General features: G+C 61.3%; 46 protein-coding genes and 1 pseudogene. 26 read left to right on the plus strand and 21 right to left on the minus strand.

The genetic code is table 11. The features are described 5' to 3' along the window. Positions 1 to 83 precede the first annotated feature (83 nt). The 6 genes from ntrC to glnA all read right to left on the minus strand — a co-directional run bounded on the left by ntrC (position 84) and on the right by glnA (position 6,277). Entirely contained in the window at positions 84 to 1,520 is a 1,437-nt protein-coding gene (gene ntrC / locus AD662_RS01840) for a nitrogen regulation protein NR(I) (protein WP_014336110.1), read from the minus strand. After that, the gene (gene glnL / locus AD662_RS01845) at positions 1,517 to 2,602 is read right to left on the minus strand and encodes a nitrogen regulation protein NR(II) (RefSeq protein ID WP_014336111.1); all 1,086 of its coding nucleotides are present in this window, start codon (positions 2,600 to 2,602) and stop codon (positions 1,517 to 1,519) included. Before glnL ends, ntrC begins: the two co-directional genes overlap by 4 nt. Before the next feature lie 253 nt (positions 2,603 to 2,855). Further along, entirely contained in the window at positions 2,856 to 3,476 is a 621-nt protein-coding gene (locus tag AD662_RS01850) for a DUF4124 domain-containing protein (protein ID WP_053185172.1), read from the minus strand. Then, positions 3,473 to 3,991, minus strand: coding sequence for a DUF4124 domain-containing protein (locus tag AD662_RS01855; protein WP_018606666.1), 519 nt, complete (start codon positions 3,989 to 3,991; stop codon positions 3,473 to 3,475). Before AD662_RS01855 ends, AD662_RS01850 begins: the two co-directional genes overlap by 4 nt. Before the next feature lie 193 nt (positions 3,992 to 4,184). Next, on the minus strand, positions 4,185 to 4,748 hold the full coding sequence (locus tag AD662_RS01860; protein WP_053178184.1) for a chorismate mutase: 564 nt from the start codon (positions 4,746 to 4,748) through the stop codon (positions 4,185 to 4,187). A 122-nt stretch (positions 4,749 to 4,870) separates the two neighbouring features. Then, complete coding sequence (gene glnA, locus AD662_RS01865; RefSeq protein ID WP_003186728.1) at positions 4,871 to 6,277, minus strand: glutamate--ammonia ligase; 1,407 nt, start codon at positions 6,275 to 6,277, stop codon at positions 4,871 to 4,873. Between the two features lie 329 nt (positions 6,278 to 6,606). Between glnA and thiI the strand changes: the two genes are divergently transcribed. Together thiI and typA are read left to right on the plus strand one after the other, a co-directional pair. Beyond that, positions 6,607 to 8,061: a tRNA uracil 4-sulfurtransferase ThiI gene (gene thiI / locus AD662_RS01870; protein WP_003196863.1), complete on the plus strand. Its 1,455-nt coding sequence runs from the start codon at positions 6,607 to 6,609 to the stop codon at positions 8,059 to 8,061. Positions 8,062 to 8,198: 137 nt separating this feature from the next. Continuing rightward, positions 8,199 to 10,019 (plus strand): translational GTPase TypA, encoded by a 1,821-nt coding sequence (gene typA / locus AD662_RS01875; protein WP_003186725.1) that lies wholly within the window; start codon positions 8,199 to 8,201, stop codon positions 10,017 to 10,019. 225 nt (positions 10,020 to 10,244) lie between these two features. Here the strand turns inward: typA and AD662_RS01880 are convergent, their stop codons facing one another. Together AD662_RS01880 and AD662_RS29155 are read right to left on the minus strand one after the other, a co-directional pair. Next, complete coding sequence (locus AD662_RS01880; protein ID WP_003196865.1) at positions 10,245 to 10,682, minus strand: YkgJ family cysteine cluster protein; 438 nt, start codon at positions 10,680 to 10,682, stop codon at positions 10,245 to 10,247. A gap of 6 nt (positions 10,683 to 10,688) precedes the next feature. Continuing rightward, positions 10,689 to 10,829 carry a hypothetical protein gene (locus AD662_RS29155; protein WP_155767778.1) on the minus strand — a complete coding sequence of 47 codons (141 nt, stop codon included), beginning with the start codon at positions 10,827 to 10,829 and terminating at the stop codon, positions 10,689 to 10,691. 106 nt (positions 10,830 to 10,935) lie between these two features. Here AD662_RS29155 and AD662_RS01885 point away from each other — a divergent pair, with 106 nt between their 5' ends. From AD662_RS01885 to AD662_RS01905, 5 genes are all read left to right on the plus strand, one after another. Then, on the plus strand, positions 10,936 to 13,386 hold the full coding sequence (locus tag AD662_RS01885) for a glycogen/starch/alpha-glucan phosphorylase (RefSeq protein WP_018606673.1): 2,451 nt from the start codon (positions 10,936 to 10,938) through the stop codon (positions 13,384 to 13,386). A gap of 317 nt (positions 13,387 to 13,703) precedes the next feature. Continuing rightward, a complete protein-coding gene (locus tag AD662_RS01890; RefSeq protein WP_053185175.1) occupies positions 13,704 to 17,327 on the plus strand; it encodes a DUF2339 domain-containing protein in 3,624 nt (1,207 codons plus the stop codon). Beyond that, entirely contained in the window at positions 17,324 to 18,700 is a 1,377-nt protein-coding gene (locus AD662_RS01895; protein WP_053185178.1) for a DUF3999 domain-containing protein, read from the plus strand. Before AD662_RS01890 ends, AD662_RS01895 begins: the two co-directional genes overlap by 4 nt. Positions 18,701 to 18,939: 239 nt before the next feature. Beyond that, complete coding sequence (locus tag AD662_RS01900; protein WP_018607993.1) at positions 18,940 to 19,950, plus strand: class 1 fructose-bisphosphatase; 1,011 nt, start codon at positions 18,940 to 18,942, stop codon at positions 19,948 to 19,950. 3 nt (positions 19,951 to 19,953) lie between these two features. After that, a complete protein-coding gene (locus AD662_RS01905; RefSeq protein ID WP_003196874.1) occupies positions 19,954 to 20,550 on the plus strand; it encodes a DUF924 family protein in 597 nt (198 codons plus the stop codon). 122 nt (positions 20,551 to 20,672) lie between these two features. Here AD662_RS01905 and AD662_RS01910 read toward each other — a convergent pair whose 3' ends face one another. Next, positions 20,673 to 22,565: a methyl-accepting chemotaxis protein gene (locus AD662_RS01910; RefSeq protein ID WP_211264912.1), complete on the minus strand. Its 1,893-nt coding sequence runs from the start codon at positions 22,563 to 22,565 to the stop codon at positions 20,673 to 20,675. A 283-nt stretch (positions 22,566 to 22,848) separates the two neighbouring features. Between AD662_RS01910 and AD662_RS01920 the strand changes: the two genes are divergently transcribed. Beyond that, positions 22,849 to 23,103, plus strand: a complete 255-nt coding sequence (locus AD662_RS01920) for a lipoprotein (RefSeq protein WP_018608002.1) — start codon at positions 22,849 to 22,851, stop codon at positions 23,101 to 23,103. A gap of 31 nt (positions 23,104 to 23,134) precedes the next feature. Then, positions 23,135 to 23,704, plus strand: a complete 570-nt coding sequence (locus AD662_RS01925) for a lipocalin family protein (RefSeq protein WP_018608005.1) — start codon at positions 23,135 to 23,137, stop codon at positions 23,702 to 23,704. Positions 23,705 to 23,724: 20 nt separating this feature from the next. On the opposite strand, the gene AD662_RS01930 is transcribed toward AD662_RS01925, so the two are convergent. The 3 genes from AD662_RS01930 to AD662_RS01940 all read right to left on the minus strand — a co-directional run bounded on the left by AD662_RS01930 (position 23,725) and on the right by AD662_RS01940 (position 27,339). After that, positions 23,725 to 24,837 carry an NAD(P)-dependent oxidoreductase gene (locus tag AD662_RS01930; RefSeq protein WP_139212981.1) on the minus strand — a complete coding sequence of 371 codons (1,113 nt, stop codon included), beginning with the start codon at positions 24,835 to 24,837 and terminating at the stop codon, positions 23,725 to 23,727. Positions 24,838 to 25,094: 257 nt separating this feature from the next. Further along, a complete protein-coding gene (locus AD662_RS01935; RefSeq protein ID WP_053178175.1) occupies positions 25,095 to 25,592 on the minus strand; it encodes a cupin domain-containing protein in 498 nt (165 codons plus the stop codon). A 382-nt stretch (positions 25,593 to 25,974) separates the two neighbouring features. Continuing rightward, positions 25,975 to 27,339, minus strand: coding sequence for a formimidoylglutamate deiminase (locus tag AD662_RS01940; protein WP_018608008.1), 1,365 nt, complete (start codon positions 27,337 to 27,339; stop codon positions 25,975 to 25,977). A gap of 143 nt (positions 27,340 to 27,482) precedes the next feature. On the opposite strand from AD662_RS01940, the gene hutC reads away from it, so the two are divergent. The 17 genes from hutC to mdoH all read left to right on the plus strand — a co-directional run bounded on the left by hutC (position 27,483) and on the right by mdoH (position 49,327). Then, positions 27,483 to 28,193, plus strand: coding sequence for a histidine utilization transcriptional repressor HutC (hutC, locus tag AD662_RS01945; protein WP_172681130.1), 711 nt, complete (start codon positions 27,483 to 27,485; stop codon positions 28,191 to 28,193). Beyond that, on the plus strand, positions 28,190 to 28,759 hold the full coding sequence (locus tag AD662_RS01950; protein ID WP_053185189.1) for a HutD/Ves family protein: 570 nt from the start codon (positions 28,190 to 28,192) through the stop codon (positions 28,757 to 28,759). Before hutC ends, AD662_RS01950 begins: the two co-directional genes overlap by 4 nt. A gap of 460 nt (positions 28,760 to 29,219) precedes the next feature. After that, positions 29,220 to 30,908 carry a urocanate hydratase gene (gene hutU / locus AD662_RS01955; protein WP_018608013.1) on the plus strand — a complete coding sequence of 563 codons (1,689 nt, stop codon included), beginning with the start codon at positions 29,220 to 29,222 and terminating at the stop codon, positions 30,906 to 30,908. 143 nt (positions 30,909 to 31,051) lie between these two features. Further along, on the plus strand, positions 31,052 to 32,518 hold the full coding sequence (locus AD662_RS01960) for a purine-cytosine permease family protein (protein WP_053178171.1): 1,467 nt from the start codon (positions 31,052 to 31,054) through the stop codon (positions 32,516 to 32,518). A gap of 70 nt (positions 32,519 to 32,588) precedes the next feature. Continuing rightward, positions 32,589 to 33,557: an ABC transporter substrate-binding protein gene (locus AD662_RS01965; protein ID WP_024618624.1), complete on the plus strand. Its 969-nt coding sequence runs from the start codon at positions 32,589 to 32,591 to the stop codon at positions 33,555 to 33,557. A gap of 71 nt (positions 33,558 to 33,628) precedes the next feature. Then, positions 33,629 to 34,480, plus strand: a complete 852-nt coding sequence (locus AD662_RS01970) for an ABC transporter permease (protein WP_003186705.1) — start codon at positions 33,629 to 33,631, stop codon at positions 34,478 to 34,480. Next, positions 34,477 to 35,307 carry a quaternary amine ABC transporter ATP-binding protein gene (locus AD662_RS01975; protein WP_052680760.1) on the plus strand — a complete coding sequence of 277 codons (831 nt, stop codon included), beginning with the start codon at positions 34,477 to 34,479 and terminating at the stop codon, positions 35,305 to 35,307. Before AD662_RS01970 ends, AD662_RS01975 begins: the two co-directional genes overlap by 4 nt. 175 nt (positions 35,308 to 35,482) lie before the next feature. Continuing rightward, positions 35,483 to 37,006 (plus strand): HAL/PAL/TAL family ammonia-lyase, encoded by a 1,524-nt coding sequence (locus AD662_RS01980; protein WP_053178169.1) that lies wholly within the window; start codon positions 35,483 to 35,485, stop codon positions 37,004 to 37,006. A gap of 129 nt (positions 37,007 to 37,135) precedes the next feature. Then, positions 37,136 to 38,668, plus strand: a complete 1,533-nt coding sequence (hutH, locus tag AD662_RS01985) for a histidine ammonia-lyase (protein ID WP_053185191.1) — start codon at positions 37,136 to 37,138, stop codon at positions 38,666 to 38,668. A 135-nt stretch (positions 38,669 to 38,803) separates the two neighbouring features. Further along, the gene (hutI, locus tag AD662_RS01990; protein WP_053185196.1) at positions 38,804 to 40,006 is read left to right on the plus strand and encodes an imidazolonepropionase; all 1,203 of its coding nucleotides are present in this window, start codon (positions 38,804 to 38,806) and stop codon (positions 40,004 to 40,006) included. Between the two features lie 11 nt (positions 40,007 to 40,017). Next, positions 40,018 to 40,821 (plus strand): N-formylglutamate deformylase, encoded by an 804-nt coding sequence (gene hutG / locus AD662_RS01995; RefSeq protein WP_053185199.1) that lies wholly within the window; start codon positions 40,018 to 40,020, stop codon positions 40,819 to 40,821. 296 nt (positions 40,822 to 41,117) lie between these two features. Next, positions 41,118 to 42,065, plus strand: coding sequence for a choline ABC transporter substrate-binding protein (locus tag AD662_RS02000; protein WP_053178190.1), 948 nt, complete (start codon positions 41,118 to 41,120; stop codon positions 42,063 to 42,065). Positions 42,066 to 42,245: 180 nt separating this feature from the next. Then, a complete protein-coding gene (locus AD662_RS02005) occupies positions 42,246 to 43,160 on the plus strand; it encodes an alpha/beta hydrolase (RefSeq protein WP_053185201.1) in 915 nt (304 codons plus the stop codon). A gap of 105 nt (positions 43,161 to 43,265) precedes the next feature. Beyond that, positions 43,266 to 44,237 (plus strand): prolyl aminopeptidase, encoded by a 972-nt coding sequence (pip, locus tag AD662_RS02010; protein ID WP_003196909.1) that lies wholly within the window; start codon positions 43,266 to 43,268, stop codon positions 44,235 to 44,237. Next, complete coding sequence (gene dtd, locus AD662_RS02015) at positions 44,234 to 44,671, plus strand: D-aminoacyl-tRNA deacylase (RefSeq protein ID WP_024618616.1); 438 nt, start codon at positions 44,234 to 44,236, stop codon at positions 44,669 to 44,671. Before pip ends, dtd begins: the two co-directional genes overlap by 4 nt. Positions 44,672 to 45,021: 350 nt before the next feature. Next, on the plus strand, positions 45,022 to 46,764 hold the full coding sequence (locus AD662_RS02020) for a glucan biosynthesis protein G (protein ID WP_162493979.1): 1,743 nt from the start codon (positions 45,022 to 45,024) through the stop codon (positions 46,762 to 46,764). Then, positions 46,757 to 49,327 carry a glucans biosynthesis glucosyltransferase MdoH gene (gene mdoH / locus AD662_RS02025; protein WP_053185203.1) on the plus strand — a complete coding sequence of 857 codons (2,571 nt, stop codon included), beginning with the start codon at positions 46,757 to 46,759 and terminating at the stop codon, positions 49,325 to 49,327. Before AD662_RS02020 ends, mdoH begins: the two co-directional genes overlap by 8 nt. A gap of 132 nt (positions 49,328 to 49,459) precedes the next feature. On the opposite strand, the gene AD662_RS02030 is transcribed toward mdoH, so the two are convergent. The 9 genes and pseudogenes from AD662_RS02030 to AD662_RS02065 form a co-directional block, all read right to left on the minus strand. Further along, positions 49,460 to 49,801 (minus strand): DUF6124 family protein, encoded by a 342-nt coding sequence (locus AD662_RS02030; RefSeq protein WP_053185206.1) that lies wholly within the window; start codon positions 49,799 to 49,801, stop codon positions 49,460 to 49,462. 1,266 nt (positions 49,802 to 51,067) lie between these two features. Further along, positions 51,068 to 51,232, minus strand: coding sequence for a hypothetical protein (locus tag AD662_RS29160; RefSeq protein ID WP_156334889.1), 165 nt, complete (start codon positions 51,230 to 51,232; stop codon positions 51,068 to 51,070). Positions 51,233 to 51,386: 154 nt separating this feature from the next. After that, positions 51,387 to 52,259, minus strand: a complete 873-nt coding sequence (locus AD662_RS30015) for a methyl-accepting chemotaxis protein (protein WP_371103554.1) — start codon at positions 52,257 to 52,259, stop codon at positions 51,387 to 51,389. Next, a pseudogene (locus tag AD662_RS30020) lies at positions 52,245 to 53,291 on the minus strand (methyl-accepting chemotaxis protein); the annotation flags it as partial. The pseudogene AD662_RS30020 and the gene AD662_RS30015, both read right to left, overlap by 15 nt. Before the next feature lie 137 nt (positions 53,292 to 53,428). Beyond that, the gene (locus tag AD662_RS02045; protein ID WP_053185212.1) at positions 53,429 to 55,333 is read right to left on the minus strand and encodes a HAMP domain-containing methyl-accepting chemotaxis protein; all 1,905 of its coding nucleotides are present in this window, start codon (positions 55,331 to 55,333) and stop codon (positions 53,429 to 53,431) included. A 114-nt stretch (positions 55,334 to 55,447) separates the two neighbouring features. Then, entirely contained in the window at positions 55,448 to 56,155 is a 708-nt protein-coding gene (locus AD662_RS02050; RefSeq protein ID WP_053185215.1) for a 16S rRNA (uracil(1498)-N(3))-methyltransferase, read from the minus strand. After that, a complete protein-coding gene (gene tatC / locus AD662_RS02055; protein ID WP_018611219.1) occupies positions 56,152 to 56,949 on the minus strand; it encodes a twin-arginine translocase subunit TatC in 798 nt (265 codons plus the stop codon). Before tatC ends, AD662_RS02050 begins: the two co-directional genes overlap by 4 nt. Then, positions 56,946 to 57,368, minus strand: a complete 423-nt coding sequence (tatB, locus tag AD662_RS02060) for a Sec-independent protein translocase protein TatB (protein ID WP_018611222.1) — start codon at positions 57,366 to 57,368, stop codon at positions 56,946 to 56,948. The genes tatC and tatB overlap by 4 nt, the downstream gene beginning before the upstream one ends. A gap of 10 nt (positions 57,369 to 57,378) precedes the next feature. Next, positions 57,379 to 57,666, minus strand: a complete 288-nt coding sequence (locus AD662_RS02065) for a twin-arginine translocase TatA/TatE family subunit (RefSeq protein WP_018611224.1) — start codon at positions 57,664 to 57,666, stop codon at positions 57,379 to 57,381. Positions 57,667 to 57,671 lie beyond the last annotated feature (5 nt).

The raw sequence follows: 57,671 nt of genomic DNA on the forward strand, positions 1-57,671 counted from the left end.
GAAAGCGGTGTTTCAGGCGACATTGATGTCAACTGACACACCGCTTTCGCGAGCAAGCCCGCTCCCACAGGGTTAAAGGCCGATCAGCCCTCATCCCCGTCATCATCATCCCCACCGTCAACCTTCATCCCCAATTCCTTGATCTTGCGGGTCAAGGTATTGCGGCCCCAACCCAGCAGCACGGCGGCGTCGCGGCGGCGACCGGCGGTGTGCTTGAGGGCGGTCTCGATCATGATCCGCTCGAAGCTGGGCACGGCGCTGTCCAGCAGGCTCGACTGGCCACGGGCCAGGGCCTGATCAGCCCACTGGCGCAGGGCTTGCTCCCAGTTGGTCACCGGGGCTGAATCCTGCGGCAGGCTCAACAGCTCCGGCGGCAGGTCGCTGATGTGCACTTCGCGGCCCGAAGCCATCACCGTGATCCAGCGGCAGGTGTTCTCCAGCTGACGCACGTTGCCCGGCCACGGCAGGTTCTTGAGGTATTCCTCGGTTTCGCTCTTGAGCAGCTTGGGCTCGACCGCCAGTTCCTGGGCCGCGCGGCTGAGGAAGTGCCGGGCCAGGGTCGGGATGTCTTCGCGACGGTCCGCCAGGCGCGGGATATGAATGCGGATCACGTTCAGGCGATGGAACAAATCCTCACGGAATTTGCCGGCGTGAACCAGGGTTTCCAGGTTCTGGTGGGTGGCGGCGATGATGCGCACGTCCACCTTGACCGGCGTATGCCCGCCGACCCGATAGAACTCGCCATCGGCCAGTACGCGCAGCAAGCGGGTCTGGGTGTCCGCCGGCATGTCGCCGATTTCATCGAGGAACAACGTGCCGCCGTCGGCCTGCTCGAAGCGCCCGCGCCGCAGATTGGCGGCGCCGGTGAATGCACCTTTTTCGTGGCCGAACAGCTCGGACTCCATCAGGTCCTTGGGAATCGCCGCCATGTTCAGCGCGATGAACGGCGATGCCGCCCGTGGACTGTGACGGTGCAGGGCGTGGGCCACCAGTTCTTTACCGGTGCCCGACTCGCCGTTGATCAGCACGGTGATGTTGGAGTGGCTCAGGCGCCCGATGGCGCGAAACACTTCCTGCATCGCCGGCGCTTCGCCGATGATTTCCGGGGTGCGGGCCAGGGCCGGCACCTCTTCCATGCCCTGTTGTTCCTGGGCATGTTGATTGGCGCGCTTGACCAGCGATACGGCTTCATCGACGTCAAATGGCTTGGGCAGGTATTCGAAAGCGCCGCCCTGGTAGGACGCCACGGCGCTGTCCAGGTCGGAATGGGCGGTCATGATGATCACCGGCAGCCGCGGATGCTGTTCGCGAATCCGCGCCAGCAGGTCCAGGCCGCTGGCGCCAGGCATGCGGATGTCGGAGATGATGACGTCCGGTTGCTGACGCGCCAGGCGACTCATCACCCCATCGGCGCTGTCGAAGCTCTGGGTGGTCATGCCTTCCTGTTGCAAGGCTTTTTCCAGGACCCAACGGATAGAACGGTCGTCATCGACGATCCACACGGTTTCACTACGGCTCATGTCGATGTGGCTCCTTGTTCCAGTGGCAGGAAGATCGAGAAGGTGGTGTGGCCGGGGTGGCTTTCACACTCGATCAAGCCCTGATGCTGACTGATGATGTTCTGGGTAATGGCCAGGCCCAGCCCGGTACCGTCCGGACGGCCGCTGACCATGGGGAAAAAGATGGTTTCCTGCAGCTCGGCAGGGATGCCCGGGCCGTTGTCGATGATTTCGATCTTGGTCACCAGGCGATGGCGCACGTGGCCGATGGTGAACTGGCGCATGGCGCGGGTACGCAGGCTGATGCGGCCCAGGCGCAGCTCGTTCTGGCTGCTGATGGCTTGCATCGCGTTGCGCACGATGTTCAGCACGGCCTGGATCATCTGCTCGCGGTCGATCAGGACATCGGGGATGCTCGGGTCGTAGTCGCGCACCAGCGTGATGCAGCCCTGGCTTTCCGCTTCCACCAGGCTGCTGACGCGCTCCAGCACCTCATGCACGTTGCACATCGCCAGTGATGGCAGCTTGTTCGAGCCGAGCATGCGGTCCACCAGGTTCCGCAGGCGGTCGGCTTCCTCGATGATGACGTTGGTGTAGTCCTTGAGGCTTTCTTCCGGCAGTTCGCGGGCGAGCAACTGCGCCGCGCCACGAATTCCGCCGAGGGGGTTCTTGATCTCATGGGCCAGGCCGCGCACCAGCATCTTGCTGGTTTCCTGCTTGGACAATTGCGCTTCTTCCTTGGTGATGCGCAGCAGGCGATCACGCGGGTGGACTTCCAGCAGCAGCAGGGTGGCGCCGTTGTTCAGGATCGGCGTAACCGCGTAGTCCACGGTCAGGGTCTGGCCGGTCAGCGCGGTGAGCATCGCTTCGCGCTTGGTGAACGGATGGGCCTGTTCCACCGCCTGGCGCAAGGAGTTGAGCGCTTCGGTGGATTCGGTGAACAACTCGCTGATGAACTGCCCGTGGCTGCGCTGGCCACTGACGGCCAGGAGCATCTCCGCCGCCGGGTTCATGTACTCGAGGCGCAGTTCGGCGTCGAGCAGGATGGTCGCGGTGGTGAGGTTGTCGAGCAGCAAGCGGTGTAGTGCGTCGCTAATGGTCATCAGGACCTCTTTTGGAGCGTAGCAACTCGGGACCGGTCCCAAATTGCGCGCGCGATTAATGCGCTGTTACAAGGAAAATGCAAAAAACAAACCAAGGCTCCGAAAAGAAGCGTTTAGAGCCTCAAAAAGGTGTTTTTCGCCCGGTTGCGTGGCATTCAGCCAGCTTTTACGGGTACTTTCGAACCAAAATGGGTTTGGGATCTGAGTAGTGTGCAATGTATTGCACCAATATAGTGCGCAGTCCTGAGTGACGTCAGAAGAACGGCAGGATGCTGCTTTTTTCTTCTTCAGGCTTTTCGGCGAGGGGGCATTCGGGGCGTTGACCGTAGTCGGTCGTGGTGCAGGGCTTGATGCGGCGCTTTTGCGCCAGGGACATGCGTTGCATATGGAAGGGCTGGTTGGCGGTGCGTTCGACGATGCGGTCCTGCTCATCGAGGATTTCTACCGCCAGGTGATGGGTGCCTCGATCGATGTTGCTCAAGGCAAACACCGGGCTCGGCCCCGGCGCCCCCGGCGGCTGGCCGTCGAGCAGCAGGCGGTAGCGGTGGCCTTTTTTCAGGCCGGGTTCGCTGGTGACGCTGACGATCAGTTCGCCTGCGGTGCTGCGTATCGTCGCGTCCGGCTCGGGTATCAACAGTCGGAGCATTTCGTAATGAAACAGCGGCTCTGGCCGGGTTTCGGCGGTGGGCGCCGTTGTTGTGCCCGGGGGCGTTGGCATCCGGTTGCCGGGTGGCAGTTGGACTTTCTTCGCATTGCCGGGGCGCGGCTGATCGGTGAAGACGCGATTACCCTGGGCATCGATGTAGGTGTAGACCTGCGCCACCCCAGGCAGCGCCGCCAGTGCCAGGCTAAGCGCGAGCGGCCAGCGGATCATGGCTGGTGCACCCGCTGCACGGTGAACGTGACGGTTTCGCTTTGTTGCACGAGGGTGTCCCCGTCGATGACTTGCACCGCCAGGCTGTGCTCGCCCCGATCGATGTTCACCAATTGCAGGCGCGGTACGTTGGTCGGCTGGCCATAGGGTTGGCCGTCCAGCAGCAGCCGGAACAGGTGAGGGCTGCGCAGGCGCGGTTGCGCCCGCACGCCAACGGTGAAGGTGCCGTTGTTGGCGCGCAGGGCTTCTTCGGTGGGGATGTCGGTCAGTTCCAGTGCCTCGTAGGCATTGCGCGGCTCGTCGCTGTTGGCGGGGGCTGGCGGTGTGTCCGGGCTGGCCGGGGATTGGCGTTCGATACTGTTGAGCGGCGGCAACTCCACCGTCTGGGCTGGTACGCCTTGGGGCGGCTGGTTGCTGTAGGCGGTGTTGCCGTCGGCGTCGGTGTACTTGTAGATCTGCGCGGCGGCGGGCAGTGCCAGCAGCAACAACAGGATGATTGAAAAGCCGCGACCCATGGAAAATCGACCGAAAACGAAAAGTGATGGGTGCAGCATAGGCCAGGGCGGATGGTTGGCCCAAGTTGTTGTGTTGCATGCGCCTCCTGTGGGAGCGGGCTTGCTCGCGAAAGCGGTGTATCAGTCGACATCTGTGTGTCCGACACACCGCATTCGCGAGCAAGCCCGCTCCCACAAGGGGAGGTAGGCTGTCTTAAGCTTTTGTGGAGGTACACAGCTCTCCGGTCGCTCGGATCAGGGCGAGGCGGTGCACCGGGTGCTGCTTGTTGTGGTGGGTGGCTCGGGCCAGCCATTGCGGGCACTGCGGGTCGGTGCGGTAGGGGGCGAAGTCGGCCAGTTGTTGCAGCAGGCGTTTTTGCAACCGGTCGAGTTGCGGGCGGATCTGTCCCACCAGGTCCGGGCGCGGGAGGTCCGGGGCCTTACCTTCCTGGGCCCAGTCGGACAAGTTGATGTACTGCACCATTTTGTTGGCTTCTATCTGGGCGGCGAAAAACGCTTCCACGGTTTCGCCACTCAGCTTGTAGGCCGGCGCCTGGGCGACAGCCGCGGCAATGACTTCACGCTCGCGCTGACGGTCTTCTACCGGTTTATGGCTGTCCCATTTGCTCAGGGCCACTTGATCGGCGAGGGCCAGGCGTTCGCCAATGGCGTTAAGCAGCGGGGTCAGGGCCTCGGGGGCGTGAGTCGAGGCGGCTTCGGCGGTGGTGGCCAGCAGCGCGGCTGACAGGGCAAGGCAGAGTTTGAAGCGCAAAGTCATGGACAGTCTCGTCTTCTATGGGGGGGCGACGGGGCATCATGCACGTAACTGGCGCCCATAAAAAAGGCCTCCCGAAGGAGGCCTTTCTTTATTGCACGCCGTGCGTGGCGGCGCTTACTGGATTAGCAGCTGTAGTACAGCTCATATTCCAGTGGGTGTACGAAGGTACGAACCTTGATTTCTTCTTCGCTTTTCAGTGCGATGTAAGCGTCGATGAAGTCATCGCTGAATACGCCGCCCTTGGTCAGGAAGGCACGGCCCTTGTCCAGCTCTTCCAGGGCTTCTTTCAAGCTGCCACACACCTGTGGAATTTCCTTGGCCTCTTCAGGCGGCAGGTCATACAGGTTTTTGTCAGCGGCGTCGCCAGGGTGGATCTTGTTCTGGATACCGTCCAGACCGGCCATCATCAGTGCAGCGAAGGCCAGGTACGGGTTGGCAGCCGGATCCGGGAAGCGCGCTTCGATGCGGCGGGCTTTAGGGCTGTTCACGTAAGGAATACGGATCGAGGCGGAACGGTTGCGAGCCGAGTAGGCCAGCATGACCGGGGCTTCGAAGCCAGGTACCAGACGCTTGTAGGAGTTGGTCGACGGGTTGGTGAAGCCGTTCAGGGCCTTACCGTGCTTGATGATACCGCCGATGAAGTAGAGGGCGGTGTCCGACAGGCCGGCATAGCCTTCGCCTGCGAAGGTGTTCTTGCCGTCCTTGGAGATCGACATGTGAACGTGCATGCCCGAACCGTTGTCGCCGTACAGAGGCTTCGGCATGAAGGTCGCGGTGCGACCGTAGGCGTCGGCAACGTTGTGTACGCAGTACTTCAGGGTCTGGACTTCGTCCGCCTTCTTGACCAGCGTGTTGAATTTCACGCCGATTTCGTTCTGGCCGGCAGTTGCCACTTCGTGGTGGTGAACTTCCACGGTCTGGCCCATTTCTTCCAGTGCGTTGCACATGGAGGTACGGATTTCGTGGTCGTGGTCGAACGGTGGAACCGGGAAGTAGCCGCCTTTGACGCCTGGACGGTGGCCTTTGTTGCCGCCTTCCACGTCCTGGTCGGACATCCACGAACCTTGTTCGGAGAAGATCTTGAACATGGAGCCGGAGATATCGGACTTGAATTTGACTTCGTCGAAAATGAAGAACTCAGGCTCAGGACCGAAGAAAGCGGTGTCGCCGATACCGGTGGACTTCAGGTATTCCTCGGCGCGGTGGGCGATGGCGCGTGGGTCGCGGTCATAGCCTTGCATGGTCGAAGGTTCGATGATGTCGCAGACCAGGATCAGGGTCGGCTCTTCGGTGAACGGGTCCAGGACGGCAGTTTCGTCGTCCGGCATCAGGATCATGTCGGAGGCTTCGATGCCTTTCCAGCCGGAGATGGAGGAACCGTCGAACATTTTGCCGATTTCAAAGAATTCGTCGTCCAGCGCATCACGGGCCGGCATGGTCACGTGATGTTGAGTACCTTTGGTGTCAGTGAAGCGCAGATCAATCCACTTGACGTCATGATCTTTGATGAGTTGAACCGACTTCGACATATGTCCTCCGGGTGGCTTCGGGCGGGTAGTGGAGTGCCCTTAGATATGGGTGATGCCGGCGCGAATACTCTGCCAAGGCAACCTGCCTCACAAGGGAGCAAATTGCATGCCAGTGCCCCGCCATGGGTTTTTTTGCACCAAATCCACGCTTTTAAAGGCGTAAATCAAAGATTGTCAGACAATAACGCACTGCAATGTGGCGCCGTCAATCGATAATGACCTGTTTTGGTGCGTGTAAAACCATCTGCACATAAACTGGTTAAACCTTGAGCAATTTCCGCTATAATCCGCGCCCCCCTTTTTCGGCTGGCCGTTCGCGCGCTGTTTTCATGAAACTAATCGTAAAAGTCTTCCCCGAGATCACCATCAAGAGCCGCCCGGTACGGATGCGTTTCATCCGCCAGTTGGCCAAGAACATCCGTGCCGTGCTCCGAGACCTGGACCCGGCCGTGGTGGTGAATGGCGTGTGGGACAACCTCGAGCTGGAAACCCGTGTCAGCGAACCCAAGGTCCTGAAGGAAATGACCGAGCGCCTGAGCTGCATGCCGGGCATCGCGCATTTCCTGCAAGTCGATGAATACCCGCTGGGGGATTTCGACGACATCCTCGCCAAGTGCATGCTCCATTATGGTGATGCCCTGGCCGGCAAGATTTTTTCGGTGCGCTGCAAGCGTGCCGGCAAGCACCCGTTCAGTTCGATGGACGTGGAAAAGTACGTCGGCAGCCAGTTGCGCCGACAGTGCGGCGCGGCCGGTATTTCGCTGAAAGACCCGCAGATCGAAGTACGCATCGAAATTCGCGACCAGCGGCTGTTCGTGATCCACAGCCAGCACAACAGCATTGGCGGCTATCCGCTGGGTTCGCTGGAGCAGACCCTGGTGCTGATGTCCGGCGGTTTCGACTCCACGGTCGCCGCCTACCAGATCATGCGTCGCGGGTTGATGAGCCATTTCTGCTTCTTCAACCTCGGCGGGCGTGCCCATGAACTGGGCGTGATGGAAGTGGCGCACTTCATCTGGAAGAAGTACGGCAGCTCCCAACGCGTGTTATTTGTGAGTGTGCCGTTCGAAGAAGTCCTGGGCGAGATTCTCGGCAAAGTCGATAACAGTCATATGGGCGTCATTTTGAAGCGTATGATGTTGCGCGCCGCTTCACGAATTGCCGACCGCCTGCAAATCGATGCGCTGGTGACCGGCGAGGCGATCTCCCAGGTGTCGAGCCAGACGTTGCCGAACCTGTCGGTGATCGACTGCGTGACCGAGAAGCTGGTCTTGCGGCCGCTGATTGCCAGCCACAAGCAGGACATCATCGACCAGGCCAATGAAATCGGCACCGCCGAGTTTGCCCGGCACATGCCGGAGTACTGCGGCGTCATCTCGGTCAATCCGAAGACGGCGGCCAAGCGCGGGCGGGTGGAACACGAAGAGAAAGAATTCGACATGGCGGTGCTCGAGCGTGCGCTCGAAAACGCCAGGCTGGTGCCAATCGATCGAGTCATCGATGAGTTGGGCCAGGACATTCAGATTGAAGAAGTCGGCGAAGCGCTGGCCGGTCAGATCATCATCGACATCCGTCACCCGGACGACGCTGAAGACGACCCGCTGAGTATCGCCGGCATCGAGGTAAAAACGATGCCGTTCTATGCAGTGAACGCGCGTTTCAAGGAACTGGACCCTACTCGCCAGTACCTGCTGTATTGCGACAAAGGCGTGATGAGTCGCCTGCATGCCCACCATTTGCTCAGTGAGGGGCATGCCAATGTGCGCGTTTATCGACCGAGCTAAGTGCCCGGGGCTGTTTGCCTGTGGCCTGCGTCACCGGCCCCCCGACGCCGCCGACAGGCTGTAACGGCTTGTCGGACTCAACGTAAATCGCTGCCACGACCTGTCAGCACACCGAATCCTCTGATCGAGATACACAAGTGATCGAAAATCTACGCAACATCGCCATCATTGCTCACGTTGACCATGGTAAGACCACCCTGGTAGACAAACTCTTGCGTCAATCCGGCACCCTGGAGCGCAACGAGCTCAACGACGAGCGCGTGATGGACTCCAACGACCAGGAAAAAGAGCGCGGTATTACCATCCTGGCGAAAAACACCGCCATCAACTGGAATGGCTACCACATCAACATCGTGGACACCCCGGGCCACGCCGACTTCGGTGGTGAAGTAGAGCGCGTGATGTCGATGGTCGACTCCGTGCTGCTGCTGGTTGACGCTCAAGACGGCCCTATGCCGCAAACCCGTTTCGTGACCAAGAAGGCTTTCGAAGCCGGTCTGCGTCCGATCGTGGTGATCAACAAGGTTGACCGTCCAGGCGCGCGTCCGGACTGGGTTCTGGACCAGATCTTCGACCTGTTCGACAACCTGGGTGCCACCGAAGAACAGCTGGACTTCAAAGTCGTCTACGCCTCGGCCCTGAACGGTATTGCCGGTCTGGACCACACCGCCATGGCTGAAGACATGACCCCGCTGTACCAGTCGATCGTCGACGACGTACCAGCACCGAAAGTCGACCGTGACGGTCCGTTCCAGATGCAGATCTCGGCACTGGACTACAACAGCTTCCTGGGTGTTATCGGTGTTGGCCGTATCGCCCGTGGTCGCATCAAGCCGAACACCCCGGTGGTTGCCATCGACGCCGACGGCAAGAAGCGCAACGGTCGTATCCTCAAGCTGATGGGTCACCACGGCCTGCACCGCATCGACGTTGAAGAAGCAGCGGCCGGCGACATCGTCTGCATCAGCGGCTTCGAGCAACTGTTCATCTCCGACACCCTGTGCGACCCACTGAACGTCGAAGCGATGAAGCCGTTGACCGTCGACGAGCCAACCGTTTCCATGACCTTCCAGGTCAACGACTCGCCATTCTGCGGTAAAGAAGGCAAGTTCGTGACCAGCCGTAACATCAAGGAACGCCTGGACAAAGAGCTGCTCTACAACGTGGCACTGCGCGTTGAAGAAGGCGACTCGGCCGACAAGTTCAAGGTCTCCGGCCGTGGTGAGCTGCACCTCTCGGTACTGATCGAAACCATGCGTCGCGAAGGCTTCGAAATGGGTGTGGGCCGTCCTGAAGTGATCATCCGCATGGTTGATGGCGTCAAGCACGAACCGTACGAAAACGTGACCATCGACCTGCCGGAAGAATCCCAGGGCGCGATCATGGAACAAATGGGCCTGCGTAAAGGCGACCTGACCAACATGGTTCCGGATGGCAAGGGCCGTGTGCGCCTTGAGTACAACATCCCGGCTCGTGGCCTGATCGGTTTCCGTAACGAGTTCCTGACCCTGACCTCCGGTGGCGGCATCCTGACTTCGATCTTCGATCGTTACGACGTGATGAAGTCCGGCGACATGTCTGGCCGTCAGAACGGTGTCCTGGTATCGGTTGCGACCGGCAAGGCACTGACCTACTCGCTGGAAACCCTGCAAGCGCGCGGCAAGCTGTTCGTCGAGCACGGCCAGGATATCTACGAAGGTCAAATCGTCGGCCTGAACAGCCGCGACAACGACCTGGGCGTGAACCCAACCAAAGGCAAGAAGCTCGACAACATGCGTGCTTCGGGCAAAGACGAAACCATCGCCCTGGTTCCGCCGGTCAAGTTCACCCTGGAGCAAGCTCTGGAGTTCGTGCAGGAAGACGAGCTGTGTGAAGTGACGCCTAAGTCCATCCGTCTTCGCAAGAAGATCCTGGGCGAAAGCGAGCGTACCCGCGCTGCCAAGAAAAGCGGCAACTGAGTTTCGACTTAGTTAGCAGCTAAAAAAACGCCCCCGGTCGTGAGATCGGGGGCGTTTTTTTATGCCTGGAAATTATTGGGTGTCTGATAGGGCCCCTTCGCGAGCAAGCCCGCTCCCACAGTGGATCTTCAGTGGACACAGATTTTGTATCCGCCGTAGATCCATTGTGGGAGCGGGCTTGCTCGCGAAAGCGATCTGCAAAACGCCGCAGAAACTAGCAGTCGATCAGAATTTGTCCAACGTCCGCGGATTACGCTCGCGCTCCACTTCCTTGGGTTTGTAGGCGCAATAGCCCGGACGTGGCCCGACCCGTGGATGGTTGCGGCAGGTGTCCGGACGTTTCTCGTAAATGGTGCACAACCGGCTTTTGCGGTCCAGATAAAGGCAATCGTTGTTGCTCATGCGCTGGAGCGTGAAGATTTCCGACTTCTGGTTGTAGCGCTCGACGATCCCTTCCTTTTGCAGGCGCTTGGCGATGTTCTTCGGCGGGTCGCCCAGTTCGAACTCATCGACGATGCCGATGCGGATCAGGTCCTTGATCTTGACCTCCACCGGCAGCGTGCAGCAGCTCGACACGCAGGAACCGCACATCGGGGCGGAGTACTTGGCCCAGGTATCGAGTCGGTCGATCTCCGCGGCGGCGATCAGGTTGGGCTTCATCATCACGGTTTACCAGCATGCATCAGGGCGCGCGATCATACCGGGACTGGTGAAATTTTGAACGACCATCCGCCAGTTTTTTTTCATCCCGGCCAAACCTGCCCGGATCGGCACGGCCCCTGCATTCATTCGACCATCCGGCAATTCCATGGCGATGATTCTCCGACACTCGGGGAAATCCACCGAACCAAGAGCCTGTACCGTCTGTCAGACCGTCTAGGCTCAGACAATTCCATGCTCGTTCGAGGTCTTATCAATGACTCAAGAACCACTTGTTCGCGAAGCCGAAGTTGCCGCATTTCGCGACGCCGTGTTGACCAAACTCACTTATGCCGTCGGCAAGGATCCGGATCATGCGTTTGATCACGACTGGTTCGAAGCCATTGCCCTCGCCGCCCGCGACCACATGGTCGATCACTGGATGGACCACACGCGACAGATCTACCGCAAGGGCCAGAAGCGCGTTTATTACCTCTCCCTGGAATTTCTCATCGGTCGCTTGCTCTACGACAGCCTGAGCAACCTCGGCCTGCTGGATACCGCCCGCGAAGCCCTGACCGAGTTGGGCGTGGACCTGGAGCGCATCCGTCTGCTCGAGCCGGATGCGGCGTTGGGCAACGGTGGCCTTGGCCGCTTGGCCGCATGTTTCATGGAGAGCATGTCGACCCTGGGCATCGCCGGCCATGGCTACGGTATTCGTTATGAACACGGCCTGTTCCGCCAGGCGATCGTCGACGGCTGGCAGCAGGAGCAGACCGAACACTGGCTGGATTTCGGCAACCCGTGGGAGTTCGAGCGGCCGGAGGTGGTCTACCCGATCGGCTTTGGCGGTGGCGTCGAGACCGTGACCGATGAGGCGGGTAAAACCCGGCAAGTCTGGTCCCCGGCCGAAACCGTGCGGGCCATCGCCTATGACACACCCGTGGTGGGCTGGCGCGGTGCCAGCGTCAACACCCTGCGCCTGTGGCGTGCCCGCGCCGTGGAAGACCTGCACCTGGAGCGCTTCAACGCTGGCGACCACCTGGGCGCGGTAGCCGAAGTGGCCCGGGCCGAAAGTATTTCCCGCGTGCTGTACCCGGCCGACAGCACTGAGGCTGGCCAGGAACTGCGCCTGCGCCAGGAGTACTTCTTCGTGGCCGCCTCGCTGCAGGACCTGCTGCGTCGTCATCGCAACATGCACACCTCGGTGCTGACCCTGGGCGACCACGCGGCGATCCAGCTCAACGACACTCACCCATCCATTGCCGTGGCCGAGCTGATGCGGCAACTGGTGGACGTCTACGACGTGGCGTGGGACGCGGCCTGGCAGATCACCCAGGACACACTGTCCTACACCAACCACACGTTGCTGCCCGAAGCCCTGGAAACCTGGCCGGTGGGGCTGATGGAGCGCATGTTGCCCCGGCACATGCAGATCATCTACCTGATCAACGCCCAGCACATCGATTCGTTGCGAGCCAAGGGCGTGCACGATTTTGATGTGCTGCGTTCGGTTTCGCTGATCGAAGAGGACAACGGTCGCCGGGTGCGCATGGGCAACCTGGCATTCCTCGGTTCCCACAGCGTCAACGGTGTGTCCGGGTTGCATACCCAACTGATGCGCAGCACGGTGTTTTCCGAGCTGCACAAGCTCTATCCGGATCGGATCAACAACAAGACCAACGGCATCACCTTCCGCCGCTGGTTGTTCCAGGCCAACGCCGAATTGACCTCGATGATGGTCGACGCCCTCGGCCCGAGCGTGCTCGACAACCCCGAGGAGCGCCTGATCGAACTGGAGCCGTTTGCCGACAAGCCGGCGTTTCGCAAGCTGTTCGCCGAGCAGCGCTTGCACAGCAAGAAGGCCCTGGCTTATCTGATCCACGAGCGCCTGGGCATCGCCGTGAACCCGGCGGCGATGTTCGACGTGCAGGTCAAGCGGATCCACGAGTACAAGCGCCAGTTGCTCAACTTGATGCACACCGTGGCGCTGTACCAGGCGATCCGCGCCGAGCCGGAAGTGGACTGGGTGCCGCGGGTGAAGATCTTCGCCGGCAAGGCCGCCGCCAGTTATCACCAGGCCAAGCTGATCATCAAGCTGACCAACGACATCGCCCGGGTGGTGAACAACGACCCGACCGTGCGTGGCCTGCTCAAAGTGGTGTTCCTGCCCAACTACAACGTCAGCCTGGCCGAAAGCATCATCCCGGCGGCGGACCTGTCGGAGCAGATCTCCACGGCCGGTTTCGAAGCATCGGGCACCAGCAACATGAAGTTCGGCCTCAACGGCGCACTGACCATCGGCACCATGGACGGCGCCAACGTGGAGATGCATGAGCGCGTCGGCGGTGAGCACATGTTCATCTTCGGCCTGACTGCCGAGCAGGTGGAGGCCCGCAAGCAAAACGGTGAGTTCAGCGCCGCGCCGGACATCGCCGCGTCCCATCGGCTCAATGATGTGCTGCAGGCGATTCGTGGCGGAGTGTTCTCGCCGGATGATCCGATGCGCTACGCCGGGCTCGTGGACTCGTTGGTCGATTACGATCGCTTCCTGGTCTGCGCCGACTTCGACTCGTACTGGAACGCCCAGGCCAAGGTCGAAGAGCGTTGGCATGACTCCAAGCAATGGTGGCGTTCGGCGGTGCTCAACACCGCGCGCATGGGCTGGTTCTCTTCGGATCGGACCATCCGTGAGTACGCGACCGACATCTGGAAAGCCCTGGAGTAGCATTTGCTGTAAGAAATGTGAGCGAAGCCCAACGGCGGTTGGGCTTCGTCGATATACTAGGCGCCAGTTTCGCCGGGCTATGTGGCCGGGCTCAGCACTGGAAGTGCCAACAATCCAATGTGGGAGCGAGCTGTGTGGGAGCAAGGCTTGCCCGCGATGAAAACGCCGCGGTCTCTTGAGGACCGCAGCGCCCGGATCGCGAGCAAGCTTTGCTCCCACACAGCTCGCTCCCACAGGGTTTAGGGGTTTCCACTAGACTGATCCAGGCACCGCATCACCCCGGTTACGCCCGCACGGGCCGCTTAGGGATATCGACCATGCAATGGATCTTGACGCTGTTGGGCCTGGCACTCGGCTGGGTGGTGGACGAGTCGTTCGCCGATGCGCTGATAGGCGCGCTGGTGGGGCTTGGCATCGCTCAGTCGTTTCGATTGGGGCGCCTGGGTATCCAGGCGGCCAAGCAACAGATCTTGTTGCAAGAGGCCCAGCAGAGCTTGCTCACGTTGGAGGCACGGCTGGCAGTGTTCGAGCGCGGAGCCGTTGCCGCATCGAGTGAGCCTGCGCCAGCGCCCGAGGTTGTCGTGCCCCAGGCCGCGAAGCCCGAAGCGCGCACCGAGCCAGAGCTGGTCTGGGAGTTGCCGCCAGATCTCGAGCCCGTTCCCACGATGGCCACCCAAGCCAGCCAGCCGTTGCCCGATGACGTTTGGAAACCCGCGCCAACCACGTCCAGTCGGCGTGCCGACCGCGACTTCACCCCGTTGCCCCTGGAACCGAGGGTTTCGAAACCCGCGGCCCCCCGTGGCCCGAATCTGTTCGACCGCGCCGTGATTGGCGCGCGCAACTGGCTGTTCGGTGGCAACACGGTGCTGCGGGTCGGCGTGGTGCTGTTGTTCCTCGGCCTGGCGTTTTTGCTGCGCTATGCCACCGAAGGCATGGTGGTGCCGATCGAGTTGCGTTACGCCGGCGTCGCGGCCAGTGCGTTGGGCCTGTTGGGCCTGGGCTGGTGGTTGCGCCAACGCAACAGCAACTATGCGCTTATGCTCCAGGGCACCGGGATCGCGGTGCTGTACCTGACGGTGTTCGCGGCCATGCGCCTGCATCCGTTGCTCGATTCCAAGGCGGCCCTGGGCTTGCTGGTCGCGGTGACGGTGTTCTCGGCAATCCTGGCGATTACCCAGAACGCCCTGGGCCTGGCTGCGGCTGCGGCGCTGGGCGGGTTTGCCGCGCCGATCCTGACCTCCACCGGCAGTGGCAACCACGTTGCGCTGTTCAGCTATTTCATCCTGCTCAACGCCGGCATCCTTGCGATTGCCTGGTTCAAGGCCTGGCGCCTGCTCAACCTGATCGGTTTTGTCGGCACCTTCGGCATCGGTTTCGCCTGGGGCATGCGTTCCTACACACCGGAACTGCTCTGGAGCACCGAACCGTTCCTGATCCTGTTCTTCCTCATCTACCTGGCGATTGGCTTGCTGTTTACCCGGCGCAAGTTGTTGGAAATGAGCGATGCTCCCGAGGGCGCCAGCCGCGATGTGCTGTTGCACTGGTCGGCGCGCAAGGGCGATTACGTGGACGGCACCATGCTGTTCGGCCCGCCGCTGGTGGGCTTCGGCTTGCAGTTCGCGTTGGTGCAGCATTTTGAGTTCGCCGCTGCGTTCAGCGCCCTGGCCCTGGGCATGATCTACATGGGCCTGGCGCGGGTATTGATGGGCGGTCGCGCCCTGCTGCTGGCGGAAACCTGCCTGGCCCTGGGGGTGATTTTTGCCAGCCTGGCGATCCCTTTGGGGCTCGATGCCCGTTGGACCGCAGCGGCGTGGGCCGTGGAGGGCGCAGGGATCTTCTGGCTGGGCCTGCGCCAGCAGCGCCCATTCGCCCGGGCTTTTGCCTTGTTGCTGCAGTTGGGCTCGGCACTGGCGTTCGTCAGTGAATTGCGTATCGGCGACGGCAGCCTGCTCGATGGGTCTGCGCTGGGCGCGTTGATGCTCGGCGGCGCCTTGCTGTTCACCTTCTACCAACTGCACAAGGCTGAGCCCGGACACAGCGCCCATTGGGAGCGCCAAGGCCTGCCGGTGCTGGCTGTGCTGGGGTTGAGTTTCCTCTATCTGCTGGCACCGCTGTTCTTCTTCACCCACGGCACCGCCATCGCCTGGGCCCTGGCTGGATTGGCAACGCTGTTTGTTGGCCTGCGCCTGCAGTCGCGCAGCTTCCTGTTCAGCGCATTTGGGGTGCAATTGCTCGGCGGCGCGCTGTTCCTGCTGCGCTTGCAAGGCGCCGAGGGGGATTCGGCGGCGGTGTTCAGCGCGGGCTGGAGCGGTTTGCTCAGCGCCTCGCTGATCGGCCTGGCGTTGATTGGCGGCATGTTGCTGGCGGCACGTGACGACATGGTGCGCAACGATGTCCGGTTGCTGCGCGGCTTGTCGGTGGTGTTGCTGGCGGGGCTGGTGCTGATCAACCTTGCGGTGCTGTTCGTCCTGCCGTGGCAAACGGCGAGCGGTGTGTGGGCGGCCAGCGGCCTGTTGATCATCTGGCTGAGCCTGTACCTGAAACAGCGCGTGAGTTTTGTCTTCGGCCTGCTGCTGCAACTGCTGGGCGGCGCGGCCTTCCTGACGGCAGGGCCGGCGCTGTTGGGGCCGCTCACTGCCGAGGATCTGCGACCCCTGGCCCATAGCGGCTTCTGGACGCCGCTGGTACTGGGGCTGGCCGCGCTGGTGGGCGCATGGCGTCTGCAACGCGCGCACGCGGCGCAGGAACTGGATGCGTTGAGCTTGCAGCGCCTGTCCGAGCTGTTGCTGATCTGGGGCGCCGGTTGGTGGGCGCTGGCGTGGGTCAGCGAAGTATTGCGCTTTGCCCCGGCGAACCTGCAAGGCAGCTGGCTGCTGCTGGTCGCGGCGATCAGCGTGGCGGTATGGACGGTCTTGGCGCTGCGGTTGAAATGGCCGGCGCTGGGGCTGCTGTGCACCTTGCTGATTCCGGCGGCGGGCTGCGTGCTGGTAGCAACGTGGCACAGCCACTATCACCCGGCCGCGAATTTCGGCTGGCTGGCCTGGCTGGCGGTATTTGCCGTGCATTTCCTGTCCCTGAAGCGCCTGGCTGCAACACTACCGGCCCAAGCACGCAGCACGGCCCATGTGCTCGGTTGCTGGTTGCTGATGGCGGTGTTGATGCTGGAGTTGCGTTACGGCCTGCTGTTGCTGTCCGAGCAGTACAACGCCTGGCGCTGGCTGGCCTGGGCGATCCTGCCAGGCCTTTACCTGGTGCTGATGGCCACGCCGCGTACCTTGCCGTGGCCGGTAGCGGCCCAACCGCGCGAATACCGTGTCTACGCGGCGGCGCCGATGGCGCTGTTGATGCTCGCTTGGTTCTGGCTGACCAACACCTTCAGTGATGGCAACTCAGAGCCGCTGCCGTATGTGCCGTTGCTCAATCCCTTGGAGCTGGGCCTGCTGTTCGCCTTGTTCGGCATCTATGTGTGGGCCCGCAACGCCGTGGCGCAATCGACGAACCGCTGGAGTCGCGTCGGGCACATCGCCCAGTTGATCGCCGGTGTGTCGCTGTTCGCGTTCTTCACGGCCCTGGTGATGCGCACTGCCCACCAGTGGATGGGTGTCCCGTACGAACTGGATGCGCTGCTCGAGTCGATGTTCGTGCAGGCCGGCTTGTCCATTGTCTGGACCCTGATTGCCCTGGGCCTGATGATCGGGGGCCACCTGCGCCATCGTCGTGAAGTGTGGCTGATCGGTGCGGCGTTGATCGCCGTGGTCGTCGCCAAGTTGTTCTTTGTCGAATTGAGTAACCGTGGCGGTCTGGCGCGGATCGTGTCGTTTATCGGCGTGGGTGTGTTGCTATTGGTGGTGGGCTACTTCGCACCGCTGCCACCCAAGCGTCCGGAGACGGTCGCCGAGGATGAGCCGCCTATGCCTGTCAGTGAGGGAGTGTCATCTTGAGTCGCAAGTTGAATCGGATCGGGCTGGGTGTGGTCGGATTGTGGGTAGCCTTGTCGGCTACGGCCCAGGAGCAACCGGCGGATTTCGCCCATCAGGTGCCATTGGCCTTGAGTGGCGAGGGGCCGTGGTATCGCCTCCCATTGCCACTGGACGTTCAGCTGCAAGCGCGGCAGACCGACCTGAGCGACCTGCGGGTCTTCAACGCCACCGGCCAGCCCCAGGCCTACGCCCTGGTGCGCGAGTCGGCCCAGAGCCGGGAAAACCGCACCCTCACCGACGTGAAGTGGTTCCCGCTGTACAACGCCGTCGATGACAACGAGCGCGCGCCCAGTGTGCGAGTGCAATCGAACGCCAACGGCACCCTGGTGGAGGTCCAACCCTCCAGCCGGCTCGAAGCAGGGGAGGAGGCGTTGCGTGGCTGGTTGTTGGATGCCAGCGCGATCAAGGCACCGTTGCAGCAGTTGATCCTCGACTGGACCAGTGAGCGCGACGGTTTCCAGCGGTTCACCATCGAAGCCAGTGACGACTTGCAGCACTGGCAGTCGTGGGGCGAAGGCCAGGTGGCGCGCTTGACCTTTGCCGATGAGCGAGTCGAGCAGCATGAAGTGAGCTTGCCGGGGCAATCGGCGCGTTACTTGCGGTTGTTGTGGGATTCGCCGTCCTCCGCGCCGATCCTGACCTCGGCCCAACTGCAAAGCGCCAGCCGCGAAAGCCTGCCGTTGCCGCTGGTCTGGTCGCAGCCGTTGGCCGGCAGCACTGCGAAGGCCGGTGAATACACCTGGCAGTTGCCCATGGGGCTGAACATCGAGCAGGTGCAGGTCGAACTGAGCCAGGCCAACAGCCTGGCGCCGGTGACCCTGGCCGGTCGCCGTGAAAGCAGCCATCCGTGGCAACCGTTGGGCAGTGGCTTGCTCTATCGCCTGACCCAGAACGGCCAGGATGTGTTGCAAAACCAATTGCAACTGTCCGGCCAGACCGTGCAGCAATTGAAATTGACCGTGGACGAGCGCGGCGGCGGCCTGGGTAGCGAAGCCCCGGCCCTGCGCTTTGCCGTGCGTCCGACCCAGGTGGTGTTCCTGGCGCGCGGCGAAGGGCCCTACCGCCTGGCGCTGGGCAGCGCGACCGTCAAAGCGGCCAGCCTGCCACTGAGCACGCTGGTGCCCGATTACAAACCGTCGCGCCTGGCGACGCTGGGTACGGCGACCGTGAACGGCGCGGCCACGTCGACCCCGGCGGCGGCCACGGCAACCGCGCCTGCGACGGTCGATACCAATTGGAAGAAAATCGGCTTGTGGGCGGTGCTGCTGCTCAGCGTGCTGTTCCTCGCGGCGATGGCGTTCAGCCTGTTGCGCAAGCCGCCGGTCAAATCCTGAATTTGGACAACCGATAAACCGAGTCGCCAGTTTCGCGAGCAAGCCCGCTCCCACAGGAGTCCGCATTCCAATGTGGGAGCGGGCTTGCTCGCGAAAGCGGTCTTCCATCCACCCAAAATCCACGAGCAACCGCCAGCCTGTGAACTCAATCCTCCATATCCCGTCTCATAGGAGGAATTAAGTCCCGACTCGCGCTAAACTGCGCTGGTTTTTCCGTCCCCTATTCTTCGGAGCCGTCCATGTCCCGCGTTACCTTGAGTCGCTATTTGATTGAGCAGACCCGCAGCAACAACACCCCTGCCGATCTGCGCTTTTTGATCGAAGTGGTGGCGCGTGCGTGCAAGGAAATCAGCCACGCCGTCTCCAAAGGCGCGCTGGGTGGTGTCCTGGGCAGCATGGGCACCGAAAACGTGCAGGGCGAAGTGCAGAAGAAGCTCGACGTGCTGTCCAACGAAATCCTGCTCGAAGCCAACGAATGGGGCGGTCACCTGGCCGGCATGGCGTCCGAGGAAATGGACAATGCCTACCAGATCCCGGGCAAATACCCCAAGGGTGCCTACCTGCTGGTGTTTGACCCACTGGACGGTTCGTCGAACATCGACATCAACGCACCGGTTGGCACCATCTTCTCGGTACTGCGTTGCCCGAATGAATACCTGAGCCAGAACGAAGCCTTGAATGAAAAGGCCTTCCTGCAGCCAGGCACCGAGCAGGTCGCTGCCGGTTACGCCATCTACGGCCCTCAGACCATGCTGGTGCTGACCCTGGGCGACGGCGTCAAGGGCTTTACCCTGGACCGCGAAATGGGCAGCTTCGTACTGACCCACGAAGACATCACCATTCCTGAAACCACCCAGGAATTCGCCATCAACATGTCCAATCAGCGTCACTGGGAAGCCCCGGTAAAACGCTACGTTGAAGAGTTGCTGGCGGGCGAAGAAGGCCCGCTGAAGAAGAACTACAACATGCGCTGGGTTGCCGCGATGGTTGCCGATGTGCACCGCATCCTGACCCGTGGCGGTCTGTTCATGTACCCGCGCGACAGCCGTGAGCCGTCCAAGCCAGGCAAACTGCGCCTGATGTACGAAGCCAACCCGATGTCGTTCCTGGTGGAACAGGCGGGCGGCGCTTCCACCGACGGCCACCAGCGCATCCTCGATATCAAGCCCGAAGGCCTGCACCAGCGCGTAGCGGTGTTCCTTGGCTCGAAAGAAGAAGTGGCGCGCGCCACGGCCTACCACAAGGAATAAATCATGGCCGAGCCCTGGCAGCCGTTGCTCGACTGGTGGTTTGGTTCAGCCAAGACACCGGACGAAATATCGGCTGACAGAGGCAAGCTGTGGTTCGGTAAACGCCATGATCGCCAGGCCAACGAGCGCTTTGGCGATCAGGTCGAGCTGGCACTGGCCGGCGGATTGACTGACTGGGCGCAACGCCCGGAAGGTTGGCTGGCCCTGGTGCTGCTACTCGACCAACTCCCGCGAATGATCTTCCGCGACACCCCCAAGGCCTTCTCCGGTGACCTGCGTGCCCAAGCGCTGGTGGCCCAGGGCATGGCAGCGGGTTTTGACCGGCAACTCAAACCGATCCAGCGGGTATTCATCTATCTCGTACTCGAACACTGCGAAAACCTGGCGGTGCAGAACGAGGCCGTGTCACGGTTTATCGACTTGGTGCGAGAACAGCCGGAGGCGCAGCGGGCGGTGTTTGAGGACAACCTGGATTATGCCGAACGGCATCAGAAGATCATTGCCCGGTTTGGGCGCTTTCCCCATCGCAATGCGGTGTTGGGGCGCGAGTCCACGGCTGAGGAAGTGGAATTCTTGAACAGGCCTGGGTCCAGGTTCTGAGTGTTCTGCGCGGCTGATGCCGTCTTCGCGAGCAAGCCCGCTCCCACAGTTGATCGCGTTTACCTGACGGAACTCGGTCAACTGTGGGAGCGGGCTTGCTCGCGAAAGGGCCCTTGAGAGCACTAGATCCGGAAGCTACCCACCAACTGCTTCAACCGCGCCGCCTGCTGCTCAAGGTCGGCACAGGCCCGCAAGGTGGCTTGCAGGTTTTCCACGCCTTCCTGGTTCAGGGTGTTGATCTCGGTGATGTCGACGTTGATCGACTCCACCACGGCGGTCTGTTCTTCGGTGGCGGTGGCCACGGATTGGTTCATGCCGTCGATCTCACCAATACGCTGGGTCACGCTGCCCAGGCGTTCGCCGGCCTGGTTGGCGATGCCGACGCTGCTTTCGCTCTGGCGCTGGCTGTCCGTCATGGTCAGTACCGCTTCCCGGGCGCCGACTTGCAGCTCTTCGATCATCTTCTGCACTTGCTGCGCCGAATCCTGGGTGCGGTGGGCCAGGTTGCGCACTTCATCGGCCACCACCGCGAAGCCGCGTCCGGCTTCACCGGCACGGGCCGCTTCGATGGCGGCGTTGAGGGCGAGCAGGTTGGTCTGCTGGGAAATACTGGTGATCACCTCAAGAATCTGGCCGATGTTCACCGTGTTGCTGTTTAAGGTTTCGATGTTGCCGCACGAATCGCTGATCTTGGCCGACAACTGCTGCATGGCCGCGATGGTTTTATCCACCACTTGTTGGCCGTCTTCGGCCAGGTTGCGCGCATCGCTGGAGTGTTGCGAAGCGAGGGCGGCGTTCTGGGCGATTTCCTGGGCGGCGGCACCGAGCTGGTTGATGGCAGCGGCCACACTGCTGGTGCGCGACGCTTGTTGGTCGGAGTTGAACATCGACGAGTTGGACGCGCTGACCACGCGCAGGGCGACTTCGTTGACCTGGCCAGTGGCCGAGGCCACTTCGCGGATCGAGGTGTGAATGCGTTCGACAAAGCGGTTGAACGAAGTCCCCAGCGCACCGAATTCGTCGTGGCCGTGGATGACCAGGCGCCGAGTCAGGTCGCCTTCGCCTTCAGCGATGTCATGCATGGCGCGGCCCATGGTCAGCAGCGGTTGCATCAGCACGCGGATCAACATGCCCAGCAGGGCGATGATGAACACCACCGCGATGACCATGGCAATCAGCGCCGAAGTACGGAACTCGCTGAGCATCGCCAGCGCGGTGTCCTTGTCGAGCACCAATGCCACGTACCAATCGGCGCCCGGCACGCCGCTGACGCGGGTAAAGGAGATGAATTGGGTCTTGCCGTCGAGGTCGACTTCCTTCACGCCCGGGCTGATTTGCGGCGCGCCGTTAGGGTAGGCCTCGGCCAGGGTCTTGAGCACGCGCTTGCTGTCGGGGTGGATCAGGATCTTGCCGTCTGCACTGACGATGAACGCGTGGCCGTGGCCGCCGAAGTTCAGCGAATTGATGATGGCGCTGATGCTGGACAGGTCGATGTCCGCACCGGCCACGCCAATCATCTGGTTCTGGTGCTGCACCGGGGTGGCGACGGTGATCACCAGCTTGCCCGACGAGGCGGCGATGTAGGGTTCGGTGACGATGGTTTGCTGTGCGCTGTTGGCGGCCTTGTACCAGCCACGGGCGCGCGGGTCGTAGTCGGCGGCGCGATTGCCGGCCGGTACCGAGAACATCACGCCGTCGGTGCCACCAAAATAACTGAGCTGGAAATTGCCGGTGTAGGCCGGCAGGCCCACGGCGCGCTTGAGGCTGTCGGCACTGTTGCCGTCCACGGCGATCTGCTGGGCCAGCGATTGCAGCAATTGGATGCGGCCGTCGACCCACGTCTGGATGTTGCGGCTGGTCAGGCTGCCGAGTTCCTGCATGGAGGTCTCGGTGCTGGCGTGCAGGCTCTGGCGTTGACGGTAGTCGTTGAACAGGATGAAACAGGCGAATGCGACGGCCACCACGAGGGCGGCAGCCAGCAGGATTTTATGGCTGAATTTCATGTTTCTGGTCATTAAGAGCACTACCGCGAAGGGACGGGTCAGGACGGGCTGTCAACTTGCCATAACGCAGGGTTTTGCGCTGTTACTTCTTATCGGCGCAGAAGCCCAGCCCATCAGGCGCCACGGGCCCAATCCCGACGAAAGGTACGACGGCGTCACAAACTGGTTGTTTCACCGGTGAAACACCTCTGCACAGCCAATAAATACTGGGGGCGTCAGGGAACCAGATAGGGGTTTTCTCTTCTAAGGATCAGGTTGGCACCCTGCCACCACCCTTCGTTCCAGGAGTTACTCCATGTCGCTGCGATCTATCGCCCTGTTGTTTATGTGCGTCGTGTTGACTGCATGCAGCAAGGTCAACCAGGAAAACTATTCGAAACTGTCGGCTGGCATGCCCAAGTCCGAAGTCGAAACGTTACTGGGGAAACCGACCGATTGTTCAGGCGCGCTCGGCATGTCCAGCTGCACCTGGGGTGACCAGAAAAGCTTTATCAGCGTGCAGTACGCCGGTGACAAAGTGTTGATGTTTTCCGGCCAAGGCCTGAAGTAAACCGAGGCCAGAGGCCTGCGGGAGAAAAATAATGATGCGGTTAGTTTTTGTGCTTTTGGCTGGCCTGGTTTTGGCTGGCTGTGCCACTTCTGGCGAAGATCCGCTGGCACCCAAGACGGTCAACAGCGTCAATCTCAAGCGCTACCAAGGGACCTGGTATGAGTTGGCCCGCCTGCCCATGTATTTCCAGCGCAATTGCGCGCAATCGGAAGCCCACTACACCCTCAAGCCAGACGGCAACGTGGGTGTGCTCAATCGCTGCCTGACCTCGGACTGGCAGTGGGAAGAAGCCAGGGGCACCGCCTCGCCGCAGGTGCCGGGCAAGACCGACAAGCTCTGGGTCGAGTTCGACAACTGGTTTTCACGGATCGTGCCGGGTGTGGCGAAAGGGCAATACTGGGTGTTGTACGTCAGCGATGACTACAAGACCGCCATCGTCGGCGACCCAAGCCGTCGCTACATGTGGCTGCTGTCCCGTACCCCGACCGTCAATAGCGTCGTGCGTGAGGAACTGCTGAGCATTGCGCGCCAGCAGGGCTACGACACCACACGCTTGATCTGGCGCGCGTCGGATCGACAGATGGCCAGGACTTCGAATTAGTCGGTGGGCTTGAGGGAGTGTCAGCAGCAGGGGAGCTCCTCCATCTTGTTTTTTTGGGGGGGCTTGAACGGGAGCGCACTTTCCGTGGGGGGCATCCGGTAGTGCTGTTGCCAAATATCGAAAGCGAGCGACTCATCCTCTTTGTTAAGATCCTGTACGCCGCAAGAATAGCGGAGATTATTTTGGGATAATCTGTTTCCAGCAATGATATGAGCTGCGCAAGGCTGATGTATGGATGGGTCGGCAGTGCCGAAATCAATCAATGTGTTGGGTGATTCTCCATTAAACGGGAGAATTATTTTGTGGCCAGTCGAACGTACGATGTATATATAGGTTTGACTGCTCTCGTGCTGTTCTTGAAGCGAAATGATTCCTTCGCGTAACAGTGCTTCAAGATTGAGCTCGTCATCGGGTGATGTAACTGTAAATATGATTGTGCCGTCCCTGACTTTTTCGAAGTCACTGGCTTTGATGGCATGGTTGCCTGTGGCGCAAAATATAACATCGCATTTAGCATAAAGCTCATCAATGCGGTGTGCGATATTTTCTTCAGGGATTCCGGTCGTTCGGCCAGAGTCTGTATCGTATACCAATGGTTTTTCTGCGTGCCTTGCCTGGAGCTGGTGTGTTATTCGGCTGCCAAGAGTCCCGTGGCCAATCACACCCACTTTGGTGTCTTGATTGAAGAGCATGACACCACCGTTTTGTAGGTATAGTTCGGCAGCAAGCAGTATGCTGTCAGCCGATGCATGGTCACTTTCCCTTTTCAAGGCAAGTCTGCCCACTGAAATGATTGGGCGGTCATTAATGTTGAGTGAAATATACCTTTGTTCGCCATTTAACGCATATTCCGCAATTCCGGAAATAACATCGGGGCCTAGTGCTCGCAGAATTTTTTCGTTTAAGGCGAAATAGCCTCCATGGTCCAAAACTATGCAGTTGTTGTCGCCAATTGCGGTGTGTAATTTATCTATGGTTTCTTGTGAGGCAAGTTTTATATCCTGCTTTGAGATGTCCAAAACTGGATAGTCTTGAGTTGTTAATAATGCCTTGAGAGAGCCTGCCGTTCTTTTTGTGGAATTTTTTATTATGATTCCGCACAGATCAAAATGACGGGAAATGCTTTCGATCATCGGGAAGGTTGACTCGTAGCCAGGACATACAAGGAGTACTCTGGCTCTGGCCGATCTGAGGCCAGACTGGGTGACAACGTCGTTATAGAAACTCAACGCTTTAGTGTAAGTGGTTCTTTTTATTCTGTTTAGGATTAGCATGGAGTGTGCGGGCTCGTCTGCGCCATTGGATTTGGGCTTAATTGTTGGAGAGTGGTTGAGATGTGGGCAAAAAACTGGTTGGGTTTTTTGTGTTTTTAACGAAGGATGCCAGATCCTCATGGAATGCTATATTTTTCAATCCAGGCCGCATGTTGAGGAAAGGCTTTCAGCAGCTCGTTTCTTTGACCGAGCCGGGAATCCAGGTCGTTCCAAGCGGGCACTGTGACTTCACTGATCAAACCGTATTCACCACCCAGCTGAAGCTCACTGCATTTCCAAATGTCGGCGGGCGCATAAAGTTGCAATGAATGCCCCTGTACCAGATCCGGGCCGAGTATATGTTCTTCAGTATCTCCATTCGTATGGATGTAGCGATATGTTATTGGTGAGCCGCTGTGGTAGAAATGAATGATGGGCGATAAGTTGGTGTGAAGATAACCGATAGGGCTGTCATCAGTCAGCAGGTAATAAATGACGCTCGCAAGGCCGCGTTCAATACTCAGCCCGGCTCGGTCAAAGTTTACGTTAATAGCAGAATCAAATGTTTGAGAGAAAAAACCTCCCTCGACATGCTTGCGTAGGGAAAGCATGTTCTGGATGTCTTTTTTTGTCATATATTTTTTCCGCGTTTTGGTCGGCGTGAATTTTTAATAGGTGTCTGGAGTCGTAATGATTGGTTTTTTTAGGGACTGCCAACAGGTCGCGGCGATAGTGTAAATTTTGAGCGCGGAATGTCTAATTTTTGTTGTTATTAATTGTTGCGATTCTGGAGTTTACTAGAGGCAGACTCTATTAATGGTTCGGTTAAGTTAATTCGAATGCATTTGGCAGAGCACGGGGTTCAACAATTGGAGGGCTTTGGGGCGAACGGATGGGCTGCAGGCTGGAGGAAGGGATTTGGTCCGCCTTTGGCAAGACCAAATCCCTATGGTGGATTGTTGGATGTTGACTTATGTGTAATAGAGCGTCGTTGCAGGACAATGATGAATCGACATTTCAGCGTAGCAATTCCCTTAGTACCTGGGTGAACGCCGCAGCGGCCTCGCGTTCGTCAGGATGACGGCCGTTTTCAATCACGCGCTTGCCCTTGACCCACACATCCCGTACCTGGCGATCGCCGCCGGCAAACAGCCAGCGATTGAGGATCCCGTCACCCTGGGCCGTGGCCAGGTACGGGTCGTTGCCATCGAGCACCAGCCAGTCGGCACGCTTGCCGATTTCAAGGGCTCCGATCGGTTGCCCCAGGGCCTGGGCACCGCCTTCCAGCGCCGCGTCAAACAAGGTGCGGCCGACCATCGGCTGATCCGCTCGATACAAGCGGTTGCGCCGTTGATCCCGCAGGCGCTGGCCATATTCCAGCCAACGCAATTCTTCGACCACGCTCAATGACACATGGCTGTCAGAGCCGATCCCCAGGCGCCCGCCCTGGGCGAGGAAATCCACGGCCGGGAAAATCCCGTCCCCCAGGTTGGCTTCGGTGGTCAGGCACAGGCCGGCAATCGCCCGGCTCCTGGCCATGAGGCTGACTTCCTGGGCGTTGGCGTGGGTGGCGTGGACCAGGCACCAGCGCTGGTCGACTTCGGTGTTTTCGTACAGCCATTGCAGCGGGCGGGCGCCGCTCCAGCTCAGGCAGTCATCGACTTCCTTTTGCTGCTCGGCAATGTGAATGTGCACCGGGCACTCGCGGTCACTGGCGGCCAGCACATCCTGGATCTGCCCGGGCGTTACGGCACGCAGCGAGTGGAAGCACAGACCCAGCGCCTGGGACGGCTGCCCGGCCAGGATCGGCTGCAGGCGTGACTGAAGCTTCAAGTAGTTTTCGGTGCTGTTGATGAACCGGCGTTGCCCGTCATTGGGCGCCTGGCCGCCAAAACCGGAGTGGCTGTAGAGCACCGGCAGCAGCGTCAGGCCGATGCCAGCGGCGCTGGCGGCGTGGCTGATGCGCAAGGCCAGTTCCGCCGGGTCGGCGTAGGGCGTGCCGTCGATATCATGGTGCACGTAATGGAATTCGGCGACCGAAGTGTAGCCGGCCTTGAGCATTTCGATGTACAGCTGACGGGCGATGATGCCGAGTTGGTCGGGACTGATTTTTCCGACGAGGCGGTACATCAAGTCGCGCCAGGTCCAGAAACTGTCGTTGGGATTGCCCGCCACTTCCGCCAGCCCGGCCATGGCCCGTTGGAAGGCGTGGGAGTGCAGGTTCGGCATACCCGGCAACAGCGGACCGCCCAGCCGTTCGGCGCCGTCTGCGTGGGAACCGGCCTGGACATGGGTCAGGACGCCTTCGGCATCGACCTCAAGACGTACATCATGGGCCCATCCACTAGGCAGCAGCGCGCATTCGGCAAAGAAGGCGGACATGGTTCAACCTCATCGTGCGTAATTTGTATATACATATACAGACGTTTGCCTGGCCGGTAAACTCCGGCAAGCTAGCATTCTTATCCGCAGAACAAGGAACCGCCGTGTCGACTCCGCCTGCCAAACCGCCGCTGGCCGCAAACATGGGTGACAGTCCGGCACCCCTGTACGCCCGCGTCAAACAAATGATCACCCAGCAGATCGACAGTGGAAACTGGCCGCCGCATTACCGCGTGCCGTCGGAAAGCGAACTGGTCAGCCAACTGGGCTTCAGTCGCATGACCATCAACCGTGCGCTGCGGGAAATGACCGCCGACGGCCTGTTGGTGCGCATGCAGGGTGTCGGCACCTTCGTGGCCGAGCCCAAGAGCCAGTCCGCGTTGTTCGAAGTGCACAACATCGCCGACGAAATCGCCTCCCGTGGTCATCGCCACTCCTGCAAGGTCATCACTTTGGAAGAAGAGGCGGCCGGTTCCGAGCGGGCCCTGGCCCTGGACATGCGCGAAGGCCAGAAGGTGTTCCATTCGCTGATCGTGCATTTCGAGAACGACATCCCCGTGCAAATCGAGGACCGCTTCGTCAACGCACTGGTGGCGCCTGAATACCTCAAGCAGGACTTCACCGTGCAAACGCCCTACGCCTATCTCAACCAGGTCGCGCCGCTGACCGAAGGCGAGCATGTGGTCGAGGCGATCCTGGCCGAGCCGAGCGAATGCAAGTTGCTGCAGATCGAAAAGGGCGAGCCGTGCCTGTTGATCCGTCGCCGTACCTGGTCCGGACGCCAGCCGGTGACCGCCGCACGCCTGATCCATCCAGGCTCCCGTCACAGTCTGGAAGGGCGCTTTCATAAATGAGCCATTTGAAGGTTTTGCGCGCGGCAGACTACCCACGCATGCCGTGGAAAAACGGTGGCGGCAGCACTGAGGAAATCACTCGCGATGCCGGCGCCGGCCTGGAAGGTTTCGGCTGGCGCCTGTCGATTGCCGATATCGGTGAGTCGGGCGGTTTTTCCACCTTCGCCGGTTACGAGCGGGTCATCAGTGTCTTGCAGGGTGAAGGCATGACGCTGAACGTCGATGGCCAGGCCACGCGGGCTCTGCATCCGCTGGACCCCTTTGCCTTCAGCGGCGAGAGCCATGTGTTTTGCACACTGCTGGGCGGACCGATTCGCGACTTCAACCTGATCTACGCGCCGCAGCGTTACCGCGCGCGGTTGCAGTGGTTGGGCGGCCAACAGCGGTTTTTCAGTGACGCGCAAACGGTGCTGGTGTTCAGTGCCGCTCCGGGACTGGCTATCAGGATCGGTGAGTCCGCCGTGGACTTGGGCCTCTACGACTGCTTGCAACTGAGCGGTAACACCGGGTTGGTGGATGTCTCCACTCACGGTCAATGCTGCGTGATCGAGCTGACGGCTCACTAATTTCAGCTTATTGAGTACCTTGTGGGAGCAAGGCTTGCCCGCGACGAGGGCGATGCGGTCCGCCAGAAAATCGAGTCGCCGGCATCGCGGGCAAGCCTTGCTCCCACAGATAAATCCCCCTCGCCACAAGGTGCCTGCCTGCTGTTTCTTCTGTGCACCAACTTGTTACCGAATGCCCCAGCGTGGCGCAACACCACGCGTCTGTGACCCTCCAATTTCCCCCTCGAAAACCCTCTTGAAAAATTTCATGCCGCTCAGCAGCCCTTAAATCACAAGGCTTTCAGCCAATTGCCCAACTGTTTCTGAACACCACCTCTAACAAGTTGGCCGCTTGATTGCATATGCTTGTACATACAAGTAAAGACGTATGCGTATGAGTCACCGATATTCAACGCAACGTCCGCTGAATCGCTGCCCACTGCCCGGGCTGGTCTGGATTGATCGCTGAGGAGTTTTTGCTGTGACCGACGCTACCCGCAAACCCGAAAAATACCGTGACGTTGAAATCCGTGCCCCTCGCGGTAACACGCTGACCGCCAAGAGCTGGCTGACTGAAGCGCCGCTGCGCATGTTGATGAACAACCTCGACCCGGAAGTGGCCGAGAACCCCAAGGAACTGGTGGTCTACGGTGGCATTGGCCGCGCGGCGCGCAACTGGGAGTGCTACGACAAGATCGTCGAAAGCCTCACCAACCTGAACGACGACGAAACCCTGCTGGTGCAATCCGGCAAGCCGGTGGGCGTGTTCAAGACCCACAGTAACGCCCCTCGCGTACTGATCGCCAACTCCAACCTGGTACCGCACTGGGCCAGTTGGGAGCACTTCAACGAACTCGACGCCAAAGGCCTGGCCATGTACGGCCAGATGACCGCCGGCAGCTGGATCTACATCGGCAGCCAAGGCATCGTGCAGGGCACTTATGAAACCTTCGTCGAGGCCGGTCGCCAACACTACGACTCCAACCTCAAGGGCCGTTGGGTCCTGACCGCCGGCCTGGGCGGCATGGGCGGTGCGCAACCCTTGGCCGCGACCCTGGCCGGTGCGTGCTCGCTGAACATCGAGTGCCAACAGGTGAGCATCGATTTCCGCCTGAAAACCCGCTACGTCGACGAGCAAGCCAAGGACCTCGACGATGCCCTGGCGCGCATCGAGAAATACACCGCCGAAGGCAAGGCGATTTCCATCGCGCTGTGTGGGAACGCTGCCGAGATCCTGCCGGAAATGGTCCGTCGTGGTGTGCGCCCGGACATGGTCACCGACCAGACCAGCGCCCACGACCCACTCAACGGCTACTTGCCGGCCGGCTGGACCTGGGACCAATACCGTGCCCGCGCCAAGACCGAACCCGCCGCCGTGGTGAAGGCCGCCAAGCAATCGATGGCCGTCCACGTCAAAGCCATGCTGGCCTTCCAGAAAATGGGCGTGCCGACCTTCGACTACGGCAACAACATCCGCCAGATGGCCCAGGAAGAGGGCGTTGAAAATGCCTTCGACTTCCCCGGCTTCGTCCCGGCGTATATCCGTCCGTTGTTCTGCCGCGGTATCGGCCCGTTCCGCTGGGCTGCGCTGTCCGGCGACCCGCAGGACATCTACAAGACCGACGCCAAGGTCAAGGAACTGATCCCCGACGACGCCCACCTGCACAACTGGCTGGACATGGCCCGCGAACGCATCAGCTTCCAGGGCTTGCCGGCTCGTATCTGCTGGGTTGGCCTGGGCCAACGCGCCAAGCTGGGCCTGGCCTTCAACGAAATGGTCCGTAGCGGCGAGTTGTCGGCGCCGATCGTCATCGGTCGCGACCACCTCGACTCTGGTTCCGTAGCCAGCCCGAACCGTGAAACCGAGTCCATGCAGGACGGCTCCGATGCGGTCTCCGATTGGCCACTGCTCAATGCCTTGCTCAACACCGCCAGCGGCGCGACCTGGGTGTCGCTGCACCACGGTGGCGGCGTCGGCATGGGCTTCTCACAGCACTCGGGCATGGTGATCGTCTGCGACGGTACCGACGAAGCGGCCGAGCGCATTGCCCGCGTGCTGCACAACGACCCGGCCACGGGCGTGATGCGTCATGCCGATGCCGGTTACCAGATCGCCATTGATTGCGCCAAGGAACAGGGGCTGAACCTGCCGATGATTACCGGCAAATAACGCAAAACCCATGTGGGAGCGGGCTTGCTCGCGAAGGCGGTTTTACATCCGAGGCATGTGTTGAATGACACACCGCTTTCGCGAGCAAGCCCGCTCCCACAAAAGAGCATCGCCGAACCAGAACAATCCACAGAGGTTGAACCATGGCTGTCACCAGCACACGTGCAAGCAGCAAGCCGTTGATCGAGAAACGTTCGATCGACTACATCCCGGAAACGGAGCGACACGGTCGGCTGTTGAGCCAGTTCACCCTCTGGATGGGTGCCAATCTGCAAATCACAGCCATTGTCACCGGCGCATTGGCGGTGGTGTTGGGTGGTGATGTGTTCTGGTCGTTGATCGGTTTGCTGATCGGCCAACTGCTGGGCGGTGGCGTCATGGCGTTGCATGCCGCGCAAGGGCCCAAGCTGGGCCTGCCGCAGATGATCTCCAGCCGGGTGCAGTTTGGTGTGTATGGCGCGGCCATCCCGATCGTGCTGGTGTGCCTGATGTACCTGGGTTTCACCGCAACGGGAACCGTGCTTTCCGGCCAGGCGCTGGGCCAGTTGTTTGGTGTCAGCGACAGTGTCGGCATCCTCATTTTCGCCAGCGTCATCGTGCTGGTCACGGTGCTCGGCTATCGGGTGATTCACTTCATTGGCCGTGTCGCCAGCGTTATTGGTGTGATTGCCTTTGTTTACCTGTTCGCTCGCCTGATGAGCCAGACGGACGTTGGCGCACTCCTGCAAATCCGCCATTTCAGCTGGAGCGGTTTCCTGCTTGCGGTGTCGCTCGCGGCATCCTGGCAGATCGCCTTCGGCCCCTACGTGGCGGACTATTCGCGTTACCTGCCGAGCCAAACTTCCTCGGTGAAAACCTTTTTTGCCGCAGGCGCCGGTTCAGTCATCGGCGCACAGGTGGCGATGATCCTCGGCGTGTTTGCCGCGGCCTCGGCCAATGGGCAGTTCGCGGGTCACGAAGTGGCCTACATCGTGGGCCTGGGTGGCACCGGCGCCACCGCTGCGCTGCTGTATTTCAGCATCGCATTCGGCAAGGTCACCATCTCCACGCTGAACTCCTACGGCAGCTTCATGTGCATCGCGACCATCATCAGCGGTTTTCGTGGTCACCTGAACGTAACGCGCCTGCAGCGCCTGGTCTTCGTGTTGGTCATCGTCGGCGCTGCGACCCTGATCGCGCTGCTCGGCCAGCATTCGTTCCTCGGTGCGTTCAAGTCCTTCATCCTGTTCTTGCTGGCGTTCTTTACACCTTGGAGCGCGATCAACCTGGTGGACTACTACTGCATCACTCGCGAGCGCTATGACGTGCCGGCACTGGCCGACCCGAACGGTCGCTATGGTCGTTGGAACGCCCTCGGCATCAGCGTCTATGTCTTCGGCGTCCTGGTCCAATTGCCGTTCATCGCCACCAAGTTCTATACCGGTCCGCTGGTGGAAGAGATGGGCGGTGTGGACATTTCCTGGATCATCGGCCTGGTGGTTCCGGCGGCGCTGTATTACGTCGTCGCCAAGAAGTGGCACAGCGCGGTACCCGATCAATTGATCCTGCCAATCGAGCAGGACACGGTTGACGCACAACCGAGCAGGGCGGGCCGCATCCAAGCGGTCTGATGGGACGTTGACAGGGCTGGATGCCTCTTGACTGCCGTAAGCCAATCCAACTGATTAGGAGCGTCACATAATGAAGTCGAACAAGACCCTGCTGACCACATTGCTTTCCATGGGCCTGCTGGCCAGCGCCGGCGCCACACAAGCGGCGGGTTGGTGCGAGTCGGGCAAACCGGTGAAGTTCGCCGGCCTGAATTGGGAAAGTGGCATGTTGCTGACCGACGTCCTGCAAGTGGTGCTGGAAAAAGGCTACGACTGCAAGACCGACAGCCTGCCGGGCAACTCCATCACCATGGAGAACGCCCTGAGCAGCAACGACATCCAGGTGTTCGCCGAAGAGTGGGTCGGCCGCAGTGAAGTCTGGAACAAGGCCGAGAAGGCCGGCAAGGTAGTCGGCGTCGGTGCCCCGGTCGTGGGTGCCATCGAAGGCTGGTACGTGCCGCGCTACGTGGTTGAGGGCGACGCCAAGCGCAAGCTCGAAGCCAAGGCACCAGGCCTGAAGAACATCGCTGACCTGGGCCAGTACGCCGCCGTGTTCAAGGACCCGGAGGAACCGTCCAAGGGCCGCTTCTATAACTGCCCGGCCGGCTGGACCTGCGAGCTGGACAACAGCGAAATGCTGAAAAGCTATGGCCTGGAAAAAACCTACACCAACTTCCGTCCAGGCACCGGCCCGGCGCTGGATGCAGCGGTGCTGTCGAGCTACAAGCGCGGCGAGCCGATCCTGTTCTACTACTGGTCGCCCACGCCGCTGATGGGCCAGGTGGACCTGGTGAAACTCGAAGAAAAACCAGGCGTGGATAAAAGCGTGAGCATCAAGGTCGGCCTGTCCAAGACCTTCCACGACCAGGCTCCGGAACTGGTGGCGGTGCTGGAAAAGGTCAACCTGCCGATCGACATCCTGAACCAGAACCTCGGGCGTATGGCCAAGGAACGAATCGAGTCGCCGAAACTGGCGAAGATCTTCCTGAAGGAACATCCTGAAGTCTGGCACGCCTGGGTCAGTGAAGACGCAGCCAAGAAAATCGACGCGGCTCTGTAGGTCGAATACTTCCCGGCCAACCGTGGGGCTGGCCGGGACGTTCACCGCATCCACTTGATCGAGAGTCTCTTATGTTTCCCGAAAGCTTTACCTTCTCCATCGCCGACTGGGTCAACGGTTGGGTCGACGCCCTGGTGACCAACTATGGCGATGTGTTCCGGCAGATCTCCGACACCTTGCTGTGGGCCATCGTCAACCTTGAAGGCCTGCTGCGCATGGCGCCCTGGTGGCTGATGCTGGCGATCGTTGGTGGCATCGCCTGGCACGCCACCCGCAAGGTCGTCGCCACGGCGGTGATCGTCGGCCTGTTGTTCCTGGTGGGTGCGGTGGGCCTGTGGGACAAGCTGATGCAGACCCTCGCGTTGATGCTGGTGGCGACGCTGATCTCGGTGTTGATCGGTATTCCGCTGGGCATTCTTTCGGCGCGCAGCAATCGCCTGCGTTCGGTGCTGATGCCGTTGCTGGACATCATGCAGACCATGCCGAGCTTCGTGTACCTGATTCCGGTGTTGATGCTGTTTGGCCTGGGCAAGGTCCCGGCGATTTTCGCCACGGTGATCTACGCCGCGCCGCCACTGATTCGCCTGACCGACCTGGGCATCCGCCAGGTGGACGGCGAAGTGATGGAAGCCATCAACGCCTTTGGCGCCAACCGCTGGCAACAGCTGTTCGGCGTGCAACTGCCCCTGGCCCTGCCGAGCATCATGGCCGGGATCAACCAGACCACCATGATGGCCCTGTCGATGGTGGTCATCGCCTCGATGATCGGCGCCCGTGGCCTGGGTGAAGACGTGCTGGTGGGCATCCAGACCCTCAACGTCGGACGCGGCCTGGAAGCGGGGCTGGCCATCGTGATTCTCGCCGTGGTCATCGACCGCATAACCCAAGCCTATGGTCGTCCTCGGCATGAGGTGAGCAAATGAGCAACGCAGCCGTCAGCAAGATCGAAGTCAAGAATGTCTTCAAGATTTTCGGCAATCGCTCCAAGGAAGCCCTGGACCTGATCCGCCAGAACAAGACCAAGGACCAGGTGCTGGCCGAAACCGGTTGCGTGGTCGGCGTGAACGACCTGTCGCTGAGCATCGGCACCGGTGAGATCTTCGTGATCATGGGGCTGTCCGGTTCCGGCAAGTCCACGTTGGTGCGCCATTTCAACCGGCTGATCGACCCTACCAGCGGCGCGATCCTGGTGGACGGCGAAGACATCCTGCAACTGGACATGGACGCCCTGCGCGAATTTCGCCGGCACAAGATCAGCATGGTGTTCCAGAGCTTCGGCCTGCTGCCCCACAAGAGCGTGCTGGACAACGTCGCCTATGGCTTGAAAGTGCGCGGCGAGAGCAAGCAGGTGTGCGCCGAGCGGGCGCTGCACTGGATCAACACCGTGGGCCTGAAAGGCTACGAGAACAAATACCCGCACCAGCTCTCCGGCGGCATGCGCCAGCGCGTCGGCCTGGCCCGGGCCTTGGCGGCGGACACCGACATCATCTTGATGGACGAAGCCTTCAGCGCCCTCGATCCGCTGATCCGTGCGGAAATGCAGGACCAGTTGCTGGAGCTGCAAAAGACCCTGCACAAGACCATCGTCTTCATCACCCACGACCTCGACGAGGCCGTGCGTATCGGCAACCGCATTGCGATTCTCAAGGACGGCAAGCTGATCCAGGTCGGCACGCCCCGGGAGATCCTGCACTCGCCGGCGGATGAGTATGTTGATCGGTTTGTGCAGCGGCGGGCGGCGGTGGTGTAAGGCAGGACTCAGTTGTGGCGAGGGGATTTATCTGTGGGAGCAAAGCTTGCTCGCGATACAGGCGCCTTGGTTCCAGAGAGACCGCGTTGTTTTTATCGCGGGCAAGCCTTGCTCCCACAGATATCCGCTCCTCGCCACAAATGTTATTGGCAACTTTATGTGCATGAGGCTTTAGATGTCCCAGGCTGAAAAAATCGTAATCACCGGCGCCCCGCTTCGCTGGCAGGATGTCGTCGCCGTCGCGCGCTTCGGCGCTGTGCTCGAGCTGTCGACCCAGACCTGGGCGCGGATCGACAATGCCCAGGCCATCGTCCAGCGCATCGTCGCAAGCGGCGAGCGCGCCTATGGCGTCAACACCGGCCTGGGGGCCTTGTGCAATGTTTCGCTCAAGGATGAGCAGCTCAGCCAACTGTCGCGCAACACGCTGCTCAGCCATGCCTGTGGCGTCGGTGCGCCGCTTGCCGATGAGCAAACCCGGGCGATTATCTGCGCCGCGATCCTCAACTACAGCCAGGGCAAGTCCGGCATCCATCGCCGGGTGGTCGAAGCGCTGCTGGCGCTGCTCAATCGCGGTATCACACCGCAAGTGCCGTCCCAGGGTTCGGTGGGTTACCTGACCCACATGGCGCACATCGGCATCGCACTGCTGGGTGTCGGCCAGGTCAGCTATCGCGGGCAAATAATCCCGGCGCAAGAAGCCCTGGCCGCAGAGGGTTTGCAAGTGGTGCAACTGGGGGCCAAGGACGGTTTGTGCCTGGTCAACGGCACGCCGTGCATGACCGGTCTGAGCTGCCTGGCCCTGGCCGATGCAACGCGGCTGCTGCAATGGGCCGATGTGATCGGCGCCATGAGCTTCGAAGCCCTGCGCGGGCAGATTGCCGCGTTCGATGCCGACGTCATTGCACTCAAGCCACACCCGGGCATGCAGAAGGTCGGCGTCAACTTGCGGGCACTGCTGGATGGCAGCGAAGTCATCGCCGCGAGCCTGGGCATTCGCACCCAGGACGCCTTGAGCATCCGCTCGATTCCCCAGGTGCACGGCGCGGCTCGCGACCAGTTGGCCCACGCCCGGCAACAGATCGAAACCGAACTCAACGCAGTGACCGATAATCCGCTGCTGCTGGGTAGGCCGGAAAACTTCCGGGTCATGTCCCAGGCCAATCCTCATGGCCAGTCGGTCGCCTTGGCGGCGGATCTGTTGGCGATTGCCATGGCTGAGATCGGCTCCATCGCCGAGCGTCGCCTCGACCGCTTGATCAACCCCCACGTCAGCGGCCTGCCGGCCTTCCTGGTGGCCAACCCCGGGGTGAACTCGGGGATGATGATCGTGCAATACGTCGCCGCGTCGCTGTGCGCGGAGAACAAGCAACTGGCGCAACCGGCGGTGCTCGACAATTTCGTCACCTCCGGGTTGCAGGAAGACCATTTGAGCATGGGCACCAACGCGGCCCTGAAGCTGCACCGGGCGCTGGAAAACTGCACGCAGATCCTCGCCATCGAATACCTGCTGGCGGCCCAGGCCTTTGAGTTTCTCAAGGCCCAGCGCTTCGGTGCCGGCACCGACATCGCCTGGAAGCTGCTGCGCGAGCGCGTCCCGGCCTACGACCAGGATCGCTGGCTGGCGCCGGACATCGCCAGTGCCGCCGGCCTGCTCAAAGACCCGAACGTGCTGCACAACGTATTACCGAATTTGAATTGATCAAAAAAGCGCCAGCGTGCCAAGGCACCTCTTGCCCACAAGGCATCGCCCAAAAAGCGAAGGTGACGGATAACGGAACATTCCGGAGCGACTGGCGGGTAAAAACAAAACTCTCAAAAGGAGCAATACATGACTGCCTTAAACCTGATTCCCGGCCAATTGAGCCTGGCTCAATTGCGTGACATCTATCAGCAACCCGTGACCTTGAGCCTCGACGCCAGCGCGTCGGCGCAGATCGAGGCCAGTGTGGCCTGCGTTGAACAGATCCTTGCCGAGAACCGCACCGCCTACGGCATCAACACCGGTTTCGGCCTGCTGGCCTCGACCCGCATCGCCAGCGAAGACCTGGAAAACCTGCAGCGCTCCCTGGTGCTGTCCCATGCCGCCGGCGTGGGCGAGCCGATCAGCGATGCGCTGGTGCGGTTGGTCATGGTGCTCAAGGTCAACAGCCTGAGCCGGGGTTTTTCCGGCATCCGTCGGCAGGTGATCGATGCGCTGATTGCGCTGATCAATGCCGAGGTCTACCCGCACATTCCGCTCAAGGGCTCGGTCGGTGCTTCCGGTGACCTGGCGCCACTGGCCCACATGTCCCTGGTGCTGCTGGGCGAAGGCAAGGCCCGCTACAAGGGCGAATGGCTGCCGGCCGTCGACGCGCTGAAAGTGGCTGGCCTCGCGCCGCTGACCCTGGCCGCCAAGGAAGGCCTGGCGCTGCTCAACGGCACCCAGGTGTCCACCGCGTTTGCCCTGCGTGGTCTGTTCGAAGGCGAAGACCTGTTTGCCGGTGCGCTGGCCCTGGGCGGCCTCACGGTGGAAGCGGTGCTCGGCTCGCGTTCGCCATTCGATGCACGCATCCATGCCGCCCGTGGCCAGAAAGGCCAGATCGACGCCGCCGCTGCCTACCGCGATCTGCTGGGCGAGCGCAGCGAAGTCTCCGATTCGCACCAGAATTGCGACAAGGTCCAGGACCCGTACTCCCTGCGCTGCCAACCGCAAGTGATGGGCGCTTGCCTGACTCAGTTCCGCCAGGCCGCCGAGGTGCTGGTGATCGAGGCCAACGCGGTGTCGGATAACCCGCTGGTGTTCGCCGCCGAGGGCGATGTGATTTCCGGTGGTAACTTCCACGCCGAACCGGTAGCGATGGCGGCCGACAACATGGCCTTGGCGATTGCCGAAATCGGCTCCCTGAGCGAGCGCCGCATTTCGTTGATGATGGACAAGCACATGTCGCAACTGCCGCCGTTCCTCGTCGCCAATGGCGGGGTGAACTCCGGCTTCATGATCGCCCAGGTCACCGCTGCGGCCCTGGCCAGTGAAAACAAGGCGCTGTCCCATCCCCATTCGGTGGACAGCCTGCCGACTTCGGCCAACCAGGAAGACCACGTCTCCATGGCCCCGGCTGCCGGCAAGCGTCTGTGGGAAATGGCCGAGAACACCCGTGGGATCCTCGCGGTGGAATGGCTAGCGGCGTGCCAGGGGCTGGACCTGCGCGGCGGTTTGAAGACCTCTGCGAAGCTGGAGCAGGCCCGGGGGCTGTTGCGTGCGCAAGTGCCGTTTTACGAGAAGGATCGCTTCTTTGCGCCGGACATCAATGCGGCCAGTGAATTGCTGGCGAGCCGGTGCCTGAACGAGCTGATCACGGCGCAGTTGTTGCCGAGCCTGTAAGGCTGACCCGATCGTTCCCACGCTCTGCGTGGGAACGCCTCATGGGACGCTCTGCGTCCCGCTCTAGGAAGGACGCGGAGCGTCCCGGACTGCATTCCCACGCAGAGCGTGGGAACGATCTGACGGAGGACGTCAATGAAAACCCTCTGGCAAAACTGCCACGCCGCCACCATGGCCCAGGGCGTCTACTCGATCATCGAAGACGCCGCCATCGTCACCCAGGGCGAGCACATCCAATGGATCGGCCCGCGTGCCGAATTGCCGGCGGGTGACTACCCGGCGGTCAACGACCTCAAGGGCGCCTGGGTCACGCCGGGGCTGATCGACTGTCACACCCACGCGGTATTTGGCGGCAACCGCAGCGGTGAGTTCGAGCAGCGCCTGCAAGGCGTCAGCTATGCCGAGATCGCCGCCGCCGGTGGCGGCATCGCCAGCACCGTGCGCGCCACCCGCGCCGCCAGTGAAGACGAGCTGTTCGCCAGCGCCGCCAAGCGCCTGGCAAGCCTGATGCGCGACGGCGTGACCACGGTGGAAATCAAATCCGGCTACGGCCTGGACTTGGCCAACGAGCGCAAGATGTTGCGGGTCATCCGCCGCCTCGGCGCCGAGTTGCCGGTCAGCGTACGCAGCACCTGCCTGGCGGCCCACGCCTTGCCGCCGGAATACAAAGATCGCGCCGATGACTACATCGAACACATCTGCAGCGAGATGCTGCCGACCCTGGCAGCCGAAGGACTGGTGGATGCGGTGGACGCCTTTTGCGAATACCTGGCGTTTTCCCCGGCGCAGGTCGAGCGGGTGTTTATCACGGCGCAACAACTGGGGCTGCCAGTGAAGCTGCACGCCGAGCAACTGTCATCCCTGCACGGTTCCAGCCTGGCGGCGCGTTACCAGGCGCTGTCGGCCGATCACCTGGAGTTCATGACCGAGGACGATGCCAAGGCCATGGCCGAGTCCGGCACCGTGGCGGTGCTGTTGCCAGGGGCGTTTTACTTCCTGCGCGAAACCCAACTGCCGCCCATGGATGCCTTGCGCAAGCACGGGGTGAAAATCGCCGTGGCCAGCGACCTCAACCCCGGCACCTCGCCGGCGTTGTCGTTGCGCCTGATGTTGAACATGGCCTGTACCTGTTTGCGCATGACCCCGGAAGAAGCCCTGGCGGGGGCGACGATTCATGCGGCCCAGGCCTTGGGCATGGCTGACACCCACGGTTCGCTGGAAGCTGGCAAGGTCGCGGATTTTGTCGCCTGGCACATCGACCGCCCGGCCGACCTGGCGTACTGGCTCGGTGGCGATCTGGAAAAACGCGTCGTGCGTCACGGCGTGGAAATCGATTGAGGAGAACGGTTGTGGAGAAGGTCCTGAATTTCAAGCAAGGGCGCGTGCCGCTGTTGATCAGCATGCCCCACGCCGGCCTGCACCTGACCCCGGCGGTACAGGCCGGGTTGATCCCCGAGGCCCAAAGCCTGCCAGACACCGACTGGCACATCCCAAGGCTCTACGAGTTCGCCGCCGAGCTGGGTGCCAGCACCCTGGCCGCCGAGTACTCGCGGTTCGTCGTCGACCTCAACCGCCCCGCCGATGACAAGCCGATGTACGTCGGCGCCACCACCGGTTTGTACCCGGCGACGCTGTTCGATGGCGTGCCGCTGTTTCGCGAAGGGCTGGAGCCGTCGGCCGAGGAGCGGGCGACGTATCTGCAACAGGTCTGGATGCCTTACCACCAGGCGCTGCAGCAGGAACTGGCGCGGCTCAAGGCCGAGTTCGGCTATGCCTTGCTGTTCGATGCCCATTCGATCCGTTCGGTAATCGCGCACCTGTTCGACGGCAAGCTGCCGGACTTCAACCTCGGCACCTTCAACGGTGCCAGTTGCGACCCGACCCTGGCCAGCCAGCTCGAAGCCATCTGCGCTCGCCATGGTGAATTCACCCACGTGCTCAACGGGCGGTTCAAGGGCGGACACATCACCCGGCATTACGGCAACCCGGCCGAAGACATCCACGCGGTGCAACTGGAATTGTGCCAGAGCACCTACATGGAAGAGTTCGAACCGTTCAACTACCGCGCTGACCTGGCGGCGCCGACTCAGGTGGTGCTCAAGGAACTGCTGGAAGGCTTCCTGGCGTGGGGACAACGAACCTACGAAAAATAAACGCCAACGCGATTCTCTGTGGCGAGGGAGTTATCTGTGGGAGCAAAGCTTGCTCGCGATACAGGCGCCGCTGTTTCAGAGCAATCGCGTCGTCTTCATCGCGAGCAAGCTTTGCTCCCACAGAACCCGCTTGCCACAGGTTTGTGTTCTCCTCGAGTCTCGGGAGCAACTGTCGCCACCGTGCAAAACCGAGTCGCCACAGTTCATCTTCAGCCCCTCGGCGCTGCGTAATGTTTTGGGCACGGTGCAACAAGACACCGACCTACAATAATCCGCTGCCGCACGAGACCTTCCCGATGAAAAGACTGTTCAAACGCTGTCTGTCGATCCTCTGCGGTACCACCCTGTTGAGCGCCGGTGCGATGGCCGCCGAGCCGGCGTCGTGCCAGACCGTGCGCATGGGCGTGGTCAACTGGACCGACGTGATCGCCACCAGCGGCATGGCCGATGTGTTGCTCACCGGGCTGGGCTACGACAGCAAGCAGACCAGCGCCGTGCAGCAGATCATCTTCGCCGGCATCCGCGACAAGCGCCTCGACATCTTCCTGGGGTATTGGAAGCCGGCGATGGACAAGAACATCGCGCCGTTCCTGGCGGCCAACCAGGTGAAAGTATTGGACAAACCGAGCCTGGCTGATGCCCAGGCCACGCTGGCGGTACCGGACTACGTGGCCGCCGCGGGGCTCAAGACCTTCGCCGACATTGCACGGTTCAAGGATCAACTCGGTGGCAAGATCTACGGCATCGAGCCGGGCAGCGGTGCCAACACCACCATCAAGACCATGATCGAAACCAACCACTTCGGCCTCAAGGACTTCAAGCTGATCGAATCCGGCGAGGCGGGGATGCTGGCCGCGGTGCAACGGGCGGTGAATCGCAAGGAATTCGTGGTCTTCGTCGGCTGGACCCCGCACCCGATGAACATCAACATGAACATCGCCTACCTGACCGGCAGTGAAGATGTCTATGGCCCGAACGAAGGTGCCGCGACCGTCTCCACCGTGACCGCGCCGGACTACGCCCAGCGCTGCCCGAACGTGAACCGGTTGCTGGAAAACCTCACCTTCACCGCCGCCCAGGAGAGTCAATTGATGGTGCCGATCATGGAGCGCAAGACGCCCCAGGACGTCGCCCGGCAATGGTTGCGCGATCATCCCGAGGATTTGCAGCGGTGGCTGGTCGGTGTGACCAGTTTCGATGGCAAGGATGGCGTGGCGGCGGTGCAGGCCAGTCTCAAGAATTGACCTACCTGGCTGTGGCGGGGTGATTTATCTGTGGTGGAGTGATTTATCTGTGGTGGAGTGATTTATCTGTGGGAGCAAGGCTTGCCCGCGATAGCGATGTGTCAGTCGACATAACGATTGGATGTGCCACTGCCATCGCGGGCAAGCCTTGCTCCCACATTTCAATAGGTGGTGTTCTTCATGGCCTCATATCCACTCTCAGAACAGATGTCAGCCTTCATCGACAAAACCCAGAGCTTCAACAGCCCGGACGACAGCCTTACCGGTTTGCGCCAGGCCTACAGCCAAATGTGCCGGGCGTTCACCCCGGCATGCCCGCCAGCGCTGGTCATCGAGGATTTCGAGCTGGCCGGCGTGGCTGCGCGCGCCTACCACCCACGGGGTGCAGCGCCGCCCGCCGGCTGGCCGTGCCTCCTCTATCTGCACGGCGGTGGTTGGGTGGTGGGGGACCTGGACTCCCATGACTTCATCTGCATGGAGCTGGCGGCTGCCCTTGGCGTGCTAGTGGTGGCGGTGGATTATCGGCTGGCGCCAGAGCATCCGTTTCCAGCCGGGTTGGACGATTGCCTCGCCGTGTGGCGCCATCTGGCAGCCGCCCCCTTTGCCATCGACCCGCGTCGGCGGCTGGTGGTCGGTGACAGTGCCGGCGGCAATCTTGCCGCCGCGTTGTGCCTGGCCTTGCGCGATGCCGGGCAACCGTTGCCACGGGCCCAGGTGCTGATCTATCCGGCGCTCGGTGGCTCGGCAGCACTGCCATCGCGCCAAGAATGTGCCGATGCGCCGCTGTTGAGCAGCCATGACCTGGACAGCTATCACTTGCTGTACCTGGGCGACGTTGCACCCTCGCCCTGCGCCATGCCGTTGCTCGCCGAGCACCTGGACGGCTTGCCGCCGGCGTTGATCGCCGTGGCGCAATGGGACCCGCTGCGCGACGATGGCGTCCTTTATAGCGAGCGGCTGAACGCCGCAGGCGTAGCCTCTGTGTTGTACATGGGCGAAGGGTTGGTCCACGGTTGCCTGCGCGGTCGGGGCCAGGTGCCAGAGGTCGATCGGATGTATCGCACGCTGCTGGCGTACCTGGCTGACATGCTTTGACTGCGCAGGGGACATGCTCATAAAGGTAATTCGGGTTTATGATGCCGGACGGCAGACTAAATAGACGTCCCCACAGGGATGACTCGACCCCTTACGGAGCGCGCAATGCAGACTTTGTACCCGCAGATCAAACCCCATGCCCGGCACGATCTGGCTGTCGATGACACCCACACGCTCTATGTCGATGAAAGCGGTTCCCCAGAAGGCCTGCCAGTGGTGTTCATTCACGGCGGCCCGGGTGCTGGCTGCGATGCACAGAGCCGCCGCTACTTCGATCCGAACCTCTACCGCATCGTCACCTTCGACCAGCGCGGCTGTGGTCGGTCCACCCCCCATGCCAGCCTTGAGAACAACACCACCTGGGACCTGGTCGAAGACCTGGAGCGCATCCGCAAACACCTGGGCATCGAGAAATGGGTGCTGTTTGGCGGTTCCTGGGGTTCGACCCTGGCCCTGGCCTACGCCCAGACTCATCCAGAGCGGGTACACGGCTTGATCCTGCGTGGGATCTTTCTCTGCCGACCGCAGGAAATCGAGTGGTTCTACCAGGCCGGCGCCAGTCGCCTGTTCCCTGACTATTGGCAGGATTACATCGCACCGATCCCGTTGGACGAGCGCGACGACCTGCTCAGCGCTTTTCACAAGCGCCTGACCGGTAACGACCAGATCGCCCAGATGCACGCGGCCAAGGCCTGGTCCACCTGGGAAGGTCGCACCGCGACCCTGCGTCCGAACCCGCTGGTGGTCGATCGCTTCTCCGAACCGCAGCGGGCGCTGTCGATCGCCCGGATCGAATGCCACTACTTCACCAACAACGCCTTCCTCGAACCCAACCAGTTGATTCGCGACATGGGCAAGATCGCCCATTTGCCGGGCGTCATCGTGCATGGCCGCTACGACGTCATCTGCCCGCTGGACAATGCCTGGGAGTTGCATCAGAACTGGCCCAACAGCGAACTGCAGGTCATTCGCGACGCCGGTCACGCCGCTTCTGAGCCGGGGATCACCGATGCACTGGTGCGCGCCGCTGCGCAAATGGCCCGGCGCCTGCTCGACCTGCCGCCCGAAGAAGCATGAAGGGGCTGTTGCAACGCGTTCGCGGCGCACGGGTCGAAGTATCAGGCGAGATCGTCGGGGCCGTGGATCAGGGCTTGCTGGTGTTGGTGGCCGTCGAGCCCGGGGATACCCGGGCCAGCGCCGACAAACTCCTGCACAAGCTGCTTAACTATCGAGTGTTCAGCGACGCCGAGGGCAAGATGAACCTGTCCCTGGTGGATGTCGGTGGCGGGTTGCTGCTGGTGTCGCAGTTCACCTTGGCGGCGGACACCAAAAGCGGTCTGCGCCCGAGCTTTTCGACCGCCGCGCCTCCTGCCTTGGGCGAAGAGTTGTTCAACTATTTGCTAACTCAGGCGAAACAGGTGCATGGCACCGTGGCATCAGGTAGATTCGGCGCCGACATGCAGGTTCACCTGGTCAATGATGGCCCGGTAACCTTCCTGTTACAGGCCTGAAAGCGTTTGAAACATCTTTTCGGTGCCGTTTCGAGGTAAAACAGGGAGTTTTCTCGATAAATACTTTGCTGCCCCTGATGCGTTGTCACGCGGGCTACTAGATAATCGCGCGCTACGGGGGATCAGCGTTCGCTGGTCCATTTGACTTAGGTAGAGACTTGTCCTGGACCGTTTGGGGAATCATTTTGTCCCATCGGAGTCGGAACAATGCTCGCCAACTTGGCAAGAGTGGTCGGCAGGGACGGTTTTTCAGCGCCGTTACCGTGCAGATACTTTATCTGGCCGTTGGTTTTTTGATCAGTTTTCGGCGAGGGTTGCTCGTGATTGTTAGTCCCTGTAATGCACCAAAAATGACTGCCAAACGGTTTAGAAGCGCCTTGGTAGCGGGCTCGGCCCTGCTGTGCCTGTTCGGCGCGGGCCAACTGTGGGCATTCAGCCTGGATGATGTATCGGCGAAGGCACAAGAGCTGGCCGGGCAGAAGTTCGAAGCCCCGCGCAGCAATTTGCCGAACGAATTCCGCGAAATGAAATTCGCCGATTATCAGAAAATTCGTTTCCGCACCGAAAAAGCGGAATGGGCCGACCAGAAGACGCCGTTCCGGCTGTCCTTCTATCACCAGGGCATGCATTTCGACACGCCGGTGAAAATCAACGAAATCACCGCGACCACCGTCGACGAGATCAAGTACGACCCGACCCGTTTCGATTTCGGCGACGTGAAGTTCGATCCAAAGGCCACCGAACAGCTGGGCTACGCGGGTTTTCGCGTGTTGTACCCGATCAACAAGGCCGACAAGCAAGACGAAATCATGACCATGCTGGGCGCGAGTTATTTCCGCGTCATCGGCAAGGGCCAGGTTTACGGTTTGTCCGCTCGTGGCATGGCCATCGACACCGCGTTGCCATCCGGTGAGGAGTTCCCGCGCTTTCGCGAGTTCTGGATCCAGCGTCCGAAACCGACCGACAAGCACCTGGTGATCTTCGCCCTGCTGGATTCGCCACGGGCCACGGGTGCTTATCGCCTGACCGTGCGTCCGGGCACCGACACCGTTGTCGACGTGAAATCCCGCGTGTTCCTGCGTGATCGCGTCAACAAGCTGGGCATCGCCCCGTTGACCAGCATGTTCCTGTTCGGCGCCAACCAGCCGTCCAAGGTGCTGAACTACCGTCGTGAGCTCCACGATTCCAGCGGCCTGTCCATCCACGCCGGCAACGGCGAGTGGATCTGGCGTCCGCTGAACAACCCGAAACACCTGGCCGTGAGCAACTTCTCGGTGGAAAACCCGCGTGGTTTCGGCTTGCTGCAACGGGGTCGTGACTTCAGCCACTATGAAGACCTGGATGACCGTTACGAAAAACGTCCAAGCGCCTGGATCGAACCGAAAGGCGATTGGGGCAAGGGCAGCGTCGATCTGGTAGAGATTCCGACCGCCGACGAAACCAACGACAACATCGTTGCGTTCTGGAGCCCGGAAAAACTGCCTGAGCCTGGCCAGCCGCTGGACTTCGCCTACCGTCTGCACTGGACGCTCGATGAAGCCAACCTGCACTCGCCAGACAGCGCCTGGGTCAAGCAGACCCTGCGTTCCACCGGTGACGTGAAGCAGTCCAACCTGATCCGTCAACCGGACGGCAGCGTGGCCTACCTGGTGGATTTCGAAGGGCCGTCCCTGCAAGCGTTGCCTGAAGACGCTGAAGTGCGTAGCCAGGTGAGTGTTGGCGACAACGGCGAGATCGTCGAGAACAGCGTGCGCTACAACCCTGAGACCAAGGGCTGGCGCCTGACGTTGCGCTTGAAGATCAAGGACCCGAGCAAAGCGACCGAGATGCGTGCCGCCTTGGTCCGGCCGCTGGTTCCTGTCGAGCTGCCAGCCACCGCGCACTCCGTGGCCACACTGGCCAAGGCAGACAAGGTCGCCAAGCAGCAGAGCGAAAAAGAGAAAGCCAACGAGCAAGCCGGCGAGCAGAAAGAAGCCAAGGCCGTCAAAGCGGCCACCGCCGCCGCCGAGCCGACCCCAACCCCACAGGAACCGGAACAGACTGAACAAGTCCTGACCGAGACCTGGAGCTACCAGTTGCCTGCCGATGAGTAATACGTCCGTACAACCAGAGTCTCTGCGTGAGTATCTGGCCCATTTGCCGATGACCGACGAGCAGCGCGCCGAGCTGGCGGGCTGCTCGTCATTCAGCGAATTGCATGAGCGCCTGGCTTCTTCGACATTCGACGCACCCAACGAGGCGGCGCAAGCCTCGGTGGGCCGTCGCCTGACGCTGAGCACCGCCGAGGAACTCGAGGACGCCGAAATGCTGGCCCTCGACTCCAGCGGCCGGGTGTGCTTGAAGGCGACACCGCCGATTCGCCGGACCAAGGTCGTACCGGAGCCGTGGCGCACCAATATCCTGGTGCGCGGCTGGCGGCGCCTGACCGGTCGTACCAACCCGCCGAAGCCGCCCAAGGATGAGCGCGTGCTGCCCCATGCACGCTGGCGTACCGTGGGTTCGATCCGCCGCTACATCCTGCTGATCCTGATGCTTGGCCAGACCATCGTTGCCGGCTGGTACATGAAAGGCATCATGCCGTACCAGGGCTGGTCGCTGGTGGACCTGGACGAAGTCATGCACCAACCGCTGATGCAGACGGCCACGCAAGTGCTGCCGTATGCATTGCAGACCAGCATCCTGATTCTGTTCGGGATCCTGTTCTGCTGGGTGTCGGCGGGTTTCTGGACGGCGCTGATGGGCTTTCTCGAATTGCTCACCGGCCACGACAAATATCGCATCTCCGGCGCTAGCGCCGGCAACGAGCCGATTCCCAAGGACGCCCGCACCGCGCTGGTGATGCCGATCTGCAACGAAGACGTGGCACGGGTATTCGCCGGTTTGCGCGCGACCTTCGAGTCGGTGGCCGCCACCGGTGACCTGGATCGCTTCGACTTTTTCGTGCTCAGCGACAGTAACGAAACCGACATCTGCGTGGCCGAACAACAGGCCTGGCTGGACGTCTGCCGTGAAGCCGGGGGCTTCGGCAAGATCTTCTACCGCCGTCGTCGTCGTCGCGTGAAGCGCAAGAGTGGCAACCTCGACGACTTCTGCCGTCGTTGGGGCGGTGACTACAAGTACATGGTCGTGCTCGACGCGGACTCCGTGATGAGCGGCAAATGCCTGACCAGCCTGGTGCGCCTGATGGAAGCCACGCCGGACGCCGGCATCATCCAGACCGCGCCACGGGCCTCGGGCATGGACACGCTGTATGCGCGCATGCAGCAGTTCGCCACCCGGGTGTACGGTCCGCTGTTCACCGCCGGCCTGCACTTCTGGCAGTTGGGTGAGTCCCACTACTGGGGCCACAACGCGATCATTCGCATGAAGCCGTTCATCGAGCACTGCGCCTTGGCGCCGCTGCCCGGTAAAGGCGCGTTCGCCGGTGCCATCCTGTCCCACGACTTCGTCGAAGCTGCGCTGATGCGCCGTGCCGGCTGGGGCGTGTGGATTGCCTATGACCTGCCGGGCAGCTACGAAGAACTGCCGCCGAACCTGCTGGACGAACTCAAGCGTGACCGTCGCTGGTGCCACGGCAACCTGATGAACTTCCGCCTGTTCCTGGTCAAGGGCATGCACCCGGTGCATCGTGCGGTGTTCCTGACTGGCGTGATGTCCTACCTGTCGGCGCCGCTGTGGTTCTTCTTCCTGGTGCTGTCCACCGCGCTGCTGGCGGTGAACACGCTGATGGAGCCCCAGTACTTCCTCGAGCCACGCCAGCTTTATCCGCTGTGGCCGCAATGGCATCCGGAAAAGGCCATCGCCCTGTTCTCGACGACCATCGTGCTGCTGTTCCTGCCCAAGCTGCTGAGCATCGTGCTGATCTGGGCCAAGGGCGCGAAGGAATTCGGTGGCAAGTTCAAGGTGACCATGTCCATGTTGCTGGAGATGCTGTTCTCCATGCTGCTGGCGCCGGTTCGCATGATCTTCCACACCCGTTTCGTGCTCGCCGCTTTCCTGGGCTGGGCCGCGACCTGGAACTCGCCGAAACGTGACGACGACTCCACGCCATGGAGCGAAGCGGTCAAGCGCCACGGTCCGCAAACCTTGCTGGGCTTCTTCTGGGCCTTGCTGGTGATCTGGCTGAACCCAAGCTTCCTCTGGTGGCTGGTGCCGATCGTCGGGTCGTTGATCCTGTCGATCCCGGTGTCGGTGATCTCCAGCCGCGTGGGCCTGGGCTTGAAGTCCCGCGATGAGAGCCTGTTCCTGATCCCTGAGGAATACGCCCCGCCCCAGGAGCTGCTGTCGACGGACCAGTACACCCATGAAAACCGTTGGCATGCGCTGAACGACGGTTTCATCCGGGCGGTGGTCGATCCGCAACAGAACGCCTTGGCGTGTGCGCTGGCCACCTCGCGTCACGGCCAGGCCGAGCCGATTGAATGGCTGCGGGTCGAACGTGTTCGTCACGCCCTGAAGGTGGGTCCTGCCGAGCTCAGCAACACTGAGCGACTGGCGTTGCTAAGTGACCCGGTGGCCCTGTCCCGCCTGCATGAGCAGGTCTGGAGCGAGGCTCATCCGGAGTGGCTGACGGCGTGGCGTGAGTCGGTCAAGGCCGATCCTCATGCACCGTTGCTGCCGCTACAGCCGGTGAGCGTACAGCCTCAACTGGCCTGATACGCAAAAAGCCCCGCTTCTGGAAGGAAGCGGGGCTTTTTGTTGGGCGTATTTTCTATCTGCGGATCGCCCTTGTGGCGAGGGAGCTTGCTCCCGCTGGGTGGCGCAGCCGCCCCCGATTTTGTGTTGCGGTCAGTGTTGCGGATTGATGCTATCCAACATCCGGTTTGCCAATAACCTACTCAGTTCGATCAGTTGCTGAATGCCGAAGGCAATGTGGCGCCGCGAGCCTTTCAGATCGAACGCGAGGTCGCTGACCATGGCGTCGGCTGAGGCCAGGTTTTCGCTGAGGTTGGCCAGCAGGCTTTCGGTGTCGATGCCGTCGACGACGGTGAAGAGCTGGCTCGATGGCTGTTTTTCTTCGGGGGTGGGCTGTTTGGGCTTCAGGTAGTAATCGAGTGCGCGGTCGGTGGCTTCCTGGAGTTTCTTGGGGTCGGTTTCTGGTTCTGGTGGGTTGGGTGTGACCTTGTGCATGGTGACGCTCCTTGACTGATGGAGCCGCCAGACATCGCTGCTAAACGAAAAGGGTGGCGGCAGTACGCGGGTTAGCAGACCAGGAATCAAGGAACCCGGCGCACCGAAGTGCCCCACGCACAGCCGCCATAAAGCGGACCTGCGTGCCTTGATATTGTGCCGAGCTGCTAAACCCGATCGCTGAACTGACAGCGACCTGCAAACGTTAGAGCCCAGGGCCAAGGCGCACAAGCCGGCGGATTCTGGCGTAGTTGTAGGCAATGGCGCAAGGCTCCGTAGCCTTGGGATGACGGATTGTGGGACGCAGGTATTTTTGTATGTATATCCGTTATTTAGGTCACGGCTACTTAGGGTTCCGCCCTTACGGCGGCTCACTTTTGGAAGAGCGCCAAAAGTAAGCAAAAACGCTTTGCCCCACCACTCGGTGCCTCGCCTAGGCTCGGCATGCCCGAACGAAGGCATTGCTCCGTGGGCCCGCCGCGAAGGGCCATCCATGGCCCAGCGCGGCTATCCCGGCATCCATGCCGGGATGCCCACTCCACAATGCCTGCGTTCGGCCAGCGTGGTTAACGGGGCGCCGAGATCAACGTCCACCGCGAGGCGGCCTAGTAGCCGACCTGGCTCTTGCGGTCGTACACCCCTCAGATCTGTTTGAGCAGGGCCTGTGGGAGCAAAGCTTGCTCGCGAGGCGGCCTGACAGCCGGCCTGGTTCTCCCGGTCGTACTCCGATCCCATTGTGGGAGCGAGCTTGCTCGCGAAGACGGCGGCACATTCAGCATTGATGCAAGCAGACCCACCGCCATCGCGAGCAAGCCCGCTCCCACAGGGACCGGCGGTGGACGCTGATCTTATAAACGACCAAAAACCTATGTGGGAGCGAGCTTGCTCGCGAAGGCGGCACATTCAGCATTGATGCAAGCAGACCCACCGCCATCGCGAGCAAGCTCGGCTCCCACGGGGATCGGCAGTGGATGCTGATCTTATAAACGACCAAAAACCCATGTGGGAGCGAGCTTGCTCGCGAAGACGGCGGCACATCCAATACTGATGCAAACTGACCCACCGCCATCGCGAGCAAGCTCGGCTCCCACAGGGATCGGCGGTGGATGCTGATCTTATAAACGACCAAAAACCTATGTGGGAGGGAGCTTGCTCGCGATGGCGGCGGGGCAGTCAGTATTGATGTTGCCTGACAGACCGCTATCGCGAGCAAGCTTTGCTCCCACAGATCTAACGGGTGTACGACCGGGAGAGCCAGGTCGGCTGTTAGGCCGCCTCGCGGTGGACGTTGATCTCGGGCGCCCCGTTAACCACGATGGCCGAACGCAGGCATTGGGCCGTGGGCACCTCGGCATGGATGCCGAGGTAGCCGCGCTGGGCCATGGATGGCCCTTCGCGGCGGCCCACGGAGCAATGCCGGAGTGAGGGCACACCGAGCCTAGGCGAGGTGCCAAGTGGTGGGGCAGAAGCGCTTTGGTTACTTTCGCGCTTTTCGAAAGTGACCCGCTGTAAGAGCGGAACCCTAAGCCGCCGTTACAAAAAAACGGATATACACACAAATCCTAAGTAAGGCAGCCGCAAGGCATCAAACCCGAAACCGCCCCACCAACGTCTGCAAATGCACCCCCAGCCGCGCCAGCTCAGCACTGGAGGCGGCAGTCTCCTCACTGGACGACGCCGTTTGCTCCGACACATCACGCACATTCAGCACGCTACGGTTGATCTCCTCAGCCACCGCACTCTGCTGCTCGGCGGCGGCGGCGATCTGCTGGTTCATCGACTGGATCGCCGAGACCGTACGAGTGATGTTCTCCAACGAGCCCCCCGCACGGCGGGTCAGTTCGACGCTGCTGTCGGTCAGGTTGCGGCTGTTGTCCAGGGTGGTCGCGACCTGTTCGGTGCCTGATTGCAGGCCGACGATCAGTTGCTCGATTTCTTCAGTGGATTTCTGGGTGCGCTGGGCCAGGCTGCGAACCTCGTCGGCCACCACGGCGAAACCACGACCGGCTTCTCCCGCGCGAGCCGCCTCGATTGCCGCGTTGAGGGCCAGCAGGTTGGTCTGTTGGGCGACGGACTTGATCACGTCCAGCACACTGCCGATCTTGTCGCTTTCTCGCTTCAAATCGCCCATGGCGGTGGTGGAGTTACCGACTTCGAGTGCCAGGCGTTCGATTTGGGCAATCGCTTCTCCGACCACCTTGTCGCCTTCGCGCGCCTGGGCATCGGCAGCGGCTGCGGCCTCGGAGGCTTCTTCGGCATTGCGGGCCACTTCCTGCACCGTGGCGGTCATTTCGTGCATGGCGGTGGCGACCTGGTCGGTTTCCACTTTCTGGCTGTTGACCCCGGCGCTGGTCTGTTCGGTCACGGCTGAAAGCTGCTCGGCGGCGCTGGCGATTTGCGTGACGCCCTCGCTGATGCCGCCGATCAATTGCCGCAGACCCACGGTCATGCTCTGCATGGCGCGCTGCAGCTGGCCCAGTTCGTCGCGGCGGTCGGAGTTGAGGTTGTGGGTCAAGTCACCCGCCGCCACACGTTCGGCGATCTTGAGGGTCTGGTCCAGGGGGGCGACGATCTGCCGGGTGATGACCAAGGCAGCGATGACACCGAACAGCAACGCGAGCACGGCAGCCGATGCCAGGAAGGTCTTGGCCTTGGCTGCGTCGTGGTCGCGAACGGCCGTCTGGGACGCTGTCAGCTTTTGGCTGGCGTCGATCAATACGTCGCCTTGTGATGCCATGCGCTTGAGTGCCGCGGCGTTATCAATCTGGGAGTCGCGGAACTGGCTGACCGCTGTGCGGTAGGCATTGATCGAGTCGTTGGCCTGTTGCAGGTTGGCGGCATGCTCCTCGGGCAATTGCTCTGGCAAGCGTGCGAGAAGTTTGAGGACATTGTCGATGGCCTCAAGGGCCGGTTGCTGGGCTTCGTTCTTGCCGCTGTAGGTATAGCCGCGAACTTGATAGCGCGCTTGCTGGACCGCCTTGCTCAGGGTCACAACGCTGTTGAACTGGGCGACGCTGTCGCCTTGCAGTAGCGATTTCTCTACTTCAGTGACGCGGGCCACGGCGTTGTCGGCACTGGCGCCAAGTTTGCTGCGGGCATCTTCACGGCTAACGGTAGCGCGGGTCATCTCGGCGAAGGCGCTTTTATACTCGGCAACGGCGGCCAATTGTTTATCGATCAGCGCTACATCGGCCGGTTGCTCAATCAGTTGGCGGGCGGTCTTCAGCCCTGCTTCGAGTTTGTCAATCAGGTCGTTGACTTGCTGCGGGCCGTTCTCGCCCCGCGAGGTGTCGTAGTTCATGCGTGCCAGGCGCAAGTCCTTGGTCAAATCGTTCAGGCTGGCAATGAACCCCAGCTTGTCGCCACGGCTGATCACGTCACCCAAGCCGCTCCAGCCGGTGAAGGCGATGATCACGGTCAGGAACAGCACCAGGCCGAAGCCGAAACCAAGTTTGCGATTGACGCCTACGTTACCTAGCCATCGGAACATGCCGTTACTCCCAGCAGCGTTGAGTTTATATGCTGGAAGTTATATCGACCGGTTGGAAGGGATCTGTAGCGAGTAGGCGTCAGTTGCTTTGCGTAGCGAGCAAGCTGCCTCGCCACGTGTTCCCGCTTTTTCGGTGCTTAGACTTTGAAACGTCCTACCAGCGTCTGCAAATGAACCCCCAGCCGTGCCAGCTCGGCGCTGGAGGCGGCGGTTTCCTCACTGGAGGAGGCGGTTTGTTCGGACACGTCGCGAACGTTCACGACGCTGCGGTTGATCTCTTCGGCCACGGCGCTCTGCTGCTCGGCAGCGGCGGCGATCTGTTGGTTCATCGACTGGATCGCCGAGACCGTGCGGGTGATGTTTTCCAGTGAGCTACCGGCCCGGCGGGTCAGTTCGACGCTGCTGTCGGTCAGGTTGCGGCTGTTGTCCAGGCTGGACGCGACCTGTTCGGTTCCGGTCTGCAGGCCAAGGACCAGTTGCTCGATCTCTTCGGTGGACTTCTGGGTGCGCTGGGCCAGGCTGCGCACCTCGTCGGCCACCACCGCGAAACCACGCCCGGCTTCACCGGCCCGGGCCGCCTCGATGGCCGCGTTGAGGGCCAGCAGGTTGGTTTGCTGGGCCACGGACTTGATCACGTCCAGGACGCTGCCGATCTTGTCGCTCTCGCGTTTGAGGTGGCCCATGGCTTCGGTGGAATTGCCCACCGCGTTGGACAAGCGCTCGATCTGGGCGATGGCTTCACCGACCACCTTTTCGCCTTCGCGAGCCTGTTGGTCCGCGGCGACCGTTGCTTCGCTCGCTTGCTCGGCATTACGCGCCACTTCCTGCACCGTGGCGGTCATTTCGTGCATGGCGGTGGCGACCTGGTCGGTTTCCACTTTCTGGCTGTTGACCCCGGCGCTGGTCTGTTCGGTCACGGCTGAAAGCTGTTCGGCGGCGCTGGCGATTTGCGTGACGCCGTCGCTGATGCCGCCGATCAATTGCCGCAGACCCACGGTCATGCTCTGCATGGCACGCTGTAGCTGGCCCAGTTCGTCGAGTCGCTCGGAGCTGAGGTTGTGGGTCAGGTCGCCTGCCGCCACGCGCTCGGCAACCCTTAGGGTCTGCTCCAGCGGGGTGACGATCTGCCGGGTGATTGCCATGGCGGCGATCACCCCGAACAGCAGGGCCAGCGCGGCGGCCGAGATCAGGAAGAGGTTGGCTCTGGCTGCATCGTGGTCGCGCACGTCCGTTTGGGACAGCGTGACGTCTCTACTGGCCCCGCGTAGCACAACCCCCAAGTCGGACATGCGCTTGATGGCGGCAGCGCTGGCGGTCTGGGCTTCATGGAACTGGCTGACCGCGGCACGATAGGCCTTGAACGACTCGCTGGCCTGTTGCAGGTTGGCGGCGTGTTCAGCGGGCAGTTGGGCCGGCAGGCTGCCGAGCGCTTTCAGCGTGTTATCGATGGCATCCAAGGCCGGCTGCTCGGCTTCGGCCTGGCCGCTGTAGGTGTAGCCGCGAACCTGATAGCGGGCTTGCTGGATGGCCTTGCTCAGGCTCACCACGCTGTCGAGTTGAGCCGCGTTGTCGCTTTGCCGTATGGCATTTTCAACGCTGGCGACTCGGGCCACGGCGTTATCGGCGCTGGCGCCCAGTTTGCTGCGCGCATCCTCACGACTGACGGTGGCGCGGACCAATTCGGCAATGACAGCCCTGTACTCGGCGACAGCCGCCAGTTGCTTGTCGATGAGCGCCATGTCGGCCGATTGCTCGATCGATTGGCGAGCAGCCTGTAGCCCAGGCTCCAATTTACCGAGGAGATCGTTGAGGTCACCTGGACCTTTCTGGCCGCGGGTCGCGTCGTAATCCATGCGCGCGGAGCGCAGGTCCTTGGTCAGGTCGTTCAGGCTGGCGATGAGCCCCAGCGTGTCGCCGTGGGCAATCACCTTACCCAGGCCGGTCCAGCCGGTGAAGGCGATCATCAAGGTTAAGAACAGCACCAGACCGAAGCCGAAGCCGAGTTTGCGATTAACGCCTACGTTACCTAGCCATTGGAACATGCTGATACTCCCTTGAAGGGCGGAACTGCTTTGTATAAAGCACTATCGGCCCATAAAGGGGGAGCAGGAGAAATGAGTTAGATGCGTTTGGAATACCGTAGCAAACCAAAGGGGTCAGAACAGTCGTGCGAGCAGCGCTGTAACCGCGGTCTCGACCCGCAGGATCCGCTCACCCAGTTGTACCGGTTGCAAGCCGGCCTTGCCCAGCAGGTCGATCTCGTAGGGAATCCAACCGCCTTCGGGCCCGATGGCCAAGGTCACCGGTTCGGTCAGCGCGCGAGGGCAGGGCGGGTAGTTGCCGGGGTGACCGACCAGGCCCAAGGTGCCGTCGGTGATGGCCGGCAGGCGGTCCTCGACGAAGGGTTTGAAGCGTTTCTCGATAACCACCTCAGGCAACACGCTGTCCCGGGCTTGTTCCAGGCCCAGGATCAGTTGTTCGCGGATGGCCTCGGGTTCGAGGAATGGTGTCTGCCAAAAGCTCTTTTCCACGCGATAGCTGTTGACCAGCACCACACGCGGCACGCCCATGGTGGCGACGGTCTGGAACACCCTCCGGAGCATTTTCGGACGCGGCAGGGCCAGCACCAGGGTCAGCGGCAACTTGGCCGGTGGAGGCTGGTCGAGGGTCACTTGCAGTTCGGCCTCGCGGGCTTCCAGGCGCAGCACCTGGGCGGTGCCCATCAGCCCGCCGATGCGCCCGACGCGCAGGCTGTCACCGACGGCGCTGCGATGGACTTCCTGCATGTGGGTCAACCGGCGATCGCTCAGGATCACGCGCTCAGGCCCGATGAAGTCGGCCTCTTCGAGCAGCAGCAGGTTCACGCTTGGGTCGCTGGCGGCTGGTCGTTGTGGTCATCGACCGGCTGCTCCTCGGGCTCTTCTGCCCGGCGCTTGCGCACCAGGCCACCGAACAGGATGCCGATCTCGAACAGCAGCCACATCGGCACAGCCAGCAGGGTCTGGGAGAAGATGTCCGGCGGGGTCAGGATCATGCCGACCACGAAGCAGCCGATGATCACGTAGGGGCGGATCTTCTTCAAATAGGCCACGTCGACCACGCCGATCCACACCAGGAGCACCACGGCCACCGGGATTTCGAACGCCACGCCGAAGGCGAAGAACAGTGTCATGACGAAATCCAGGTAGCTGCTGATGTCGGTCATCATTTCCACGCCCGCCGGGGTGGCGGCAGCGAAGAACTTGAAGATCAGCGGGAACACCAGGTAATAGGCGAAGGCCATGCCGGTGTAGAACAGCAGGATGCTGGACACCAACAGCGGCACGGCGATGCGTTTTTCGTGCTTGTACAGGCCCGGCGCGATGAAGCCCCAGATCTGGTGCAGGATCACCGGGATCGCCAGGAACAGCGAGACCATCATCGTCAGCTTCAGCGGCGTCAGGAACGGCGACGACACGTCGGTGGCGATCATTGTCGCCCCTACCGGCAGGTACTGGCGCAGCGGCGTGGAGACGAAGGTGTAGATCTGCTGGGTGAAGGAAAACAGTCCGGCGAAGATGATGAAAACCGCCGCGACACAACGCAGCAGGCGGGTGCGCAACTCGGTGAGGTGCGATACCAGCGGCATCGGCTGGTCGTTTTCAGGGAGATCGCTCATGGGGCTCGCGGCGGCAAAGTAGGGTCGTTAGGCGCAGGGACAGCAGCGGGCGCTGCGTCCGCTACCGTCGGTGTCACTGGCGTCGGTTCAGCCGCCGACCCCACGCCATCCACGGGTGCCTGGGGCGCAATCGCCTGTTCGGCCACGGGCTGAACCGGCGTCGGTTCCTGTTGGGTCGGCGTGAAGATTTTCCGCGCTTCCTGTTCCAGGGACAGAATATGTTCGTTGTGAAGTTGCCGACGGATGTCGTCGGCACCGATTTCACGTTCAACTTCCTGTTTGATCGCATTGAAGCTGCGCTTCAGGCGCCCGATCCACAGACCGGCGGTGCGCGCAGCCCCCGGCAGACGCTCGGGACCCAGTACCAGCAGGGCGACGAGGCCGACGAGCAGCAGTTCAGTGAAGCTGATCCCAAACATTAGTCAGTGCTCACGAGTCTTTGCGGATGGGCTCTTCGACTTTCTGGGCCTGCACGTCGATGGTATTCGGCGCATTCACCGGCTGGGTGGCCTGTGGGTGTACCGGTTGGGTCGGTTGTGCGGCCTGAGCCTGGCCTGTCGTCGGATCGGCCGGTTTCTCATCATCGTTCATGGCCTTGCGAAAACCCTTGATCGACTCGCCGACATCGGTGCCGAGGTTTTTCAGTTTCTTGGTACCGAACACCAGCACCACGACGACCAGGATGACGACCCAGTGTTTCCAGTCAAAAATACCCATGTGGC

This window comes from Pseudomonas kilonensis (assembly GCF_001269885.1).
Taxonomy (GTDB): Bacteria; Pseudomonadota; Gammaproteobacteria; order Pseudomonadales; family Pseudomonadaceae; genus Aquipseudomonas; species Aquipseudomonas kilonensis.

Bases quoted from the DNA above. Each gene is read 5' to 3' on its own strand.
- ntrC (WP_014336110.1), bottom strand. From the start codon at position 1,520: ATGAGCCGTAGTGAAACCGTGTGGATCGTCGATGACGACCGTTCTATC.
- glnL (WP_014336111.1), bottom strand. From the start codon at position 2,602: ATGACCATTAGCGACGCACTACACCGCTTGCTGCTCGACAACCTCACC.
- AD662_RS01850 (WP_053185172.1), bottom strand. From the start codon at position 3,476: ATGATCCGCTGGCCGCTCGCGCTTAGCCTGGCACTGGCGGCGCTGCCT.
- AD662_RS01855 (WP_018606666.1), bottom strand. From the start codon at position 3,991: ATGGGTCGCGGCTTTTCAATCATCCTGTTGTTGCTGCTGGCACTGCCC.
- AD662_RS01860 (WP_053178184.1), bottom strand. From the start codon at position 4,748: ATGACTTTGCGCTTCAAACTCTGCCTTGCCCTGTCAGCCGCGCTGCTG.
- glnA (WP_003186728.1), bottom strand. From the start codon at position 6,277: ATGTCGAAGTCGGTTCAACTCATCAAAGATCATGACGTCAAGTGGATT.
- thiI (WP_003196863.1), top strand. From the start codon at position 6,607: ATGAAACTAATCGTAAAAGTCTTCCCCGAGATCACCATCAAGAGCCGC.
- AD662_RS01880 (WP_003196865.1), bottom strand. From the start codon at position 10,682: ATGATGAAGCCCAACCTGATCGCCGCCGCGGAGATCGACCGACTCGAT.
- AD662_RS29155 (WP_155767778.1), bottom strand. From the start codon at position 10,829: ATGGAATTGCCGGATGGTCGAATGAATGCAGGGGCCGTGCCGATCCGG.
- AD662_RS01885 (WP_018606673.1), top strand. From the start codon at position 10,936: ATGACTCAAGAACCACTTGTTCGCGAAGCCGAAGTTGCCGCATTTCGC.
- AD662_RS01890 (WP_053185175.1), top strand. From the start codon at position 13,704: ATGCAATGGATCTTGACGCTGTTGGGCCTGGCACTCGGCTGGGTGGTG.
- AD662_RS01900 (WP_018607993.1), top strand. From the start codon at position 18,940: ATGTCCCGCGTTACCTTGAGTCGCTATTTGATTGAGCAGACCCGCAGC.
- AD662_RS01905 (WP_003196874.1), top strand. From the start codon at position 19,954: ATGGCCGAGCCCTGGCAGCCGTTGCTCGACTGGTGGTTTGGTTCAGCC.
- AD662_RS01910 (WP_211264912.1), bottom strand. From the start codon at position 22,565: ATGACCAGAAACATGAAATTCAGCCATAAAATCCTGCTGGCTGCCGCC.
- AD662_RS01920 (WP_018608002.1), top strand. From the start codon at position 22,849: ATGTCGCTGCGATCTATCGCCCTGTTGTTTATGTGCGTCGTGTTGACT.
- AD662_RS01925 (WP_018608005.1), top strand. From the start codon at position 23,135: ATGATGCGGTTAGTTTTTGTGCTTTTGGCTGGCCTGGTTTTGGCTGGC.
- AD662_RS01930 (WP_139212981.1), bottom strand. From the start codon at position 24,837: ATGATCGAAAGCATTTCCCGTCATTTTGATCTGTGCGGAATCATAATA.
- AD662_RS01935 (WP_053178175.1), bottom strand. From the start codon at position 25,592: ATGACAAAAAAAGACATCCAGAACATGCTTTCCCTACGCAAGCATGTC.
- AD662_RS01940 (WP_018608008.1), bottom strand. From the start codon at position 27,339: ATGTCCGCCTTCTTTGCCGAATGCGCGCTGCTGCCTAGTGGATGGGCC.
- hutC (WP_172681130.1), top strand. From the start codon at position 27,483: ATGGGTGACAGTCCGGCACCCCTGTACGCCCGCGTCAAACAAATGATC.
- AD662_RS01950 (WP_053185189.1), top strand. From the start codon at position 28,190: ATGAGCCATTTGAAGGTTTTGCGCGCGGCAGACTACCCACGCATGCCG.
- AD662_RS01960 (WP_053178171.1), top strand. From the start codon at position 31,052: ATGGCTGTCACCAGCACACGTGCAAGCAGCAAGCCGTTGATCGAGAAA.
- AD662_RS01965 (WP_024618624.1), top strand. From the start codon at position 32,589: ATGAAGTCGAACAAGACCCTGCTGACCACATTGCTTTCCATGGGCCTG.
- AD662_RS01970 (WP_003186705.1), top strand. From the start codon at position 33,629: ATGTTTCCCGAAAGCTTTACCTTCTCCATCGCCGACTGGGTCAACGGT.
- AD662_RS01975 (WP_052680760.1), top strand. From the start codon at position 34,477: ATGAGCAACGCAGCCGTCAGCAAGATCGAAGTCAAGAATGTCTTCAAG.
- AD662_RS01980 (WP_053178169.1), top strand. From the start codon at position 35,483: ATGTCCCAGGCTGAAAAAATCGTAATCACCGGCGCCCCGCTTCGCTGG.
- hutH (WP_053185191.1), top strand. From the start codon at position 37,136: ATGACTGCCTTAAACCTGATTCCCGGCCAATTGAGCCTGGCTCAATTG.
- hutI (WP_053185196.1), top strand. From the start codon at position 38,804: ATGAAAACCCTCTGGCAAAACTGCCACGCCGCCACCATGGCCCAGGGC.
- AD662_RS02000 (WP_053178190.1), top strand. From the start codon at position 41,118: ATGAAAAGACTGTTCAAACGCTGTCTGTCGATCCTCTGCGGTACCACC.
- AD662_RS02005 (WP_053185201.1), top strand. From the start codon at position 42,246: ATGGCCTCATATCCACTCTCAGAACAGATGTCAGCCTTCATCGACAAA.
- pip (WP_003196909.1), top strand. From the start codon at position 43,266: ATGCAGACTTTGTACCCGCAGATCAAACCCCATGCCCGGCACGATCTG.
- dtd (WP_024618616.1), top strand. From the start codon at position 44,234: ATGAAGGGGCTGTTGCAACGCGTTCGCGGCGCACGGGTCGAAGTATCA.
- AD662_RS02020 (WP_162493979.1), top strand. From the start codon at position 45,022: ATGACTGCCAAACGGTTTAGAAGCGCCTTGGTAGCGGGCTCGGCCCTG.
- mdoH (WP_053185203.1), top strand. From the start codon at position 46,757: ATGAGTAATACGTCCGTACAACCAGAGTCTCTGCGTGAGTATCTGGCC.
- AD662_RS02030 (WP_053185206.1), bottom strand. From the start codon at position 49,801: ATGCACAAGGTCACACCCAACCCACCAGAACCAGAAACCGACCCCAAG.
- AD662_RS30015 (WP_371103554.1), bottom strand. From the start codon at position 52,259: ATGCAGAGCATGACCGTGGGTCTGCGGCAATTGATCGGCGGCATCAGC.
- AD662_RS02045 (WP_053185212.1), bottom strand. From the start codon at position 55,333: ATGTTCCAATGGCTAGGTAACGTAGGCGTTAATCGCAAACTCGGCTTC.
- tatC (WP_018611219.1), bottom strand. From the start codon at position 56,949: ATGAGCGATCTCCCTGAAAACGACCAGCCGATGCCGCTGGTATCGCAC.
- tatB (WP_018611222.1), bottom strand. From the start codon at position 57,368: ATGTTTGGGATCAGCTTCACTGAACTGCTGCTCGTCGGCCTCGTCGCC.
- AD662_RS02065 (WP_018611224.1), bottom strand. From the start codon at position 57,666: ATGGGTATTTTTGACTGGAAACACTGGGTCGTCATCCTGGTCGTCGTG.